At 53.8% G+C, this 51,930-nt stretch carries 46 protein-coding genes and 1 pseudogene; 34 read left to right on the top strand and 13 right to left on the bottom strand.

All coding sequences use genetic code 11. From position 1 onward, the window contains the following. Positions 1-1,076: 1,076 nt before the first annotated feature. Positions 1,077-1,904, top strand: coding sequence for a transcriptional regulator (locus tag Dpoa2040_RS08990; RefSeq protein WP_168641038.1), 828 nt, complete (start codon positions 1,077-1,079; stop codon positions 1,902-1,904). 113 nt (positions 1,905-2,017) lie between these two features. Here the strand turns inward: Dpoa2040_RS08990 and Dpoa2040_RS08985 are convergent, their stop codons facing one another. From Dpoa2040_RS08985 to rfaD, 4 genes are all read right to left on the bottom strand, one after another. Continuing rightward, positions 2,018-3,388 (bottom strand): O-antigen ligase, encoded by a 1,371-nt coding sequence (locus Dpoa2040_RS08985; protein ID WP_168641037.1) that lies wholly within the window; start codon positions 3,386-3,388, stop codon positions 2,018-2,020. 113 nt (positions 3,389-3,501) lie between these two features. After that, positions 3,502-4,464: a lipopolysaccharide heptosyltransferase RfaC gene (rfaC, locus tag Dpoa2040_RS08980; RefSeq protein WP_168641036.1), complete on the bottom strand. Its 963-nt coding sequence runs from the start codon at positions 4,462-4,464 to the stop codon at positions 3,502-3,504. After that, on the bottom strand, positions 4,461-5,513 hold the full coding sequence (gene rfaF / locus Dpoa2040_RS08975) for an ADP-heptose--LPS heptosyltransferase RfaF (protein WP_168641035.1): 1,053 nt from the start codon (positions 5,511-5,513) through the stop codon (positions 4,461-4,463). The genes rfaC and rfaF overlap by 4 nt, the downstream gene beginning before the upstream one ends. A 30-nt stretch (positions 5,514-5,543) precedes the next feature. Further along, a complete protein-coding gene (gene rfaD, locus Dpoa2040_RS08970) occupies positions 5,544-6,476 on the bottom strand; it encodes an ADP-glyceromanno-heptose 6-epimerase (RefSeq protein WP_168641034.1) in 933 nt (310 codons plus the stop codon). Between the two features lie 267 nt (positions 6,477-6,743). On the opposite strand from rfaD, the gene Dpoa2040_RS08965 reads away from it, so the two are divergent. Then, positions 6,744-7,940, top strand: coding sequence for a glycine C-acetyltransferase (locus Dpoa2040_RS08965; RefSeq protein WP_168641033.1), 1,197 nt, complete (start codon positions 6,744-6,746; stop codon positions 7,938-7,940). Between the two features lie 10 nt (positions 7,941-7,950). Then, complete coding sequence (gene tdh, locus Dpoa2040_RS08960) at positions 7,951-8,991, top strand: L-threonine 3-dehydrogenase (RefSeq protein WP_168641041.1); 1,041 nt, start codon at positions 7,951-7,953, stop codon at positions 8,989-8,991. A 19-nt stretch (positions 8,992-9,010) separates the two neighbouring features. Here tdh and Dpoa2040_RS08955 read toward each other — a convergent pair whose 3' ends face one another. Both Dpoa2040_RS08955 and envC read right to left on the bottom strand, forming a co-directional pair. Next, positions 9,011-9,916 (bottom strand): divergent polysaccharide deacetylase family protein, encoded by a 906-nt coding sequence (locus tag Dpoa2040_RS08955; protein WP_168641040.1) that lies wholly within the window; start codon positions 9,914-9,916, stop codon positions 9,011-9,013. 41 nt (positions 9,917-9,957) lie between these two features. Further along, positions 9,958-11,232, bottom strand: a complete 1,275-nt coding sequence (envC, locus tag Dpoa2040_RS08950) for a murein hydrolase activator EnvC (RefSeq protein WP_168641032.1) — start codon at positions 11,230-11,232, stop codon at positions 9,958-9,960. Between the two features lie 237 nt (positions 11,233-11,469). Here envC and Dpoa2040_RS08945 point away from each other — a divergent pair, with 237 nt between their 5' ends. From Dpoa2040_RS08945 to Dpoa2040_RS08925, 5 genes are all read left to right on the top strand, one after another. After that, a complete protein-coding gene (locus Dpoa2040_RS08945) occupies positions 11,470-11,901 on the top strand; it encodes a rhodanese-like domain-containing protein (RefSeq protein WP_042873432.1) in 432 nt (143 codons plus the stop codon). A gap of 99 nt (positions 11,902-12,000) precedes the next feature. After that, positions 12,001-12,471, top strand: coding sequence for a protein-export chaperone SecB (gene secB, locus Dpoa2040_RS08940; protein ID WP_168641031.1), 471 nt, complete (start codon positions 12,001-12,003; stop codon positions 12,469-12,471). Further along, positions 12,471-13,490: an NAD(P)H-dependent glycerol-3-phosphate dehydrogenase gene (gene gpsA / locus Dpoa2040_RS08935; RefSeq protein WP_168641030.1), complete on the top strand. Its 1,020-nt coding sequence runs from the start codon at positions 12,471-12,473 to the stop codon at positions 13,488-13,490. The genes secB and gpsA overlap by 1 nt, the downstream gene beginning before the upstream one ends. A gap of 117 nt (positions 13,491-13,607) precedes the next feature. Continuing rightward, on the top strand, positions 13,608-14,429 hold the full coding sequence (cysE, locus tag Dpoa2040_RS08930) for a serine O-acetyltransferase (protein ID WP_042873427.1): 822 nt from the start codon (positions 13,608-13,610) through the stop codon (positions 14,427-14,429). Positions 14,430-14,634: 205 nt separating this feature from the next. Continuing rightward, positions 14,635-15,534: a carboxylate/amino acid/amine transporter gene (locus Dpoa2040_RS08925; protein ID WP_042873425.1), complete on the top strand. Its 900-nt coding sequence runs from the start codon at positions 14,635-14,637 to the stop codon at positions 15,532-15,534. On the opposite strand, the gene metR is transcribed toward Dpoa2040_RS08925, so the two are convergent. Continuing rightward, a complete protein-coding gene (gene metR / locus Dpoa2040_RS08920; protein WP_168641029.1) occupies positions 15,440-16,375 on the bottom strand; it encodes an HTH-type transcriptional regulator MetR in 936 nt (311 codons plus the stop codon). The genes Dpoa2040_RS08925 and metR overlap by 95 nt on opposite strands. A 104-nt stretch (positions 16,376-16,479) precedes the next feature. Between metR and metE the strand changes: the two genes are divergently transcribed. Then, entirely contained in the window at positions 16,480-18,747 is a 2,268-nt protein-coding gene (metE, locus tag Dpoa2040_RS08915) for a 5-methyltetrahydropteroyltriglutamate--homocysteine S-methyltransferase (protein WP_168641028.1), read from the top strand. A 161-nt stretch (positions 18,748-18,908) separates the two neighbouring features. Here metE and Dpoa2040_RS08910 read toward each other — a convergent pair whose 3' ends face one another. Continuing rightward, entirely contained in the window at positions 18,909-19,736 is an 828-nt protein-coding gene (locus Dpoa2040_RS08910) for a dienelactone hydrolase family protein (RefSeq protein WP_168641027.1), read from the bottom strand. 288 nt (positions 19,737-20,024) lie between these two features. On the opposite strand from Dpoa2040_RS08910, the gene udp reads away from it, so the two are divergent. The 4 genes from udp to Dpoa2040_RS08890 all read left to right on the top strand — a co-directional run bounded on the left by udp (position 20,025) and on the right by Dpoa2040_RS08890 (position 23,288). After that, positions 20,025-20,786, top strand: coding sequence for a uridine phosphorylase (udp, locus tag Dpoa2040_RS08905; RefSeq protein WP_168641026.1), 762 nt, complete (start codon positions 20,025-20,027; stop codon positions 20,784-20,786). A gap of 249 nt (positions 20,787-21,035) precedes the next feature. Continuing rightward, positions 21,036-21,818 (top strand): tyrosine-protein phosphatase, encoded by a 783-nt coding sequence (locus Dpoa2040_RS08900; protein WP_168641025.1) that lies wholly within the window; start codon positions 21,036-21,038, stop codon positions 21,816-21,818. A gap of 335 nt (positions 21,819-22,153) precedes the next feature. Next, a complete protein-coding gene (locus Dpoa2040_RS08895) occupies positions 22,154-22,678 on the top strand; it encodes a Panacea domain-containing protein (RefSeq protein WP_168641024.1) in 525 nt (174 codons plus the stop codon). Between the two features lie 7 nt (positions 22,679-22,685). Further along, positions 22,686-23,288, top strand: a complete 603-nt coding sequence (locus Dpoa2040_RS08890) for a hypothetical protein (RefSeq protein WP_146411638.1) — start codon at positions 22,686-22,688, stop codon at positions 23,286-23,288. 248 nt (positions 23,289-23,536) lie between these two features. Here Dpoa2040_RS08890 and ppc read toward each other — a convergent pair whose 3' ends face one another. Both ppc and argE read right to left on the bottom strand, forming a co-directional pair. Next, the gene (ppc, locus tag Dpoa2040_RS08885) at positions 23,537-26,176 is read right to left on the bottom strand and encodes a phosphoenolpyruvate carboxylase (protein WP_168641023.1); all 2,640 of its coding nucleotides are present in this window, start codon (positions 26,174-26,176) and stop codon (positions 23,537-23,539) included. Between the two features lie 365 nt (positions 26,177-26,541). After that, positions 26,542-27,693 (bottom strand): acetylornithine deacetylase, encoded by a 1,152-nt coding sequence (gene argE / locus Dpoa2040_RS08880; RefSeq protein WP_042873407.1) that lies wholly within the window; start codon positions 27,691-27,693, stop codon positions 26,542-26,544. A gap of 214 nt (positions 27,694-27,907) precedes the next feature. Here argE and argC point away from each other — a divergent pair, with 214 nt between their 5' ends. The 12 genes from argC (at position 27,908) to hemB (ending at position 39,718) form a co-directional block, all read left to right on the top strand. Continuing rightward, positions 27,908-28,912 carry an N-acetyl-gamma-glutamyl-phosphate reductase gene (gene argC, locus Dpoa2040_RS08875; RefSeq protein WP_168641022.1) on the top strand — a complete coding sequence of 335 codons (1,005 nt, stop codon included), beginning with the start codon at positions 27,908-27,910 and terminating at the stop codon, positions 28,910-28,912. Positions 28,913-28,936: 24 nt separating this feature from the next. Then, positions 28,937-29,710 carry an acetylglutamate kinase gene (gene argB, locus Dpoa2040_RS08870; RefSeq protein ID WP_042873403.1) on the top strand — a complete coding sequence of 258 codons (774 nt, stop codon included), beginning with the start codon at positions 28,937-28,939 and terminating at the stop codon, positions 29,708-29,710. 117 nt (positions 29,711-29,827) lie between these two features. After that, positions 29,828-31,201: an argininosuccinate lyase gene (gene argH, locus Dpoa2040_RS08865; RefSeq protein ID WP_168641021.1), complete on the top strand. Its 1,374-nt coding sequence runs from the start codon at positions 29,828-29,830 to the stop codon at positions 31,199-31,201. A gap of 220 nt (positions 31,202-31,421) precedes the next feature. Beyond that, positions 31,422-32,963 (top strand): DNA recombination protein RmuC, encoded by a 1,542-nt coding sequence (gene rmuC / locus Dpoa2040_RS08860; RefSeq protein WP_168641020.1) that lies wholly within the window; start codon positions 31,422-31,424, stop codon positions 32,961-32,963. 138 nt (positions 32,964-33,101) lie between these two features. Then, entirely contained in the window at positions 33,102-33,857 is a 756-nt protein-coding gene (gene ubiE / locus Dpoa2040_RS08855; RefSeq protein ID WP_168641019.1) for a bifunctional demethylmenaquinone methyltransferase/2-methoxy-6-polyprenyl-1,4-benzoquinol methylase UbiE, read from the top strand. A gap of 13 nt (positions 33,858-33,870) precedes the next feature. Further along, a complete protein-coding gene (locus Dpoa2040_RS08850) occupies positions 33,871-34,479 on the top strand; it encodes an SCP2 domain-containing protein (protein WP_042873395.1) in 609 nt (202 codons plus the stop codon). After that, on the top strand, positions 34,476-36,113 hold the full coding sequence (gene ubiB, locus Dpoa2040_RS08845; protein WP_168641018.1) for a ubiquinone biosynthesis regulatory protein kinase UbiB: 1,638 nt from the start codon (positions 34,476-34,478) through the stop codon (positions 36,111-36,113). The genes Dpoa2040_RS08850 and ubiB overlap by 4 nt, the downstream gene beginning before the upstream one ends. Positions 36,114-36,193: 80 nt before the next feature. Next, positions 36,194-36,451 (top strand): Sec-independent protein translocase subunit TatA, encoded by a 258-nt coding sequence (gene tatA, locus Dpoa2040_RS08840; RefSeq protein WP_042873390.1) that lies wholly within the window; start codon positions 36,194-36,196, stop codon positions 36,449-36,451. Positions 36,452-36,454: 3 nt separating this feature from the next. Next, on the top strand, positions 36,455-37,015 hold the full coding sequence (tatB, locus tag Dpoa2040_RS08835) for a Sec-independent protein translocase protein TatB (RefSeq protein WP_168641017.1): 561 nt from the start codon (positions 36,455-36,457) through the stop codon (positions 37,013-37,015). Positions 37,016-37,018: 3 nt separating this feature from the next. Further along, entirely contained in the window at positions 37,019-37,786 is a 768-nt protein-coding gene (gene tatC / locus Dpoa2040_RS08830; RefSeq protein ID WP_168641016.1) for a Sec-independent protein translocase subunit TatC, read from the top strand. 112 nt (positions 37,787-37,898) lie between these two features. Further along, positions 37,899-38,693 carry a 3'-5' ssDNA/RNA exonuclease TatD gene (gene tatD, locus Dpoa2040_RS08825; RefSeq protein WP_168641015.1) on the top strand — a complete coding sequence of 265 codons (795 nt, stop codon included), beginning with the start codon at positions 37,899-37,901 and terminating at the stop codon, positions 38,691-38,693. Positions 38,694-38,695: 2 nt separating this feature from the next. Further along, positions 38,696-39,718, top strand: coding sequence for a porphobilinogen synthase (hemB, locus tag Dpoa2040_RS08820; protein WP_168641014.1), 1,023 nt, complete (start codon positions 38,696-38,698; stop codon positions 39,716-39,718). A 33-nt stretch (positions 39,719-39,751) separates the two neighbouring features. On the opposite strand, the gene rfaH is transcribed toward hemB, so the two are convergent. Continuing rightward, positions 39,752-40,240 (bottom strand): transcription/translation regulatory transformer protein RfaH, encoded by a 489-nt coding sequence (gene rfaH / locus Dpoa2040_RS08815; protein ID WP_168641013.1) that lies wholly within the window; start codon positions 40,238-40,240, stop codon positions 39,752-39,754. A 192-nt stretch (positions 40,241-40,432) separates the two neighbouring features. Here rfaH and ubiD point away from each other — a divergent pair, with 192 nt between their 5' ends. From ubiD to Dpoa2040_RS08790, 5 genes and pseudogenes are all read left to right on the top strand, one after another. Continuing rightward, positions 40,433-41,929, top strand: coding sequence for a 4-hydroxy-3-polyprenylbenzoate decarboxylase (gene ubiD / locus Dpoa2040_RS08810; protein WP_128569795.1), 1,497 nt, complete (start codon positions 40,433-40,435; stop codon positions 41,927-41,929). 49 nt (positions 41,930-41,978) lie between these two features. Then, on the top strand, positions 41,979-42,680 hold the full coding sequence (gene fre / locus Dpoa2040_RS08805; protein ID WP_042873375.1) for an NAD(P)H-flavin reductase: 702 nt from the start codon (positions 41,979-41,981) through the stop codon (positions 42,678-42,680). A 285-nt stretch (positions 42,681-42,965) separates the two neighbouring features. After that, positions 42,966-43,283 (top strand): metalloregulator ArsR/SmtB family transcription factor, encoded by a 318-nt coding sequence (locus tag Dpoa2040_RS08800; RefSeq protein ID WP_168641012.1) that lies wholly within the window; start codon positions 42,966-42,968, stop codon positions 43,281-43,283. 78 nt (positions 43,284-43,361) lie between these two features. Continuing rightward, complete coding sequence (locus Dpoa2040_RS08795) at positions 43,362-43,805, top strand: YeeE/YedE family protein (RefSeq protein ID WP_042873373.1); 444 nt, start codon at positions 43,362-43,364, stop codon at positions 43,803-43,805. Between the two features lie 28 nt (positions 43,806-43,833). Next, positions 43,834-44,241 (top strand): annotated as a pseudogene (locus tag Dpoa2040_RS08790) (DUF6691 family protein); the annotation flags it as partial. A 66-nt stretch (positions 44,242-44,307) separates the two neighbouring features. On the opposite strand, the gene fadA reads toward Dpoa2040_RS08790, so the two are convergent. Further along, the gene (fadA, locus tag Dpoa2040_RS08785; protein WP_168641011.1) at positions 44,308-45,471 is read right to left on the bottom strand and encodes an acetyl-CoA C-acyltransferase FadA; all 1,164 of its coding nucleotides are present in this window, start codon (positions 45,469-45,471) and stop codon (positions 44,308-44,310) included. A 12-nt stretch (positions 45,472-45,483) separates the two neighbouring features. Next, the gene (gene fadB / locus Dpoa2040_RS08780) at positions 45,484-47,673 is read right to left on the bottom strand and encodes a fatty acid oxidation complex subunit alpha FadB (protein WP_168641010.1); all 2,190 of its coding nucleotides are present in this window, start codon (positions 47,671-47,673) and stop codon (positions 45,484-45,486) included. Positions 47,674-47,857: 184 nt separating this feature from the next. Between fadB and pepQ the strand changes: the two genes are divergently transcribed. The 4 genes from pepQ to hemG are packed head-to-tail and all read left to right on the top strand — an operon-like array spanning position 47,858 to position 51,855. Then, the gene (gene pepQ / locus Dpoa2040_RS08775) at positions 47,858-49,189 is read left to right on the top strand and encodes a Xaa-Pro dipeptidase (RefSeq protein WP_168641039.1); all 1,332 of its coding nucleotides are present in this window, start codon (positions 47,858-47,860) and stop codon (positions 49,187-49,189) included. Then, entirely contained in the window at positions 49,189-49,803 is a 615-nt protein-coding gene (locus Dpoa2040_RS08770) for an IMPACT family protein (protein ID WP_168641009.1), read from the top strand. The genes pepQ and Dpoa2040_RS08770 overlap by 1 nt, the downstream gene beginning before the upstream one ends. 40 nt (positions 49,804-49,843) lie before the next feature. Continuing rightward, positions 49,844-51,295 (top strand): Trk system potassium transporter TrkH, encoded by a 1,452-nt coding sequence (gene trkH, locus Dpoa2040_RS08765; protein WP_042873364.1) that lies wholly within the window; start codon positions 49,844-49,846, stop codon positions 51,293-51,295. A gap of 20 nt (positions 51,296-51,315) precedes the next feature. Next, the gene (gene hemG, locus Dpoa2040_RS08760) at positions 51,316-51,855 is read left to right on the top strand and encodes a menaquinone-dependent protoporphyrinogen IX dehydrogenase (protein ID WP_168641008.1); all 540 of its coding nucleotides are present in this window, start codon (positions 51,316-51,318) and stop codon (positions 51,853-51,855) included. Positions 51,856-51,930 lie beyond the last annotated feature (75 nt).

The raw sequence follows: 51,930 nt of genomic DNA, 5'->3' as shown, positions 1-51,930 counted from the left end.
TTCATAAATTATATTGGTTTTAATTTAAATAAGAAGTAGTATATTTGTTGTGGGATGTTAATGCAATAAGTTTATGCATTGTGGAGGGTAGGTCTGACACTATATTTTTGAAGTATATTTATCCTATTGTACGATAAAATATTTAATTCGCTGTGGTGTGATACTCAAAATAATTTGACCTGCAGAAAGGTTGGTAATTGAGTGAATCCCTATGAGTTTAGTAAAGTAAATGATTTGGGTGAGCGAATGCCGCCAACGCACCTGCAACTTGAAGTATGATGGATATATATTGATTTCGTGGTGTGTTTATCAATTACATTACATCTTTTTCTTAGTTGAACATGCTAAATTTTACACAGCAGGAAAATCCTATTTTCTAATCTGGCTGGTTTCGGTGCTGTGTATCAGCCACGATTTTAAATCAATAATTAGATAAACGACATTACACATATGTACACATAATTTTTCCATGATTGACTATACATGAAGATGCAACAAAGTGCATAATAAAAGTACAAACGGAAGTCCTGATGGGATTCTTGTACACTATTTTGGTACATTTCCAGATTCAAAATTCAAGGGTTAGATATTCGAAAAGTTTAAAGAAAAATTTAAAGCTTACAGACATGCAGATACCTGTGTGGATCAAGGTGAGTGAACATTCCAGGGGCAGGCTGATAGGAAATTCTGATAGGACTAAGATAAAATGACTAAGATAAAATTTAGTTCGGAATTTATATAATATAAAATTTGATGAAGTGAATATACCCTAAATAATTCGAGTTGCAGGACAACGCGCTCGCGCGTTGAACAACGCAACGCGTTGGCCCGTTAGGGCAAGGCTCATATGAGCCTTGTAACGCGGCAACTGAGTGAATCCCCAGGAGCTTACTCAAGTAAGTGACTGGGGTGAGCGAGGGCGGCCAACGCACCTGCAACTTGAAGTATGACGGGTATATATCAGAAAATCCTGAGCCTTACATTTAATATAGTCAGTTATAGACGATATTCAAATGATAATTATTAAATATTTAGGGTGGGAGCGATGCGCTTTCCACGACTATAGGGAAATTGCTTTGAAATACGGTTTTAATGCGGAAACATCACCGTATTTTTTAGAATTTGCCATGGAGCATGGCGCCGCTTTAGAGTTTTTCTTGCTTAAAAAAAAGGGAGTGATTACCGGGGCTTGTTGTGTCGATAACGGATGGCTATGTAATGATGTCAAAAACCCGAAGAGTCAAACATCAGAAATCCCTATACCTGGATATGCTATAAAGCTCCCTTTTCTTAACGGGACTGGTTGTGTCATTCCTTTCAAATCTAAGCACCTTTCCTTAGATAATATCAATGTTTTTAATGCATCCTTTAGCATTCTTTCTAAAAGAGATGTTGCCATCTCTAAGTCGTTATCAGAATTTTCAAAGAAAACGATATCGACAAGGAATCGAGAGATGAAGAAATTTCTGGAGGATGGCGGTTCTTTCCGAAGTTTGTCTGAATTCCAGGCTGGAGAGCTATATTCTATTTATTGTGATTTGTATTCCAAAAGAAGACCTGAAAAATCAGCCTTCTCACAGGTAGGGAAAGATTTCTTTCACTCCTTCCAAAAGGATTTTATTGGTGATGTAGCTCTTATTAATAATGAGCCTGTAGCATTCCAGTTAAATTTATCTTCGTTATCTAACTATGGCCTGTTCGTAGACTTCATTAACATCGGTTATGACACATCAGTAAAAAATCATTCCCTGGGAACTCTTATGATGTGGAGAAATTTGCAATTGATTGAGTCTCAGGCTTTGGCGTGCCATGCGCCATTAACCTATTCATTCGGGATGATGTCCGGAGAATATAAGAAACGTTGGTGTAACGCTTACCGAGTGGGAAGAGTAATAACGATATAAGTTATTTTTACTATAAGCGGGTGTAATCTGACTATAACGGTAACGTTATTAATGAGTTAAAGTGGAGTTCCAGGAGCGAGCTCCACTTTAATATTATTTTTCAGGTCTAATCATCATTTTTTATCTTGACTATCTCGATATGATATCAGGCTCAGTAGGAGACCACACAAGAACATATATTCTTCCATATAATGGTCAAGAAGAATGCGATCCACCGCCGAGCGGAATAAAAAGCCACCTGAAATTAGGAATAATACTATTCCAGCTGCTTTGTTTTCTTTAAAAAAAGCATGATAAGATTTTTTCAATAATAATAGATTGTATCCTATCCATAAAAGTATACCTATAATTCCATACTGTAGTCCATATTCTAAGATACCACTGTGGCTGTGGCTGATATCAATTGAGGGATTACGATATTTTTCCTGTAATCGATAAAGGAAGGCGGTTTTACTTGTTCCCAAACCCAATGGATGTTCAATAATAAAATTACTTGCCTGATGAAAATAGGCTATGCGACATGTATTGGAGTGATTTGCGGGAGTGCCATCCTTGCGGAGCGGAGTAATTTTATCTTGATTTTCGAATATAAAACAAAAGCTATTACTAGGGACATTCCACCCAATAATTATATCCTCTTCTATTCCTTTCCATCGTGGGTCTTCTTTATAGGAAAATATGCCGACGCTAAGAATAAATGCTGTTATTAACCCAATAAGAATTGATGCTTTAATAAGATTTGTTTTTTTTGCTTTTTTTATAAGAAAAATAAATCCTATAGATAATAGCCCCATAATCATACCGACGGTACCCCAACGGGTGTTAGAGAATGCAGTAGCAATAATGTCGATGATGACTAAGAAAGCCACGGTTCTGGTTTTTAGTGTCAGTAAATTTTCTTCATTAAAGATGCGAAGAAAAAGATCGGTAAAAATGACCATGCTGATTAAGTTAATTTGAAAACTTAATTCAAGGCGAGAAGGAAATATATAGGTTTCCCCCCAGGGTATACTCCCTTTTTTAAAGAAAATATAAAAGAAAGAAAGCGTGTGAACAAAAATTGGCGCCCAAAAACTAACAATAATAGCCGTAATTATTCCACGTGTGCTGATATTTTTTACGTAAGTTGAGACTAATGGGTAAAATATCAATCCATAAGCAAAGAGCATTAATGGCCGTAACCATTGACTATGCCATGCCCTGAACATTTCTTTATGAGCAGGTGAGAAAAAAATACCACATGTCAGTGTAATCATGGTCATGATGGCTAACACCCATGCAATATCTTTTATTTTGCTATAATCTACTTTTTTCAGGAACGTTCTATCTTTGAATATAAATACGATAGAAATAAAAAAGACACCATAAATTAAGAAATTTCTATGAAAGGGAAGGACTTGGCTTGGGCTGGCCCAAAACGCACAAAGTAGCAATGTCATGGATAGTAAAAATAACATTGCGATTTTTTTGTTAAGTTTTAACATACTTTTTCCGAATGCCTTGCTTTGATGTATTGGCTTGCACAGCTTGGTCTGCCGCCAGGCTCCTGATATCCACCTGTTGCTTTCATTTGTCACACCGACATAAAGCAGAGGCGTTATATCTTATCTGTGAGCTGTTCGAATACACTTTCGGCGGAAGTACTACTCATATTATTGTTACAAGATATCAACGCAACCTGGTTTTGGCCGTAACCGCCAATCAATCCCGGATCGGTCGGGCCGTACAGCGTGATGTTGGGTCGGTCCAGCGCGGCGGCAAGGTGGCTGAGTCCGGTATCTACCGATACCACGGCTTGTGCACCAGCCAGCACGCCAGCGACCTGTTCCAGGGTAAGCCGGGGCAGCACTTCCACGTGAGAAAACCCGGCTGCCAGCCGCTGCGCCCGCTGGTGCTCGTGCTCTGCGCCCCAGGGGAGTTTGATGCGTAGCCCACGAGCTTCAGCCAGTGCGATCAACTCGCGCCAGTGTGCCTCCGGCCAGTGTTTTTCATCCCGCGTAGTGGCATGTAGAAACACCAGATACGGCTGACTGTCAGCCGGGTGCGCCGACAAAAAACGCGCTGCAATTGCATAATCGCCCTGTTCTACAGGCTTGCGGTAGTTCAGGCTGAAGGAAAACAGTTCCCGAATGCGTTCTACCGCGTGTTGCTGGCGGCTTATCGGATGTCGATACTGATAAAACCAGCTTGCCAACGGTTCGCGGGCGCTTTTCCAGTCCAGCCCGTGCTTGTTGCCTAAGGCCAGGCGGGTCACCAGCACCGCGCTTTTCAGTAGTCCCTGTGCATCGATAACCGCATCGTAGCGCTTTTCCCGCAGCTGTTTTTTGAACGCAGCCCGCTCTGCGCGAGTTTCACGGCTGAACCAGCTTTTGCGCCAGCGACGAATAGCCACTGGGATAACGCGGTCAACCGCCGGATGCCAGCTGGGGATCTGAGCGAATCCTTCTTCTACTACCCAGTCAAACTGGATGCCGTGAATCACCTGCATGGCATCGGTCAGGGCTGGCAGGGTATGCAGCACATCACCCATAGACGAGGTTTTGACAATCAATACTCTCATGCTGGCTCCCCTTTGATGGGAAGATAGCGTGACAGCGCATCCAGCACCTGTTGCGGCTGAATATCGATCAGGCTCTGGTGATAGCCTTGCTCCGCATCGCCCTTGCGTACCCGCTGATAACCGGTGATCAGGCGGATAACCTCAGCCCGATGGGCGAGCGGCGGGGTAAAGTCCGGGCTGCTTGGGCCATACAGCGCCACCAACGGGCGGTTGAGCGCTGCTGCTACATGCATCAGGCCGGAATCGTTACTGACTATCGCCTGACAGGCGGCGATCAGCACGACCGCCTGATCCAGCGTCGTTTGCCCTGCCAGATTAAGGCAATGCTCACGCGTATCGGTGCTCAGGGTTTGTCGAATGTCTTCCCCCGCCTGATGGTCGTTTTTCGAGCCAAACAGCACCACCTGATAACCTTGCTCGATAAGCACCTGCGCCAGTGCACCGTAGTGGTAATGCGGCCAGCGTTTGGCTGGGCCGAACTCCGCGCCGGGGCAAAAGCCGATCAACGGTCGGGTATCGGTAAGATTAAAGGCGGCGGCGATATCGGCAATTTCTGCGTCGTTCACCGTAAGCCGGGGCCACAATAAAGGCTGGGGCAAATCAGGTGCGCTGCGGATACGTGACCGGTCATAGGCCAGTGCCACATAACGCTGCACCATCAATGGGAACGCCGTCTTGTCCAGAATCCGTAGGTCGTTGAGCACACCGTAGCGCATTTCACCGCGCCAGCCGGTGCGGCGCGGGATGTTGGCAAAGAAGGGGACCAGGGCCGATTTGAAGGAGTTGGGCAGCACATAGGCGTGGTCATATTGCTGTTCACGCAGGGATACCCCCAGTTGCCGACGCTCGCCGAGCGCCAACATGCCGTGCCCCAGCGGCATAGGCAATGCCTGGCGCACTTCAGGCATACGCGCCAGCAGCGGGCGACACCAGGCCGGCGCCATCACATCAATGATAGCGTCCGGGTGTTCGGCCTTCAGAGTGCGATAAAAACTGTGCGACATCATCATATCGCCCACCCAGGAAGGACCGATAACCAGAATTTTCATACCGTTCGTGTTTCCTTACGGCAAAGCGAATCAGGCGTTGCGGTTCAGCCAGGTCAGGTAGTCAGCTACCCCTTCAGCTACCGTTTTGAATGGTTTGTCGTAACCGGCAGCGCGCAGATTAGTGAGGTCTGCCTGAGTGTAAGCCTGATAGCGGCCTTTTAGTTTTTCAGGGAAGGGAATGTATTCCACACTGCCTTTGTTGTGCCAGGCCAGCACCGCGTCCGCCACAGCCTGGAAGGATTCGGCGCGGCCAGTACCGCAGTTGAAGATGCCGGAAACGTTATGCTGCCAGAACCACAGGTTTACCGCCGCCACGTCACCGACATAAACGAAGTCGCGTTTGAAATTTTCGCTGCCGGCGAAGAGTTTCGGATTCTCGCCCTGATTGATCTGATTATTCAGGTGGAATGCGACGCTTGCCATACTGCCTTTGTGGCTTTCGCGCGGCCCGTAGACGTTAAAGTAGCGGAAGCCGCAAATTTGCGAATCGGCCTGCGGCAGAATATCGCGCACATATTGGTCGAACAGGAATTTAGAGTAACCGTAGACGTTGAGCGGCTGCTCGTACTGGCGGTTTTCCACGAAGTTGTCGGTGCGCCCACCGTAAGTCGCGGCGGAAGACGCGTACAGAAATGGGATGCCGCGCTCCAGACAGTAGTGCAGTACTTCTTTGGAGTACTGATAGTTGTTATCCATCATGTACTTGCCGTCCCACTCGGTGGTGGAGGAGCAGGCGCCTTCATGGAAGATGGCGTCGATATCGCCCAGGTCGTCGCCGGCAACGATACTGGCGATGAAATCTTCCTTATCCATGTAGTCGGCAATGTTCAGATCGACCAGATTGACGAACTTGGTGCCATCTTTAAGGTTGTCGACCACCAGAATATCCCGGTATCCATCATCATTCAGCGCCTTTACGATGTTGCTGCCGATGAAGCCGGCGCCGCCAGTTACGATAATCATGGGAGTTACCTTGTGCTAAACGTGCTGGTGGAGCACCACGCTCCACACCTGTTGAGCGCTATCATAGCATTTCGGCGCACCACAGGCATCCTGCGCTATTTTTCCCGCTGTTTTCTTGCCAGTCGCTTCGCATTTTCGGTGTGACAGCCGTGGCGTTTTGTGGCCCACCCACCAATCTGATTCGCATTTCTCCACTACCTTTACGTTCAGAGATCTGCCGCCACCGGGCGGGAGGAGAATGACGGACAAAATAAGGAGAGCCGTGCCATGCCTGATGCGTTTTATCAACAGCTGACCGCTCAGCTTGTCTCGCTACACGACGAGGGGCTGTTTAAGGAAGAACGACCGATCACCACGGCGCAGCAGGCGCAAGTCACGGTGGCGAATGGCGGCAGGCTGATTAATTTTTGTGCAAACAATTATCTGGGTCTGGCTAATCATCCGGCTTTGATTAGTGCGGCCAAAGCCGGACTGGACAGCCACGGCTTTGGCATGGCCTCGGTGCGTTTTATCTGTGGCACGCAGGATATCCACCAGACGCTGGAGCACCGGCTGGCGGAGTTCCTTGGTATGGAAGACGCCATTCTTTACTCCTCTTGCTTTGATGCTAACGGCGGGCTGTTTGAAACCCTGATGGGCGAGGAGGACGCGATTGTGTCCGACGCACTCAACCATGCCTCGATTATCGACGGCATTCGTCTGTCAAAAGCGCGTCGTTATCGTTATGGCAACAATGACATGCATCAGTTGGAAGCCCAGTTGCAACTGGCCAGGGCGGAAGGGGCGCGTAATCTGATGATTGCCACCGATGGTGTGTTTTCGATGGATGGCGTAATTGCCAATCTGCGCGGCATCTGCGATTTAGCCGAGCGTTACGACGCGCTGGTCATGGTAGACGACTCTCACGCCGTGGGGGTTGTCGGCGAGAACGGGCGCGGCACCCATGAATACTGTCAGGTAATGGGGAGAGTGGACATTATTACCGGTACGCTCGGCAAAGCGCTGGGCGGTGCTTCCGGCGGGTATACCGCTGCCCGCCGGGAGGTGGTGGAGTGGCTGCGCCAGCGATCCCGACCGTATCTGTTTTCCAATGCGTTAGCGCCGTCTATTGTCAGCGCATCGATCAAGGTATTGGACCTGCTGCGCGATGGGCAGGCGTTGCGTCAGCGTTTGTGGCACAACGCCAGTCTGTTCCGCCAGCGAATGACCGATGCCGGGTTTACGCTCGCCGGTGCGGATCACGCCATTATTCCGGTGATGCTGGGGGATGCCCGACTGGCGCAGGCATTCGCCGCGGCTTTACAGCAAGAGGGGATTTACGTTACCAGTTTTTGCTATCCGGTGGTGCCGCACGGTCAGGCGCGCATTCGTACCCAGATGTCGGCGGCGCATACGCCAGAGCAGATTGAACAGGCTGTTGCGGCGTTTATTCGGGTCAGTCACCGTCTGAATGTGGTGGAGTGAGGATAGGATGATGAAAGCACTGGCGAAATTACGCCCGGAGCCGGGCATCTGGCTGACGGATGTTCCGGTGCCGGAACCGGGCCACAACGACGTGATGATAAAAATCCATAAAACCGCGATTTGCGGCACCGACGTGCATATCTACAACTGGGATGCGTGGTCGCAGAAAACCATTCCGGTGCCGATGGTGGTCGGGCATGAGTATGTCGGTGAAATCGTTGCGATTGGACAGGAAGTGGAAGGGTTCAGGATTGGTGATCGGGTTTCAGGTGAAGGACATATTACCTGCGGTTATTGTCGCAACTGCCGTGCCGGGCGTCGTCATCTGTGCCGCAATACGTCCGGCGTCGGCGTTAACCGGCCAGGAGCGTTCGCCGAATATCTGGTGATTCCGGCGTATAACGCGTTCCGTCTCCCGGCGGCGATTCCCGATGAGATCGCCGCCATCTTCGATCCGTTCGGCAACGCGGTGCATACTGCGCTGGCGTTTGATCTGGTGGGCGAAGACGTGCTGGTGAGCGGCGCCGGCCCTATTGGCGTGATGGCGGCAGCCGTGTGTCGTCATGTCGGTGCCCGTCATGTGGTGATTACCGATGTGAATGACTACCGACTGGCGCTGGCGCAGCAGATGGGGGTGACCCGTGCGGTGAATGTGTCGCGGGAATCATTAGCTGATGTGATGCGGGAACTGGGGATGACCGAAGGATTTGACGTTGCGCTGGAGATGTCCGGTTCGCCTGTTGCTTTTCGCACGTTGCTATCGGTGATGAATCACGGTGGTCGCATCGCCATGCTGGGGATTCAGCCGGAAGCGGTCGCGGTAGACTGGAGCGACATCATTTTCAAAGGGCTGGTGATTAAAGGTATTTATGGTAGGGAGATGTTCGAAACCTGGTACAAAATGGCAGCGTTGATCCAATCGGGGTTGGATCTGTCGCCCATCATCACCCACCGCTACGCGATTGATGACTTTCAGCAAGGTTTTGATGTGATGCGATCCGGCCAGTCCGGCAAGGTTGTGCTGAGCTGGGAGTCATGCGCCGCCGGGTAAAGGGAGGCGGCGCGTGTCATTATCCCAGCCAGGTCTGCCAGTGTTGTTTCAGGTAGCTGACGGCGGGGCTGGTTGCCAGATTGCGTCCGAGCTGTCGCCACAACTCAGGTTGAGAGATAGTGGGCAGCGGTTGTTTGATGGGGCAAACCTGAACAGGGCGCAGGCGTTTTTGCACCGGTGTGGCCGGTTGTGACGCGAGGTACGTCGGCACCGGCGTGTAGCGCGGTTCTGCTTCGTTCAGCAACTGGCTGGGGCGTACCAGTACGATATCCGCCGGTAGCGTCGGCAGCATCTGCTGCAATACCTGAATCGTGGCGGGATGAGGGTGGCCGATAGCGATGGCGTATCCGCTGCGTTGCGCTATCTCCACGGCACGGCTGAACTGGCGTCGGATATCGGCGACGTTCTGGGTGTCATCCAAAAATACTTTGCGTTTGAGCACTTTGATGCCGGTGCCTGCCGCTGCCCGGCTGGCCTGACTGCTGCCGATAGTCATGCTATCGAGAAAGTAGAGAGGGTAGGCAGTCATCGCCTGCATCACCTTCTGCATTCCCGGCAGGCTGGCGGTCATGGCGCTACCCATGTGGTTGTTCAACCCAACGGCGTAAGGCACCTTGTTGACCGCGTCACGCAGGATACGCGCTATCTCCTCGCTGCTCATGTCGGGGCGCAGCGTGTCTCGTTCCAGCGGTTGTTTGCTCATCGGTGCCATCGGCAGGTGAATCAACACTTCATGACCTTGTGCATGAGCTTTGGTCGCCATGTCGTGGGCATACGGCGCATTAGGCAGGACCGCTACGGAAATGGCGGCAGGCATCGCCAGCACCTGATTTTCGTTATGCGGGCGATAGCCGAAATCATCAATCACCAATGCCAGTTTGCCGGCCCAGACGGGAAGGGCCAGCAGCGTGCCGGTGAGGGTCATACCGGTGATAGCCAGCAAGCGAGAGAATAATGGTTGCACACCTACCTTCCTAGCCAGGGTAAGGGGTTGACCGCCTGTCCCTGACGCCGAATTTCAAAATAGAGAGCGGACTGACTCTGCCCGCCGCTGTTGCCGACTAAGGCTATCGGCTGACCGGTTTTCACGTGCGCGCCTACCGACACCAGCGCGCTCTGGTTATAACCGTACAGGCTCATGTCACCTTTACCGTGTTCCAGCACCACCACCTGGCCGTAACCCTGTAGCCAGTCTGCCATTAAGACGGTGCCATCGGCGATAGCGTGCACTTGCGTCCCTTCGGATGCGCCGATCACCAGCCCCTTCCAGCGCAGCTCGCCCTGCAATGGCTCGCCGAAACGGTGCAGTGTGCGTCCGCGTACTGGCCACACATATTGGCCGGCTGGCTGCCCTAAGCCACCAGTACGCGCCATCAATGAGCGCTCCTGCTCGTTAGGTTTATAACTGGCGCCGCTACGTTTGGCCTGTTCTTCTTTTTCGCGCAGTCGGGCGGCCTCGCGGGCTTCACGCTCCGCTCGCGCTTTGGCTTCGCGTTCTGCCCGTGCAATCTGGTCGCGCAGATGGGTTTCGTTCTGGCGTAGTTCCGTCAACTGCTGCTGGTCTTTTTCCAGCGTATTTTCCAGTGCGCCTAAGGTCTTTTGCCGTTCGCTCTGAGCTTGTTCCAGTATGTTCTGTTGTTGCTGTTGGTCGCCGAGCAGGCGTTTTTGTTGCGCGTGTTTCTGCTCCAGTTGCAGCTTCTGGCTGGCTAGCTGCGCACGAGTTTGCTGTAGCTCGGTGATGGATTGTTCGCGTGCTTTATTCAGGTAATTGAAGTAAGCAAGGATACGTTCACGACGCTGGCTCTCTTCACCGCTGAGGATCAGTTGCAGTGCGCCATGCTGTCCCTGACGAAACGCCGCATCAAGCTGTTTCGCCAGCAGAGTTTCCTGTCTTTTCTGCTGCGTGTGCAGCTTAGTAATAGAGGCGTTCAGACCGCTGATATCCTGGTTCAGGTGCTCAAGGGTGGCGCGGGTTTCACGTAACTGGTGGGTAGATTGAGCAATAGACTGTTCCTGCTTTTTCAGTTGCTCCAGCAGGGCACTACGGCGTTGCTGCTGCTCCCGAACGCTTTTTTCCTTCTCTGCGATATCCTGTTGCAGCGATTTCAACTGCTGCTGACTATCGTCGCTCCAGCCTGGGCATGGCAACAGCAGCACGCCAACACAAAGCACACTGGCGCACCGGCTTAACAGTTTGTTACGACCCGTTGGGAACGGTACAGAGAACGCTTTTTTGCTCATGGCGAAAGATTATTCCACGATGAACCGCGCCTTACCAGTTGTCTGGTCAGGGATTTCTATTTCCATCCATGACAGTGGTCTGCTTGTTGACAGGGCTGAATCACGTAGATAAATGCAAACCGTCGCGCAGAATCGTGATGCGATGTTGGCTTACAGGCTGTAATTGCAGTATCGCACAGGTATACTCAGACACCCTGTATTTGAATTGCTTAACTGATTTCGGAGTCGTTACACCCCATGCAAGAGATTATGCCATTCATCAGCCGACACACGATTCTGAGCCTGGCCTGGATTGCCCTGCTGGTCGCTGTCATTGTGCTTACGGTGAAGAGTAAACTGTCCAAGGTAAAAGAAGTGGCTCGTGGTGAAGCGATCCAATTGATCAATAAAGAAGATGCGGTGGTGGTAGACACCCGTAATCGTGATGATTACCGCCGTGGCCATATTGCTGGCGCCGTCAACCTGTTGCCGAACGACATCAAGAGCGGCAGCCTGGGCGAACTGGAAAAGCACAAAGCGCAACCGGTGATTGTGGTGTGCGCTAACGGCATGTCATCTCGTGAATCGGCGGAAAACCTGTTCAAAGCAGGGTTTGAACGCGTCGTGGTTCTGAAAGACGGGCTGGCTGGCTGGAGCGGTGAAAATCTCCCGCTGGTGCGTGGTAAGTAATACGCTCTCCTGGAAGAGGGGGGCCTGTTTGTGTTATGGCGTGTCCTTCCTGACGAGGGGCAGCGCGCAAGGAAATCTAACGAAAGGGTATTATTCAACATGTCTGAACAAAACAACGTCGAAATGATTTTCCAGATCCAGCGTATCTACACCAAGGATATTTCTTTTGAAGCGCCGAACGCGCCTCAGGTATTCCAACAGGAGTGGAACCCGGAAGTTAAACTGGACCTGGATACCGCATCCACCCAGTTGGCTGACGATGTGTACGAAGTGGTGCTGCGTGTGACGGTGACGTCTACTATCGGCGAAGAAACGGCGTTCCTGTGCGAAGTACAGCAGGCGGGCATCTTCACCGTTGCCGGCATCGAAGGCACTCAGTTGGCTCACTGCCTTGGCGCTTACTGCCCGAACGTGCTGTTCCCGTACGCGCGTGAATGCATCACCAGCCTGGTATCCCGCGGTACCTTCCCGCAGTTGAACCTGGCGCCGGTTAACTTTGACGCGCTGTTTATGAACTACCTGGAACAGCAGGCAGGTCAGGACGGCAGCGCTCAGACGCAGAATGCCTGATGAGCAGGTCTGATGCTGCAATCACGGTGATCGGTGCCGGGTCTTACGGCACCGCACTGGCTATCACGGTGGCCCGCAACGGCCACCGTGTAGTGCTGTGGGGACATGACCCTGCGCATATTCAGGCGTTGCAGGCGGCTCGTTGCAATCAGGCGTTTCTGCCTGATGTACCATTTCCAGATTCGTTGCAACTGGAAACAGACTTGTCGCAGGCGCTGGCTGCCAGCTGTAATATTCTGGTGGTGGTGCCGAGCCATGTGTTTGGCGATGTGCTACGCCAGCTCAAGCCTCATCTACGAGCAGATGCGCGGCTGGTGTGGGCGACCAAGGGGCTGGAAGCGGAAACGGGACGCCTGTTGCAGGATGTCGCCCGCGAAGCGCTGGGTGACGCCATCCCGCTGGCGGTGCTCTCCGGGCCGACGTTTGCCAAAGAGCTGGCCGCCGGGTTGCCGACTGCGATTGCGCTGGCATCGACTGAACCGTCGTTTTCCGACGATTTGCAACATCTGCTGCACTGCGGCAAAAGTTTTCGCGTCTACAGCAACCCTGACTTTGTCGGCGTACAGTTGGGCGGTGCGGTGAAGAACGTGATTGCCATCGGTGCCGGCATGTCCGATGGGATGGGGTTCGGCGCCAATGCGCGTACCGCATTGATCACTCGCGGTCTGGCTGAAATGACGCGTTTGGGTGTGGCGCTGGGCGCTGACCCGACTACGTTCATGGGGATGGCGGGCTTGGGCGATCTGGTGCTGACCTGCACCGACAACCAGTCACGTAACCGCCGTTTCGGCATGATGCTGGGGCAAGGGATGGATGTCGTCAGTGCCCAGAACCAGATTGGCCAGGTGGTGGAGGGTTACCGTAATACCAAGGAAGTGGTGGCGCTGGCGCAGCGTTACGGCGTGGAGATGCCTATCACCGAGCAGCTCTGGCAAGTGCTGTATTGCGGTAAAGACGCACGCGAAGCCGCGTTGAGCCTGTTGGGCCGGGCACGTAAAGACGAAAGCGCCAGCCTGTAACAGCAACATTATTAGCCGGGCTTCCCACGGGAGGCCCGTTGTTGTTTTATTCTTATAGCGAGTTGTGAAGTAGTCGGTATTTAAGCAGTGGTTGACGGTTTTCAAAGAGGTGTCGCGATGTCGAATGATGAACTGGAACTGGTTTGGAAACACATTAAGGAAGAAGCGCGCAGTCTCGCGGAATGCGAGCCGATGTTGGCCAGCTTCTTTCACGCGACACTGCTGAAACATGAAAATTTGGGCAGTGCGCTAAGCTATATGCTGGCAAACAAGCTGGCCAATGCCATCATGCCGGCAATCGCTATCCGCGAAGTGGTAGAAGAGGCTTATCGTGCTGACCCGCAGATGATTGCGTCCGCTGCCCGCGATATTCTGGCGGTACGGCTGCGAGATCCGGCGGTGGATAAATATTCAACGCCGCTACTTTATCTGAAAGGGTTTCATGCTCTGCAGGCTTATCGTATCGGTCATTGGTTGTGGCAGCAGGAGCGCCGCGCGCTGGCTATCTACCTGCAGAATCAGATTTCAGTGTCGTTTGGCGTAGATATCCACCCGGCGGCGCGCATTGGTTGCGGTATCATGCTGGACCATGCTACCGGCATCGTGATTGGTGAAACCGCTGTAGTAGAAAACGACGTGTCTATTCTGCAATCGGTCACCCTGGGGGGAACCGGTAAAACCAACGGCGATCGCCACCCCAAAATTCGTGAAGGCGTGATGATTGGCGCGGGTGCTAAGATTCTGGGCAATATTGAGGTGGGGTGCGGCGCCAAGATTGGCGCAGGGTCGGTGGTGTTGCAACCGGTGCCGCCACATACTACTGCCGCAGGCGTGCCGGCGCGCATTGTTGGTCGTCCGGAAACCGATAAACCCTCGCTGGATATGGACCAGTATTTCAACGGTTCGCTGCGCGGTTTTGAAGACGGCGACGGCATTTAACCTGGCATAACCGCTGGACTGACGATAATGGCGTTTAAAGACGCCTGCAACCCGTGGGAACCTATCGGCGGTTATGGCTACGCTGGCAATTTCGAATAACCAACTGATGGTATTTTATTCTGATGTAAACCATGTTGAGGGAAATTCAGCCGCGTAACTCGACTACAATGCTTCATCTGTTTCGTGCTATGGAGCGAGTCACATTGTGCCGTTATTAATCATCACCACTATTCTGTGGGCATTTTCCTTTAGCCTGATTGGCGAATATTTGGCAGGCCAGGTCGATAGCTGGTTCTCCGCCATGTTCCGGCTGGTGCTGGCGGCGCTGGTGTTTTTGCCTTTTCTGCGCTGGCGCGGCTATTCTCCCAACGTATTGGGGCTGTATTTGCTGGTCGGTGCGCTCCAGTTAGGCATCATGTACTTGTTTATGTTCCGTGCCTATCTTTACCTGACCGTACCGGAGTTTGTGCTGTTTACCGTGATGACGCCGTTGTACGTGACCCTGATTTATGATCTGCTCGCCCGGCAGCGCCTGCGCTGGGGTTATGCCATGAGTGCGCTACTGGCGGTATTGGGCGCGGTAGTGATTCATTATCATGGCGTCAGTACCCATTTCTGGTGGGGTTTTGTGCTGGTTCAGGCGGCCAATATCTGTTTTGCGGTCGGTCAGGTGGGATATAAACGGCTGATGGAAGTTCACCCGATGCCACAGCACAGTGCGTTCTCCTGGTTCTATCTGGGGGCGGCGGTCGTGACGCTGACCGCCTGGATGCTGTTTGGTAACCCAGCCAAATTACCGGCCACGACATTGCAGTGGGGTATTCTGGTCTGGCTTGGGGTAGGGGCATCCGGCCTTGGCTATTTCATGTGGAACTATGGCGCTACCCAGGTGGACGCCGGTACGTTGAGTATCATGAACAACTTTCACGTCCCGGCTGGGTTGCTGGTCAATTTCGCTATCTGGCACAAAACGCCAGACTGGTCGAGCTTCATCATCGGTACGGCGATTATTATGTCCTCGCTGTGGGTACACCAGCGTTGGGTCGTGAAGCATCCCGTACAAACGGCAGATGGTCGCAGGCGTGCTGACGCGCAGAGCGAATAAATGCGTCGATAACCGGCTGACGCTGCTCTCCATCACGCACGGCGGCGTACAGCCTGCTCCACAAGCCTTCTCCCAGGGGTTTGGTGACCACTAATCCCTGGTGTTCAAAACTTTCCACCACCCAGTGCGGCAGCGCGGCGATTCCCATACGCGCCGCCACCATCTGGATCAGTAGCAGGGTGTTGTCTACGCTTTTTAATGACGGGCTGACTCCTGCCGGCTGTAAAAAGTGACGCCACACATCCAGCCGCTGACGTTGTACCGGGTAGATCATCAGCGTTTCCTGCGCCAGATCCTCCGGCACAATCACGGCGTTGGCGGCCAGCGGATGATCCGGCGACAACACCAGCCTTACTTCAAAGTCGAACATCGGCGAATAGTGCAGGCCGCTGCGCGGCAGAATGTCAGAGGTCATCACCAGATCCAGCTCGCCCTGTTGCAACGCGGGCTGCGGGTCAAAGGTGACGCCGGATTTGAAATCCATCACCACTTGCGGCCAGTTCTGATGAAAATTCTTCAGTGCCGGCGTCAGCCACTGAATGCAACTGTGACACTCGATCGCCAGCCGTAGCGTCGTTTGATGTGGCTCGTTGCACGCCTGCAGTGCCTGCTGAATCTGCGGCAGGATCTGTTCGGCCAGTTGCAGCAGGATTTCTCCCTGCGGCGTAAAGCGCAGTGGCTGGCTCTTACGGACGAACAAGCGGAATCCCAGCCGTTGTTCCAGATCGCTGAACTGATGCGACAAAGCGGATTGCGTCTGATGGAGCTGTGCAGCGGCAGCGGCTAACGATCCCGTGTTGCGCAGCGCCTGCAGCGTCCGTAAGTGTTTAAGTTCGATCATGAGAGTCCTTCACAGTGACAGTGAATAAATTGCGCTTGTACTTACTACACTACCTGCGGATTATGGATGTGTAAACATCTGGACGGCTAAATGAGGATTTGGGCATGGCAATTTTAAATCACACTCTCGGTTTTCCGCGCGTCGGTCTGCGTCGTGAACTGAAAAAAGCACAGGAAAGCTATTGGGCAGGGAACAGCACGCAGGACGATCTGCTGGCCGTGGGCCGTGAGCTGCGTGCCCGTCACTGGCAGCAGCAGAAAGACGCCGGCGTGGAACTGCTGCCGGTGGGCGATTTTGCCTGGTACGACCATGTGCTGACCACCAGCTTGCTGTTGGGAAATGTACCTGCCCGTCACCAGAATGCGGATGGTTCCGTGAATCTGGATACCCTGTTCCGTATTGGCCGTGGCCGTGCACCGACCGGTGAACCCGCTGCCGCCGCTGAAATGACCAAATGGTTTAACACCAACTATCACTACATGGTGCCGGAATTTACCCAAGGCCAGCAGTTCGCGCTGACCTGGACTCAACTGCTGGATGAAGTGGACGAAGCGCTGGCGCTGGGTCACCAAGTGAAGCCCGTGCTGCTCGGCCCGGTGACCTACCTGTGGCTGGGTAAAGTTAAAGGCGAAGCCTTTAACCGTCTGGATCTGCTAAGCGCCGTGCTGCCGGTGTATCAGCAGGTGCTGGCCGAACTGGCTAAACGCGGCATCGAGTGGGTGCAGATTGATGAACCGTTGCTGGCTTTGGAACTGGACGACGAATGGAAAGCGGCGTTTAAACCGGCTTACGATGCGCTGCAAGGGCAGGTGAAACTGCTGCTGACCACCTATTTTGACAGCATCGGCCAGAATCTGGACGTGATTAAGGCGCTGCCGGTGCAAGGTCTGCATGTCGATTTGGTGCACGGCAAAGATGACGCCGCGTCGCTGAACGCACAGTTGCCGGCTGACTGGGTGTTGTCGCTGGGCGTAATCAATGGTCGTAATGTATGGCGTGCCGATCTGGCGAGCTGGTTTGCGCGTCTGCAACCGCTGCTGGGTAAACGTACGCTGTGGCTGGGTAGCTCCTGTTCTTTGCTGCACAGCCCAATTGATCTCAGCGTTGAAACCCGTCTGGATGAAGAAGTAAAAAGCTGGTTTGCCTTTGCCATTCAGAAGTGTCAGGAACTGGCGCTGCTGACCCGTGCGCTCAATAGCGGCAATGGCGATGAACTGGTGGCATATAGCGCACCGATCCGCGCCCGCCAGACGTCTGCTCGTGTTAACAACCCGGAGGTGGCGAAGCGCCTGGCGACGATCACCGCACAGGACAGCCTGCGTCAGAATCCGTACCCGGTTCGTGCACAAGCGCAGCGTGCGCGCTTCCAACTGCCGGCCTGGCCGACCACCACCATCGGCTCGTTCCCGCAGACCACCGAAATTCGCAGTCTGCGTCTGGATTTCAAGCAGGGACGTCTGGATGGTCAGAACTACCGTACCGGCATTGCCGAGCACATCAAACAGGCGATTGTAGAGCAGGAACGTCTGGAACTGGATGTATTGGTGCACGGCGAAGCCGAGCGTAACGATATGGTGGAATATTTCGGCGAGCATCTGGATGGCTTTGTGTTCACCCAGAACGGTTGGGTACAGAGCTACGGTTCCCGTTGCGTGAAACCGCCAGTCGTGATTGGCGATATCAGCCGTCCGGAACCGATCACGGTTGAGTGGGCGAAGTATGCCCAGTCGCTGACCAGCAAGCCGGTGAAAGGTATGTTGACGGGGCCGGTCACCATTCTGTGCTGGTCTTTCCCACGTGAAGATGTCAGCCGTGAAACCATTGCTAAGCAGATTGCGCTGGCGCTGCGCGACGAAGTGGCGGATCTGGAGCAGGCCGGTATCGGCATCATCCAGATTGACGAACCGGCGCTGCGTGAAGGCTTGCCGTTGCACCGCTCTGACTGGGCGGCTTATCTGGCGTGGGCTGTTGATGCGTTCCGCCTGAATGCGGCGGTAGCGAAAGATGATACTCAGATTCACACCCACATGTGTTACTGCGAATTCAACGACATCATGGATTCCATTGCTGCACTGGATGCGGACGTGATCACCATCGAAACCTCGCGTTCCGACATGGAACTGCTGGAATCGTTCGAAGAGTTCGAGTACCCGAATGAAATCGGCCCAGGCGTGTACGACATTCACTCGCCGAACGTGCCGAGCGTCGAGTGGATTGAAGCGCTGCTGCGTAAAGCGGCTCAGCGTATTCCGGCAGAACGCCTGTGGGTGAATCCAGACTGCGGCCTGAAAACCCGCGGCTGGCCAGAAACCCGTCAGTCACTGGCGAACATGGTGCAGGCAGCCAGGCGCCTGCGCGAAACAGCGGAATGAGTCAGCCGAAAACGGTGATGGGGAATGGCGCAAAGGATGACAGGATGAGTGTGAACCATAGGATGTAATGCTCAGGGCCGGAACATTCCTCATCACCACCAGATGTAACAAGGGAGACGATAGCGTCTCCCTTATGCTTTTTTCGGTTTACGCATGGGATATTACACCACGCCGTAGCGTGCAAACCACGCCAGCATACGTTGCCAGCCGTCTTTGGCTGAAGCTTCGTGATAAGTCGCACGGTAATCAGCATGGAAAGCATGGTCCGCGTCTGGATAAACTACGATCTCCGCATCGGCGTTGGCCGCCCGTAATGCCTGACGCATGGTTTCCACCTGTTCCAGCGGGATGCTTTTGTCCTGCCCGCCGTAAAGTCCGAGTACCGGTGCGCTCAGATCTTTCGCCACATCCACCGGATGTTGCGGCGAGGTTAGCGTTTTTTCCGCAACCAGTTTGCCATACCAGGCGACGGCGGCTTTTAACTGCGGATTATGTGCGGCGTACAACCAACTGATGCGACCGCCCCAGCAGAAACCGGTAATCGCCAGACGTTTGGCATCGCCGCCCTGACGCACTGCCCAATGTGCGGTATGGTCAAGGTCGGACAGTACCTGATTGTCCGGTACCTTGCTGACCAGTTCGCGCATCAGCGTCGGAATATCGTTGTACTGCTGCGGGTCGCCCTGACGGAAATAAAGTTCTGGTGCGATGGCCAGATAACCTTGTTTAGCCAGTCGTCGGCACACATCGCGGATATGCTCATGCACGCCAAAGATTTCCTGTACCACCAAGACAATCGGTAGTGGGCCGGCTGCCTGTTCGGGCCTGGCGACATAAGCAGGTAGGTTATCACCTTGCGAGGGGATGGTGGTTTCACCAGCAATCAGCCCGGTGGCGTCGGTGATAATCGCGGAAGAAGCCAGCGGCATAACGGCTGGCGAAAATGCCCGTGTGGTCTCTCTGAGAGTCAGTAACGCATCGGTTTTCATTGCCTTTCCTTTATCAAGACGGGATCTGCCTGCGGGGCAATGTCGCTCCCGCGTTAAGCAAGTGTAGAAAATTTGTAGTGTATTGAGAATAGTCGCAGCCAGATAGGGCAATCAGTGCCACATTGCGTGACGCAACATGCGCTAATTACAGTCATTGGTGTGATTAAAATCACAATATTAATGTAAATAGATATTTGTTACTTTCCAATCAGCGATGTACTTCACTTAATGGCGACAATCTGTGCGCTAAGATCGTTGGGTAACTGAGAGCTTGTCTGGGAGGCGTTTATGTCCGATGTATTTCACCTCGGTTTAACAAAGCAGGATTTACAAGGGGCTACGCTGGCGATTGTGCCCGGTGATCCTGCTCGTGTAGAGAAAATCGCCCGGTTGATGGAGAACCCGGTTTTTCTGGCATCGCATAGGGAGTTTACTTCCTGGCGTGCGGAGCTGGCGGGTAAACCGGTGATTGTCTGCTCCACCGGTATTGGTGGCCCGTCCACATCGATTGCGGTGGAGGAACTGGCGCAACTGGGCGTGCGCACTTTCCTGCGGGTTGGTACAACTGGCGCTATCCAGCCGCATATTTCAGTGGGCGACGTGCTGGTCACCACAGCGGCGGTACGTCTCGACGGTGCCAGTTTGCACTTTGCGCCGCTGGAGTTCCCGGCAGTGGCGGATTTTGCCTGTACCTCCGCATTGGCACAGGCGGCGAATGACGCCGGAGTGACCTTGCATGTCGGCATTACTGCCTCGTCGGATACTTTCTATCCGGGTCAGGAGCGTTACGATACGTATTCTGGCCGGGTAGTGCGGCGTTTTCAGGGATCGATGGCTGAATGGCAGAGCATGGGCGTGCTGAACTACGAAATGGAGTCCGCCACGTTGCTGACCATGTGCGCCAGTCAGGGCCTGCGCGCCGGGATGGTAGCGGGTGTGATTGTGAACCGTACTCAGCAGGAAATACCTGATACTGCCACGATGCAAAAAGCGGAACATGCATCCGTCAATGTGGTGTTGTCGGCAGCTCGCAAACTGCTTAGTGCTTAAGTGTGATTCCATCGCCGGACATGCGTTCGGCGCGGCGGTACGACACGGCATCATCTTCGTACCGCCTTTTCAGCTTTCCCACAGGCTGTTCATCTGTTTGTCTTCCTTCATGCTAATTTAATTGTCAGGTTTGATAATACGTACCAGTCTGCATGGTTCGGTGATGGTTTAACCATGATCATTCAGTATGGCTAACTCATCGTTGATCACGCTTGTTGATCACTTTTGTTGATAACTACAGGGAAAGATATGACCTCATCCTCATTACTGCATCCCTCGTTGCTGCCGCTTGATGGTGGCGTTAATTTTCGTGATTTGGGCGGCATCCGCGTGGCGGGTGGACGACAGGTCCGGCGTGGCAAACTGTTTCGCTCCGGTGCGCTGGATATGTTGAGCGAGCGAGATATCGACCATCTCGCCAGTGTGCCGGTGGCGCATGTGGTGGATTATCGTGATCAGGACGAAGCGGCGCTGCGGCCTGACCGACTGTGGTCTGGCGCTCGCTATCATCCGGTACCGGCCAACCCGTTGCGGCATGAAGTGACCGCCAGCCTGGAAACACTGGGGTCGGAAAAACTTGAAGCGTTTGATTCCCGCGCTTTTATGCTGGAGTTGTATCGCCGTTTACCGTTTGGCAATCCGGCGTATCAACATCTGGTGGCGTTGCTGCGCCAGCCTGACGATGGTGCGCTGGTGCAACATTGCGCGGTGGGTAAGGATCGGACCGGCATCGGTTGCGCGCTGGTGTTGTTTGCACTGGGTGCAGATGAGCAGACGGTGATGGAAGACTATCTGGTCACGGAGTCTACGCTTACCCCGTTTCGCCGTCAGTTGCTGGAAGATTTGGCATCGAGTCTGAGCGAGAAAGCGCTGAAACGCTTTGATTTCGTGCTTTCCGCCCGCGAAGAGTTTCTGGTGACGGCGTTGCATACTATCCGTGACAGATATGGTTCGGTGGATAACTGGCTGGCGCAGGATTATGGTCTGGATGCCTCGTCGCGTGATGTGCTGCGAGAGAAGTATCTGGCGTAGGCTGCTTATACGCTTATACCGGTTGCTGCGTGTGAATGGCCTTCCATTACCGATATCTGGTTTACGCCATCTTGCCAAAAGAGGGATGAGGTGATGTGAGGTCATCAAGCCTGGTTTGAATCGGTTAATATAGAATTTTTGATATTGAGATAAATATTGTTTATTGATAAGTATCAGGCATCAAACTCGTATTGTTTCTTTATTGGTAATTTTTTGTTTTGTATATATTTTGAATTCTGGACTTATCATTTTTTTTTGGTACCATTAGTATTAAATTGGTACTGTATATATAAACAGTTTGGTGTTGTCTTAGCAAATCAAAAAGGAGGCGTAAAATGGCTTACTCTGCGATATCCGTTGCCAACTCCTTGATAAAAAAAGCAAAAGATCGAGGGATTACAGATCTCACACCAATGAAGTTACAGAAACTGGTTTATTTTGCTCATGCATGGATGCTGGCTATCGATGACCGTCCTCTAATTAACGAAACCGTGAAAGCCTGGAAATTTGGTCCTGTTATCGATTCGATTTATCACGAATTCAAAACATACGGTGCTAAAAATATTGATTCTTTTGGCACTGAATTTGATTTGATTGATGCAGATGATAGTACCGGTGTTCCTGATGTCGGATTTATTACACCGTATGTTGATTGCGCGGATACCAGAGCACATTCCGTGATGGATGCTATTTTAGATACCTATGGCGATAAGAGCGCCACCTTCCTGTCAAATTTGACTCACGCACCGGACTCTGCCTGGAGTATTACCCGTAGTGATCATCATGATGGCAGCCGAAGAGGCTTTGTCATCGATAATGAAATTATTAAAGCTGCCATGAAACAAAAGCTTGGGTTATAGGTTTTTTATGAAAGCCCCCAAGAGCGATGATGTTTTATTTAATCAAAAATTAAAACAGGCGACGCGGCGAAGTCAGGAAAATAATAATCTGTCTTTAGCGCGTGAAGACCTGTTTACGACAGAAGAAATTAGTGAATCTTACTCGGAAGCGACATTAGAAGAACAAGATATTGCCAGACTAAAGAGAGCAAATGCTGCAATGTCTCAGCGAATGTCTGCTCTTCGAGTTGAGCTGTTGCATGGAAAAGTCAAACTACAGCAACAACAGCTTGATATGCGACAGGCTTATGCATTGAAGGCGTATCGTTTTGTTTGGCTGTGGTCGATTGCCCTGATCGTTATTCTCCTCCTGCAAGGGTCATCCTATCCAACATTCAGGTTGTTATTTATTCAGTTTGATGCACATGACTTTAAGCTGGATAAAGAAATTGTTATTGCTCTTATTTCTGGTGTGACAATAAATATTGTTGCAGTCTTTGTCGTTGTAATAAGAAATTTATTCCCTTCTGATATCAAGGGAAAAAGTATTGAAGAAGAGAGTACGGATAAAGAAAAAGAACGTACGGACAAAAAAACGGACACAGACAAAGAAAGTAGCAATATACCCTAAATAATTCGAGTTGCAGGACAACACGCTCGCGCGTTGAACAACGCAACGCCTTGGCCCGTTAGGGCAAGGCTCATATGAGCCTTGTAACGCGGCAACTGAGTAAATCCCCAGGCGCTTACTTAAGTAAGTGACTGGGGTGAGCGAGGGCAGCCAACGCACCTGCAACTTGAAGTATGACGGGTATATAACATGAGATGAATATAAACCGGGAGTCACAGACTCCCGGTTTGTTGTAACGGTATTCGTAATTAACCGGTATTACGCATCCCGGCAGCGACGCCAGCGATGGTGACCATCAGCGCCTGTTCTACCTGTGGGTCCAACGTGTCTTGCTGACGTGAACGGTGCAGTAATTCTGCCTGCAATACGTTGAGCGGGTCGGTGTAGACGTTGCGCAACGCGATCGATTCGGCAATCCACGGCAGATCGGCCATCAGGTGGTCGTCGTTGGAGATGGTCAACACCGCTTTGATGTCTTTTTCCAACTGTTCACGCAACTGTTTACCGAGCGGCCACAATGTCTCGTCCACTAATCGTTGATCGTAATATTCCGCCAGCCACAGGTCAGCCTTGGCGAACACCATTTCCAACATAGCGATGCGGGTAGAGAAGAATGGCCAGTCTCGACACATGGCTTCCAACTGGTTCTGATGACCGTTGTCGATAACATGCTGCAACGCAGCGCCAGCCCCCAGCCAGGCAGGAAGCATCAGGCGGTTCTGCGTCCAGGCGAAAATCCACGGAATCGCGCGCAGGCTTTCCACGCCGCCGTTTGGCCGACGCTTGGCGGGACGCGACCCTAACGGCAGTTTCCCCAGTTCCAGCTCCGGTGTGGCAGCACGGAAGTAAGGCACGAAGTCCGGGTTTTCTCGCACATAACCACGGTACATATCGCAGGAAATACACGACAGTTCATCCATGATGTGATGCCACTCCGGCTTCGGTTCCGGCGGCGGCTGCAGGTTGGCTTCCAGAATAGCGGAAGTGTAGAGCGACAGGCTGCTGATGGTGACTTCCGGCAGGCCGAACTTGAAGCGGATCATCTCGCCTTGCTCGGTCACACGCAGGCCACCTTTCAGGCTGCCGGGCGGTTGAGAGAGCAGTGCCGCATGGGCCGGTGCACCGCCACGGCCAATGGAGCCGCCGCGACCGTGGAACAACGTCAGCGCGATACCGTATTTTTCGCAGGTCTTGATTAGCGCGTCTTGTGCGCGGTACTGCGCCCAGGAGGCGGCCATTACCCCGGCGTCTTTGGCGGAATCGGAATAGCCGATCATCACCATTTGTTTGCCCTGAATGAAGCCGCGATACCAGTCGATATTGAGCAACTGGGTCATTATGCTGTCGGCATTATTCAGGTCGTCCAGTGTTTCGAACAGCGGCGCTACCGGTAGTGCGTACGGGCAACCGGCTTCTTTTAGCAGCAAATGCACCGCCAACACGTCGGACGGCGTGCGTGCCATCGAGATAACGTAGGCGGCGATAGCGTTACGCGGTGTTTCGGCGATCACCCGGCAGGTTTCCAGCACTTCCTGCGTGTCGGCACTCGGTTCCCACTGACGCGGCAGCAGCGGACGCTTGGAATTTAGCTCACGGATCAGGAACGCCTGCTTGTCGGATTCCGACCAGCTTTCGTAATCTCCCAGCCCAAGATAGCGGGTGATTTCCGCCAGCGCCTCGGTATGACGAGTGCTCTCCTGGCGTATATCAATACGTACCAACGGCACGCCGAAACAGCGCACCCGGCGCAGAGTATTGAGCAACTGACCATCGGCGATGATGCCCATGCCACAGGCATGTAGCGATTGATAACAGGCGTACAGCGGTTCCCATAGCTGCTCGTTGGTGACCAGCAGATCGTTGGGGGCAAGCCGTTGTTCACCTTTCAACCGTGCATCCAGATAGTCCAGAGTGGTGACCAACTGCTCACGCAGTGTTTTCATCAGTTCTCGATAAGGTTCCTGCACGTCCTCGCCGCCCGCCAGTTGTTGCAGTTCTGGCGTACAGGTGGTCATCGACAGTTCAGACACCAGCACCTGCACGTCGCGCAGGAACAGATCAGCGGCTTTCCAGCGGCTCAGCAACAGCACACGGCGGGTGACTTCGGCGGTCACATTCGGGTTGCCGTCGCGGTCGCCGCCCATCCAGGAGGTGAAGCGTACCGGCACCGAATCCACCGGCAGGCGATAGCCGAGTTCCCTGTCCATCTGTTCATCAAGTTCGCGCAGAAACGCCGGCACCCCATCCCACAGGCTGTTTTCCACCACCGCGAAGCCCCATTTGGCTTCGTCTACCGGCGTCGGGCGGATTTTGCGGATTTCATCGGTATGCCAGTACTGGGCGATTAACTGGCGCAGGCGGCGCATGATCTGGTGGCGTTCGTAGTCGGCCAGGTCATCGTGGTCGAGCTGCTTGAGGCAGGTATTCACTTCAACCAGTTTGTGGATCAGCGTACGTCGGGTGATTTCAGTTGGGTGCGCGGTCAGCACCAGCTCAATAGACAGAGACTCCACTGCATCGCGGATGTCTTTGTCACTCAGATTGTCGCGGCTTTTCAGGTTGCGAAACACCGTTGCCAGCGCTTCCGGGTTGCTGGCCGCTTCGCCGTGGGGAGAAATGCTGTGGTATTGCTCGGCGGTGTTGGTCAGGTTAAGAAACTGGCTGAATGCACGGGCAACCGGCAGCAGTTCGTCGTTAGACAGGTTCTGCAGTGTGGTCAGCAACGCCTGACGATGTGTCTCACTGCCAGCGCGCGAGGCTTTGGACAGCTTGCGGATAGTTTCAACACGCTCAAGGATGTTGGCACCCAGTGCATCCTTGATAGTGTCGCCGAGTAGCTTACCCAGCATACTGACATTGCTCCGCATAGCGGAATATTGTTCATTCATAGTTACGCTGATCCACCTCGTGATTTTTGTAAATTTATTACACACAAAGAATGTATGGTTACTGTCTGTTATCTAGCCACGTTCGCTATTACTCGTCAATGAACGCTCCTTAATCGTTACAGTTGTACCTGCTTAACCGGCAAAAAGGCAATTTGTGAAATTTAATTACAAAAGCTTGTTTATAAGTGACACTTATCCTATGGCGGTGGTGAAAGCAAGAGCGGCCTTACGCATAAGGCAATGAGGTGGCGATAAAAGAGACAGGCGGCCAGTTGGCATCGTGCTGAAGAGATTGTGCAGAAGCGGGGATTTCTCTGGTGACAAGGCCGCCCGGCGATGAGAGCCGGGCAGCGCCACTAGACGAATTACTGCTGGCAGAAATGATGCACTAACTGGGTAATCAATGTACGAGTCGGTTTGATAAACGACATGTCGATAAATTCGTCCGGTTGATGCGCCTGATTGATAGAGCCGGGGCCGAGTACCAACGTCGGGCACAGTTCCTGAATGAACGGCGCTTCGGTGCAATAATTCACTACATCGGTCGGCTGACCCACCAGTTTTTCCACCACCTGTGCCAGTTGATGGTCCGCCGGGCATTCATAGCCGGGAATCGGCGGGTGTAGTTCACTGATGGTCAGGCGACCCGGCCAGCGCTCACTGACCGGTGCCAGTGCTTCACTCAACAGGCCATTGAGATCACTTAGCGTCATACCCGGCAGTGGGCGAATATCCATATGCAGATCACAGCAGGCGCAAATGCGGTTAGCGGCATCGCCGCCATGAATGTGGCCGAAATTCATGGTCGGATAAGGAATGTGGAACGCCGGGTTGTGGTAACGCGCTTTAAGCGTGTTACGCAGCCCCATCAGTTCAGAAATGGCTTCGTGCATCAGTTCAATGGCGTTGACGCCGCGTGACGGGTCGCTGGAGTGGCCGGACTGCCCCTGAATGCGAACGACGTTCGACATGTGGCCTTTGTGGGCACGCACCGGTTGCAGCGAGGTTGGTTCGCCGATAATCGCGCAATCCGGGCGAATCCCGGTCGATTCGGAGAAATACTTGGCACCCGCCATCGTCGTTTCTTCATCTGCGGTGGCCAGAATGTACAGTGGCTTGGTCAGCTTACTGGCATCCACATCGCGCAGCGCATCAAGAATAAAGGCGAAAAAGCCTTTCATGTCGGCAGTGCCTAGCCCGTAGAGCTTGTTGTCGTGTTCTGTAAGGGTAAATGGGTCGCGCGTCCAGCGTCCTTCGTCAAACGGCACCGTATCGGTGTGACCGGCCAACAGCAGACCGCCATTGCCTTCACCCAGACGAGCCAGCAGGTTGAATTTATTAAAGGTGCCGGGAACCGGTTGTACATCGACATGAAAACCCAGGTCGCTAAACCACCCCGCCAACAGGTTGATTAAGGTTTCGTTGCTTTGATCCAGAGCGCGCTCGGTGGCGCTGATGGACGGGGTGGCGATCAATGCCCGGTACAGCTCCATAAAAGGGGGTAAATTCATCTTCACTGTTGACAGCCTCTGGGTTAGGATAGTATCAATATTCATGCATTTATTGTGAATAAAAATACAATAATGCCAGGCGAAATGAAATCACAAGCTGTGCGGCGAGGCGAGATTGTCGCATAATCGTTTCTTCTGGCTGTTGTGGGTGAACGGCGTGGCCGCGCTGATGAGCCTGCTCCCTGTTCCACCTATCTGGCAATAAAGGTATACCGAACTCATGCTGAATACGTTGATCGTTGGTGCAAGTGGCTATACCGGCGCTGAGCTGGCCTTGTACCTGAACCGTCACCCGCAGATGAACATAACCGCTTTGGCGGTGTCCGCGCAAAGCGTTGATGCGGGAAAACGCATTTCCGACCTGCACCCTCAGCTTAAAGGCATTATTGACTTACCGGTGCAGCCGCTGACCGATGTGGCCGAGGCGGCGAAAGGTGTTGACGTGGTATTTCTGGCTACCGACCACAAGGTGAGCCACGATCTGGCACCGCAATTCCTGAACGCCGGTTGTACCGTGTTCGACCTTTCCGGCGCATTTCGCGTGCAGGACCCTGAATTTTATACCCGCTACTACGGCTTCGAGCACCAGCACGCCGACTGGCTGGCACAGGCGGTGTACGGTCTGGCGGAGTGGCAGGCGGATCGCATCAAACAGGCGCGGCTTATTGCCGTGCCGGGTTGCTACCCGACCGCGTCTCAACTGGCATTAAAACCGTTGGTGGAAAGCGGTTTGCTGAACCCGAACCAGTGGCCGGTGATCGATGCCACCAGCGGCGTCAGCGGCGCTGGCCGTAAAGCCAGCATGACCAACAGCTTCTGTGAAGTCAGCCTGCAACCGTATGGCATCTTCAATCATCGTCATCATCCGGAAATCGCCACCCATCTCGGCATTCCGGTGATTTTCACCCCGCATCTGGGCAACTTCCCGCGCGGTATTCTGGCGACGATTACCTGCCGCCTGCAGCCGGGCGTCACTGCGCAGGATGTGGCGGAAGCCTACCACAACGCTTATCACGACAAACCGCTGGTACGGTTGTATGAAAAAGGCGTTCCGGCGCTGAAATCGGTGGTTGGGCTGCCGTTCTGCGATATCGGCTTCGTGGTGCAAGACGAGCACCTGATCGTGGTCGCTACCGAAGATAACCTGCTCAAAGGCGCGGCGGCGCAGGCGGTACAGTGCATGAACATTCGCTTCGGTTTCCCTGAAACCCAATCCTTACTCTGATGACACCCTGAGGCGCAAAGACCGATGAACCCGTTAATTATCAAATTAGGTGGCGTATTACTGGATAGCGAAGAGGCGCTGGAGCGCCTGTTCACCGCGCTGGTGACTTATCGTCAACAGCATCAGCGTCCGCTGGTTGTCGTGCATGGCGGCGGTTGTGTTGTGGACGACCTGATGAAGAAGCTGTCGTTGCCGGTGGTCAAGAAAAACGGCCTGCGCGTAACGCCGGCGGACCAAATCGACGTTATTACCGGCGCGCTGGCCGGTTCCGCCAATAAAACCCTGCTGGCCTGGGCGATTCGTCACGGTATCAATGCAGTCGGTTTGAGTCTGGCGGATGGTGGCAGCACCGTGGTCACGCAACTCAACGACGAACTGGGGCACGTGGGGAAAGCGGAAGCGGGTTCCCCGGCGCTGCTCAATACCTTGTTGAATGCCGGTTATCTGCCGGTCATCAGTTCCATCGGCATTACTGCTGGCGGTGAGTTGATGAACGTCAACGCCGATCAGGCTGCCACCGCGCTGGCGCAGACACTGGGTGCCGATCTGATCCTGCTGTCCGATGTTAGCGGTATTCTGGACGGCAAAGGTCAACGCATTGCGGAAATGACCGCCGGTAAAGCGGAAGAGCTGATTGAGCAGGGTATTATTACCGATGGCATGATCGTCAAGGTCAATGCGGCGCTGGACGCAGCGCGTGCGCTGGGTCGTCCGGTCGATATCGCCAGCTGGCGTCACGCCGAGCAGTTGCCGGCGTTGTTCAACGGCGTATCCATCGGCACCCGTATTCTGGCGTAATCCGCCAGCCTTCATCACGCTTTCTCCGGGCACAAACCGCCGGATAAACGCAGCAGTTCAACGGCGGGCCGGACAGGAGTCGGGTCCGCTTTTATCAGAGATACCGGGAGTGTAGTTATGGCTTTGTGGGGCGGACGGTTCACGCAGGCGGCAGATAGGCGTTTTAAACAATTCAACGATTCACTGCGGTTTGATTACCGTCTGGCAGAGCAGGACATCATCGGGTCCATCGGCTGGTCTAAGGCGCTGGTGACAGTAAACGTACTGAGTGCTCAGGAACAGCAGCAACTGGAGCAGGCGCTCAATGCGCTGCTGAAAGAGGTGCAGGCGGACCCAGACGCTATCCTGCAAAGCGACGCGGAAGATATCCACAGCTGGGTGGAGCAGAAACTGATCGAGAAAGTCGGCGATCTGGGCAAGAAACTGCACACCGGGCGCAGCCGTAACGATCAGGTAGCGACGGACCTGAAACTGTGGTGCAAGGCGCAGGTAAGCGAGCTGGCACAGGCGATTCGTCATCTGCGTGCGGCGTTGGTGGCTACCGCCGAAGCGAATCAGGATGCGGTGATGCCGGGCTATACCCATTTGCAGCGCGCACAGCCGGTGACCTTCGCTCACTGGTGCCTGGCTTACCATGAAATGCTCGCACGTGACGAGAGCCGTCTTGAGGATACGCTCAAGCGTCTGGACGTCAGCCCGCTGGGTTGCGGCGCGCTGGCAGGTACCGCGTATCCGATTGATCGTGAACAACTGGCTGGCTGGCTGGGCTTTGCGTCTGCCACCCGCAACAGTCTGGATACGGTATCTGATCGCGATCACGTGCTGGAACTGCTGTCTGATGCATCCATCGGCATGGTGCATCTGTCGCGCTTTGCCGAAGATTTGATTTTCTTCAACAGCGGCGAAGCGGCGTTTGTTGAACTGTCTGACCGCGTGACCTCCGGTTCTTCGTTGATGCCGCAGAAAAAGAACCCGGACGCACTGGAGCTGATTCGGGGCAAGTGTGGTCGGGTGCAGGGCGCGTTGGCAGGCATGTTGGTGACGCTGAAAGGCTTGCCGCTGGCGTACAACAAAGATATGCAGGAAGACAAGGAAGGGCTGTTCGACGCATTGGATACCTGGCACGACTGCCTGCTGATGGCGGCGCTGGTGCTGGAAGGCATCCAGGTTAAACGTCCGCGCTGTCAGGAAGCGGCCCAGCAGGGCTATGCCAACGCGACCGAACTGGCTGATTACCTGGTTGCCAAAGGTGTGCCGTTCCGTGAAGCGCACCACATTGTCGGCGAAGCAGTGGTGGAAGCGATTCGTCAGGGCAAAGCGCTGGAAGCACTGTCACTGGCGGATCTCAAACAGTTCAGCGCAGTCATCGAAGACGATGTCTATCCGGTGCTGTCGTTGCAGTCTTGTCTGGAAAAACGCGCTGCGCAGGGCGGTGTGTCGCCGCAGCAAGTGGCGTGCGCGATTGCCGATGCGAAGCGACGTCTGGCGTAATCCCGTTTATCGATATCAGAACCGGCCTGCGCGCCGGTTTTGTTTTTTCTGTCTTCTCCTTTTCTGTCTTCTTCTGTCTTCGATCTTCTGCTTTCTGATGTCGGCTCGCATTTTCTCGTTTGTCTGCGGCTTTTCCGGCCAATTTTTCACATAACCTCTGGACAGATATACAGCCTCATTTTACCTTGGCGGGCAGTGGTACAGATAACCTGGAGGCAATGTGGAGATCGCCTTGTTTTATGGCGTCAGCGGTGCCCTGATGGGTCTGTTGCTGGGCTGGTTGGTTGCCAGCTTGCTGCAACAGCGGCGTCAGGCACGGCATGACACCGAATTCCAGTTACAGCATCAGGCGTTGCAGCAGACGCGCCAGCAGTTGACTGAAACCCAGCAGGCGCGGCAGCACGACCAGCAGCGGCTGGAACAGCAGTCGCAGGAGTTGCGTACGCTGCATGGTCAACTGGCGGCAAGTGAGGAAAAATTACGGCAACTGGCGGAATTGCGTGAAGAGTGCGCCCAGCTCAATCAGGAACTGCGTGCCTTGCGTGAAGCCAACGGCGCACAGGAAGCGGAACTGCGCGAAGTGACCATCCGCCTTGAAGAAACCCGGCTGGCGGCGGAAGAAAAACAGCGGTTGTTGATGAATAGCGAACAGCGGTTATCCACCCAGTTTGAAAACCTCGCTAATCGCATCTTTGAACAGACCGGGCACAAAGTGGATCAGCAAAATCAGCAGAGCATGGAGAAGCTGCTGACGCCGTTACGTGAGCAACTGGATGGTTTTCGCCGTCAGGTACAGGAGAGTTTTGGCGCGGAATCGCGCGAGCGGCATACGCTGGCGCATGAAATCCGCAACCTGCAACAGCTCAACGCCCGTATGGCGCAGGAAGCCATCAACCTCACCAATGCATTGAAAGGTGATAACAAAACCCAGGGCAACTGGGGGGAAGTGGTGTTGAGCCGGGTACTCGAAAGCTCCGGATTGCGTGAAGGACATGAATATGACACCCAGGTCAGCGTACAGACGGGTAGCAACAGCCGCCTGCAACCGGATGTGATCGTCCGGCTGCCGCACGGCAAAGATGTGGTTATCGACGCTAAAATGTCGCTGGTGGCCTATGAGCGTTATTTCAACAGTGATGATGAGGTGGAACAGGCGGCGGCGCTGAATGAACATCTACTGTCTATCCGTAATCATATTCGGTTGCTGGGCAGTAAGGATTACCAGCAACTGCCGGGATTGCGTTCTCTCGACTATGTTCTGATGTTTATTCCCGTCGAACCAGCGTTTCTGGTGGCGATTGATCGCCAGCCGGATCTGATTACTGAGGCGCTACGCCACAATATTATGCTAGTCAGCCCCACGACTTTACTGGTAGCGTTACGGACGATTAACAATCTCTGGCGTTATGAGCAGCAAAGCCGTAATGCGCAGCTAATCGCCGAGCGGGCATCCCGGCTGTATGACAAACTGCGTTTGTTCGTTGACGATATGGCTGCGCTGGGACAAGGGCTGGACAGGGCGCAGGCCAGTTACCGTCAGGCGCTGAAAAAGTTAGCGTCTGGACGTGGCAACCTGATAGGCCAGGCTGAAGGGTTCCGTGCGCTGGGGGTGGAAATTAAACGACCAGTCAATGTGCCCATGATGCAGGATGAACCTGTGTTACCTGATGAGTTGCTCGCATTGTCGCAGAAAGAGCATGATGATATGGCTGAGCGCGACAAGAATGACCGGGATGATGTGCCGAATGGCACGGCGATATGATGTTGATCAGGTTCGGTGCACGGGGTGAAAAGAAGGGCGGTCGCTTTTGAGCGGGGTCTGTTAAACTCTCTACCCATTAAAACTCTCCACCCATTAATGGGTAACACGATCCTGAAGTTGAAAAAGCAGGCGGATAACATGGTAGACGATTCGGACAATACGACACATTTTGGATTTCGCACGGTGGCTAAAGGTGATAAAGAAGCCATGGTGGCAGATGTTTTTCACTCTGTGGCGGCCAAATATGACCTGATGAACGATCTGATGTCATTTGGCATTCACCGTATCTGGAAACGATTTACTATCGAGTGCAGTGGTGTGCGCCGTGGTCAGCGTGTGCTGGATCTGGCTGGCGGCACGGGCGATCTCACTGCCAAATTCTCTCGTCTGGTGGGAGATGAAGGTGAAGTGGTGTTGGCGGATATCAATGCCTCAATGCTGCAAGTCGGGCGTGAGAAACTGCGCAATCAAGGGGTGGTGGGTAATATCAGCTATGTGCAGGCCAATGCCGAAGCCTTGCCATTTCCGGAGAATTTTTTCGACTGTATTACCATATCATTCGGGCTGCGTAACGTGACCGAAAAAGAAAGGGCGCTACGCTCCATGTATCGGGTGCTGAAACCCGGTGGACGGCTGCTGGTGCTGGAGTTTTCGAAACCAACCATGAAAGCGCTGAGCAAGATCTACGATGCCTACTCCTTTCATATTTTGCCGCGCATTGGCGAAATGGTTGTCAGCGACGCCGGCAGTTACCGCTATCTGGCTGAATCTATTCGTATGCATCCGGATCAGGAGACGCTGAAAGGGATGATGGTAGACGCGGGTTTTGACAGTGTGGATTACTTCAATTTGACCAGCGGTATCGTAGCGCTGCATCGCGGATTTAAATTCTGAGTTGGATACTCCCATGTTGATAATGCCTGTGTTGACGGCGGCACTGGAAACAGCGCTCAACCAGCTTTTGTTCCGTGATCGGAGTATGAAAGCCGCCCGTCAACGTTTGCACGGAAAAACGTTGCGAGTTGACGTGGCGGAGCTGGATACGCCGCTGGTATTGGTTTTCTCCGAATATCGCCTTGATGTCGTGAGTCAGTGGTCGTCGCAACCGGATTGTCTGTTGCAGACCCGCCTGTCGGCGCTGATGAAGTTGCGTGACCGGCAGCAATTGTCTGCGCTGATGCGCAGCGGCGAGCTGGTGCTGGAAGGCGATATTCAGGTGGCTCAGCAGTTTGTCACCTTGCTGGACTTGGCCGAATTTGACCCCGCCGAGTGGCTATCGCCCTGGTTTGGCGATGTAGTGGCGGAAGGGCTAAGCCAGGCGGCAGGTAAGGTTGCCGGAACAGTGATGCGATCAGTATGCCGCCAGCAACAGGCATTATCGGAAACCGTGACCGAGGAGTGGCGTCTGACGCCGGGCAAGCTGGAAGGGCTATGGTTTGCCGATGAAGTGGACGTATTGGCGCAGTCGGTGGATACCTTAGCAGCCCGGCTGGCAAAACTGGAGGACTCGCCATGACGCCGGGAGAACTGTTGCGGTTGTACCGGATTATCGGGGTGTTGCTGAGTTATGGGCTGGATGAACTGATTCCGCGTATACCCTTGACTACGCCGTTGCGACTTTGGCGTTGTTTGTTGTTCTGGTTGCCCAATCGTCATAAAGACAAACCACTGGGTACACGCTTGCGGCTGGCGTTGCAGGAACTGGGTCCAGTGTGGATCAAGTTCGGCCAGATGATGTCCACTCGCCGTGATTTGTTTCCCCCCGCTATCGCCGACCAACTGGCAATGCTGCAGGATCAGGTTGAGCCGTTTGATGGTGAACTGGCCCGCCAGCAGATTGAAACCTCAATGGGGGGAAAGCTGGAGACCTGGTTTGATGATTTCGACGCGAAACCGTTGGCGTCGGCATCGATTGCTCAGGTGCATACCGCCAGACTGAAATCCACCGGCAAAGAAATCGTTATCAAGGTTATTCGCCCGGACATCCTGCCGGTTATTAAGGCGGACATGCGACTGATGCATCGCCTGGCTGGCTGGCTGCCGATTTTGCTGCCGGATGGGCGTCGTCTGCGGCCACGCGAAGTGGTACGCGACTACGAAAAAACGCTGCTGGATGAACTGAACCTGCTGCGTGAAGCTGCCAACGCCATCCAATTGCGGCGGAATTTTGAAAACAGCCCGATGTTGTACGTGCCGGAAGTGTACTCCGATTACTGTAATGAGCAGGTGCTGGTCATGGAGCGCATTTACGGTATCCCGGTATCGGATGTAGAGGCGTTAAAACGCCATGGCGTTAATATGCCGCTGTTGGCCGAGCGCGGAGTACAGGTCTTTTTCACTCAGGTGTTCCGCGACAGCTTTTTCCATGCGGATATGCATCCCGGCAATATCTTCGTCAGTTATGAACACCCGCAAGACCCGCAATATATCGGTATTGACTGCGGGATTGTCGGTTCGCTGAATAAAGACGATAAGCGCTATCTGGCGGAGAATTTTATCGCCTTTTTCAACCGCGATTACCGTCGTGTCGCCGAACTGCACGTGGACTCCGGCTGGGTGCCGCACGACACTAACGTAGAAGAGTTTGAATTCGCCATCCGCACCGTCTGTGAGCCAATATTTGAAAAGCCGTTAGCAGAAATTTCTTTCGGTCATGTATTATTGAACCTCTTTAATACGGCGCGTCGTTTCAATATGGAAGTTCAGCCCCAGTTGGTGCTACTTCAAAAGACGTTACTGTACATTGAAGGAGTAGGGCGCCAGCTCTACCCACAGTTGGATTTGTGGAAAACGGCCAAGCCTTTTCTGGAAAACTGGTTGAAAGATCAGGTTGGCTTGCCCGCCATGTTGCGTGCATTTAAAGAGAAAGCGCCGTTTTGGGCGGAAAAACTACCTGAGATTCCTGAATTGTTTTACGACGGTTTACGTCAGCACAAGATGCTGAAGCAAAATATGGAACTCTTAACCAGTGAATTGCGAACCCAGCGTATCCGCCATGGTCGAGCTCGTTATCTGCTGGGGGTTGGGGCTACATTGCTGCTGAGCGGGACGATACTGCTGGTGAGTCAGGTAGAGGCCGAGATCGTACCTTCAGGTCTTATCGCTGCTGGTTTTGTGGCCTGGATTATGGGCTGGCGTTGTACCCGTTGAACACGCGCCTTATCAGGAGCCTGCCGGTTCCTGATGAATGTGTCACATGAATTCCTTTTGAACAACGAGGTAGGCAGAGTATGGGCGGTATTAGTCTTCCAAGTTTGCTACTGATAGCTGTCATCGTGGTGTTGTTGTTTGGTACGGGCAAACTGAAGTCGCTCGGTGCCGATCTTGGTGCGTCTATCAAAGGCTTCAAAAAAGCCATGAGTGACGATCAACCCGCTGCCCACGACGACAAGCAGCAACAGGATGCTGACTTTGCGACCAAAGCCATTTCGGAGCAGAAGCCGCAGGCCAGTCAGGCAGAGAAAAGCCAGCATAAAGAGCAGGTGTAACCGGTGTTTGATATTGGGTTTAGTGAACTGTTATTGGTGATGGTGATTGGCCTGGTGGTGCTGGGACCTGAACGTCTGCCGGTAGCGGTAAGAACGGTGGCGGGGTGGATTCGTGCGCTGCGTACGTTGGCATCAACAGTGCAAAATGAGCTGGCGCAGGAGATGAAGCTGCAGGAATTGCAGGAAAGCCTGAAGAAAGTGGAACAGGCCAGCCAGTTGCAAAATTTGTCCCCGGAACTTAAAGCGTCGATGGATGAATTGAAAGAAGCTGCCGAAGCGATGAAGCGCCCACACAGCATCAAGCCAGATGGTCGTGATGTGGTGGAGCATGTGCCGCTTGCCGATCCTGAAGCCGCGCATGATGGTGTGCTGGAGGTTGAACGCAACGTGGCGCCGTCATCTCCGATCACTCCTGCTGCGGAACTGACAACGCGCGCCGATGCGGTGCCAACAGCGCCTGTGTCTGCAGATACGGCATCGGACAGTGCCGGTCATGTCGAAAGTAAGGTGAAACCTGGGCAGACGGCGTCATCTCCTTCTTCCCAATCTTCTGGTGATCGTTAATTTATGGCTGTTGATCAAACCCAACCGCTGATCAGCCATCTGATCGAACTGCGTAAACGGTTGTTAAATAGCATTATTAGTGTGCTGGCTGTGTTTCTGGTGCTGGTCTATTTTGCTAATGACATCTATCAGTTTGTCTCCGCGCCGCTTATCAAACAACTGCCAGCCGGTGCCAGTATGATTGCGACCGATGTGGCCTCGCCGTTTTTCACCCCGATAAAACTGACGTTGATTGTATCGGTCTTTTTATCTGCACCGCTGGTGCTGTATCAGGTTTGGGCGTTTGTCGCCCCTGCGTTGTATAAACATGAGCGGCGGCTGATGATGCCGTTGTTGGTATCCAGCAGTTTGTTGTTTTACATGGGGATGGCATTCGCCTACTTCATTGTCTTTCCGCTGGCGTTTGCCTTTTTCGCACAAACCGCCCCAAAAGGCGTGTTGATTGCCACCGATATCAACAACTACCTGGATTTCGTGATGGCGCTGTTTATGGCGTTTGGCGTGTCTTTTGAAGTTCCGGTAGCGATAGTGCTGCTATGCTGGAGCGGAGTTGTTACACCGGAAAGCCTCAAGCAAAAACGGCCTTATGTGTTGGTAGGGGCCTTTGTGGTCGGTATGCTGCTGACGCCGCCGGATGTGTTCTCCCAGACTTTGCTGGCGATTCCGATGTATTTGTTGTTTGAAGTCGGCGTGTTTTTCGCCCGGTTTTACGTTGGTAAGCGGCGGCGGCCAGAGCTGGAAGACGTGGATGACTCTGAACCGTCTTCCTGAATGGTCTTTCGCCGTGTAACGGCGGTTTTCTTGCTGTGACACCTCTTTCGGGAGGTGTTGTTTTTTGGGTTATCCGCTGAGGTAGCCGTGACGGATTTTTGGATATCTGCGCATGTTCGATATTGGCGTTAACCTGACCAGCCCTCAGTTCCGCTCAGATAACGAGCAGGTTGTCGCGCGTGCCCGTCAGGCTGGGGTGACGGGCCTGTTGTTGACGGGTACCAACGTTGAAGAGAGCGAGCAGGCCTGTCTGCTGGCTGCACAATATCCCGATTACTGCTGGGCGACCGCCGGCGTACATCCGCATGACGCCAGTGGCTGGAATGATGATACCGCTGCGCTGATTCACCAACTGGCAGCACGTGAGCAGGTGTTGGCGATAGGTGAGTGCGGGTTGGATTTCAACCGCAACTTTTCCACCCCACAGGAACAGGAGCTGGCATTCAGCGCACAGCTGGCGATTGCTGCTGAATGCTCGATGCCGGTCTTTTTGCACTGCCGCGATGCGCATGGGCGTTTTATGACGCTGTTGACGCCGTGGCTCGATAAACTGCCAACTGCGGTGTTGCACTGTTTTACTGGTTCAGGTGAGGAACTGGATGAGTGCCTGCGTGCCGGACTGATGATTGGCATCACCGGGTGGGTGTGTGATGAACGTCGTGGATTGGCGCTGCGTGCGTTATTACCCCAGATTCCGGATGAGCGGTTGCTGCTGGAAACCGATGCGCCCTATCTGTTACCCAGGGATTTACACCCTAAACCGGCATCCCGGCGTAACGAACCCTGTTTTCTGCCGCATATTGTCCGCCGGGTTGCGCTCTGGCGTGGTCAGGATGCCGAATGGCTTGGCAGAATTGTGGATGAAAATGCCCGTCGGATTTTCCGTCCGGGCCAGAAAGGAGAATAGTGATGAGTAATGTTTTTCCCGGTGCGTTTCCTGGTCGCCGTCTGCGACGTCTGCGTCGCCATGATTTCAGTCGTCGTTTGGTTGCGGAGCATCAGGTTACGGTCAACGACCTCATCTACCCAGTGTTTGTCATGGAAGGCAAGCATGGACGTCAGGAAGTGCCTTCCATGCCGGGCGTGTATCGTCTGACCATTGATGAATTGGTGCGGGAAGCAGAAGTAATCGCCAAATTGGGCATCCCGGTGTTGTCGTTGTTCCCGGTGATTGAAGCAGACAAAAAGTCGTTGCTGGCCGAAGAGGCTTACAACCCGGATGGACTGGTGCAGCGTACCGTGCGTGCCTTGAAAGATGCGGTGCCGGAGCTGGGGCTGCTGACCGATGTGGCGCTGGACCCTTACACGACCCACGGTCAGGACGGTGTTATCGACGAAGACGGCTATGTGGTCAATGACATTACCAAAGAGATCCTGGTGCGTCAGGCGCTGTCCCATGCGCAAGCCGGTGCTGAGATCGTCGCTCCCAGCGATATGATGGATGGCCGTATCGGTGCCATTCGCAATCAGTTGGAAGAGCAAGGGCTGGTTAACACGCAGATCATGGCGTATTCAGCCAAGTATGCGTCCTGTTACTATGGTCCGTTCCGTGATGCACTTGGTTCGTCAGGCAACCTGAAAGGCGGCAACAAGAAAACCTATCAGATGGATCCGGCCAACACCAATGAAGCATTGCAGGAGATCGCGCAGGATCTGCAGGAGGGGGCTGATATGGTAATGGTGAAACCGGGTATGCCGTATCTGGACGTGGTCCGTCGGGTGAAGGATACCTTTGGCGTACCGACCTTCGCTTATCAAGTGTCTGGCGAGTATGCGATGCAGATGGCGGCAATCCAGAATGGCTGGCTGCAGGAACAGCCGCTGGTGATGGAGTCGCTGCTGTGCTTCAAGCGTGCCGGGGCGGATGGCGTGCTGACCTATTTCGCCAGGCGCGTGGCTGAATGGCTGCGGGATGAGGCGTTGCGCCGCTGATGATAGCTACCGTCAGGGCTAAGCCCTGACGGTTTATGCTTTGCGAAACTGGCGGTTATCGATGCTTTGTCGCACTTGCTTATTCAGCAAGTTGAGCAACAACATTGAGCGTGCTTCACCATCCGGTTCGGTATAGATAGCTTGCAGACCGCTGAACACGCCTTCGGTAATGGTGACTTTGTCGCCGGGTTGCGGTGTTTCTGGGGCGATATGAGTGGCGTATTGGTGGTTGTGTAAATCGTCAATCACCTGTTGGGGTACTAACGCCGGCAGGTTGCCAAAACGCACAAAATGGCTCACGCCGCGTGTTGAGCTGATGGTAGTGGTGTGTATGTGCTCCGGGTCGAACTCGATGAACAGATAATTGGGAAACAGCGGTTCGCTGACCTCAGTGCGCTTCCCACGTACGATTTTCTCCAGTGCGATCATCGGACTCAGGCAGATCACTTCCTGACGCTCCAGATGTTCTTTTGCTCGTAACAGTTGACCGCGTTTGCAATAAAGTAAGTACCAGGCTCGCATAATTTCACTTTTCTGTGACTCTCACAGCGGGAGAGGATAGCAAAAGCGTTACACCTTACGGGATAAAAAAATTCCTAATTTCATAATGTGTTGACCTTTTGAGCGAATGCATAACACGCCAGAAATAGCGTGGGTGGAAAGCGACAGCATGACCAAGAGCCTTTATAATACCCCCCACCACTGACCTTTCTGATGATCAGCATGAAATACCGTGATTTACGTGAATTTCTCGCGCAGCTTGAAGCGAGAGGCGAACTCAAACGCATCCATCAGCCGATAGATCCTTACCTGGAAATGACGGAAATTGCCGATCGCACCTTGCGAGCTGGTGGCCCGGCTTTGCTGTTTGAAAATCCCAAGGGTTACGGTATGCCGGTGCTTTGCAACCTGTTCGGTACGCCTAAACGCGTGGCGCTGGGTATGGGACAGGAAGAGGTTAGCGCGTTGCGCGATGTTGGCCGCTTGCTGGCGTTCCTGAAAGAGCCGGAGCCGCCGCGTGGTTTCCGTGATCTGGTGGATAAACTGCCCAAATTTCGCCAGGTGCTGAATATGCCAACTAAGCGCCTTTCGAACGCGCCCTGTCAGGAACAGGTGTGGGAAGGCGACGATGTGGATCTGGGGCGGATTCCGATTATGCATTGCTGGCCGGGCGATGCGGCGCCGTTGGTTACCTGGGGGTTGACGGTGACGCGCGGGCCGTTTAAAGAGCGCCAGAATCTGGGGATTTATCGCCAGCAACTGATTGGCCGTAACAAGCTGATTATGCGCTGGTTGTCGCATCGAGGCGGGGCGTTGGATTTTCAGGAGTGGCGACAGCAGCACCCCGGTGAGCGTTTCCCGGTGGCGGTGGCGTTGGGTGCCGACCCGGCTACGATTCTGGGGGCGGTGACGCCGGTGCCGGATACTTTATCCGAATACGCTTTTGCAGGATTGCTGCGTGGTCATAAGACCGAAGTAGTCAAATGTCTCTCTTGCGATCTGGAGGTGCCGGCCAGTGCCGAAATCGTGCTGGAAGGGTATATCGACGCGGATGAAATGGCACCGGAAGGCCCTTATGGCGATCACACCGGTTATTACAACGAAGTTGACCATTTTCCGGTTTTTACCGTCACGCATGTTACCCAGCGACGTGACGCCATTTATCATTCCACTTACACCGGGCGTCCGCCTGATGAGCCGGCGGTGCTGGGTGTGGCGCTGAACGAAGTCTTCGTGCCGTTGCTGCAAAAGCAATTCCCGGAAATTGTCGATTTCTATCTGCCGCCAGAGGGCTGTTCTTATCGTCTGGCGGTGGTTACTATGAAAAAACAGTATGCCGGACATGCCAAACGAGTGATGATGGGCGTCTGGTCCTTTTTACGCCAGTTCATGTATACCAAATTCGTTATCGTCTGCGATGATGATATTAATGCCCGTGACTGGAAAGATGTGATTTGGGCGATCACTACGCGTATGGATCCGGCGCGTGATACGGTGCTGGTGGAGAATACGCCAATCGACTATCTGGATTTTGCCTCGCCGGTTTCCGGGCTTGGCTCCAAAATGGGGCTGGATGCGACCAATAAATGGCCGGGTGAAACGCAGCGTGAATGGGGTCATCCTATTACCAAAGATCCGTCGGTTGTTGCCCGCGTGGATGCCATGTGGGACGAATTAGCCATATTGAATGACAGCGGTAAGCCGCGCTGACGGTGCTTATCCTGTTCCCTGTTTTGCTTTGACCCGACAGAGGGATCGCATGACAACGTTGAGCTGTACAGTAACGTCGGTGGAAGCCATCACCGATACGGTTTACCGGGTGCGCTTATTGCCATCGGCACCTTTTTCCTTTCGCGCCGGGCAATATCTGATGGTGGTAATGAATGAGCGTGACAAACGCCCGTTCTCCATGGCCTCAACGCCTATTGAGCAAGGGTTTATCGAACTGCATATCGGGGCTTCTGAAATGAACCTGTATGCGATGGCGGTGATGGATCGTATTTTGAAGGAAAAGTCGCTGGTAGTGGATATTCCCCACGGTGAGGCCTGGTTGCGTGAAGACAGTGATCGACCGCTGATCCTGATAGCGGGCGGGACGGGATTCTCCTATGCGCGGTCTATTTTGTTGACAGTGCTGGCAAGCCAGCCGGAGCGCCAGGTTTCTCTGTACTGGGGGGGACGCGAGCTGCGCCATCTGTACGATCTGGGCGAGCTGCAAGCACTGGCGCAGGCACATCCTAACCTGAACGTGATCCCGGTAGTCGAACAGCCGGACGATCAATGGCATGGTCGTTCCGGTACGGTATTGAGTGCGGTACTGCAGGATTTCGGTTCGCTGGCATCGCACGATATTTACATCGCGGGTCGTTTCGAGATGGCAAAAATTGCCCGTGAGCGTTTTTGCAACGAACGTGGTGCGCAGATAGCACACATGTACAGCGACGCTTTTTCTTTTATCTGATCCTTTGCGTTTTGCCTCGCTATGGCCGGGTTTATGCCCGGCCATAATTTTGTTTTTTTAACATAAATTTCCCCCCCCCCTGTTTAGTATGCATCTAACGCTGTCATGCGCTGACTGTGGCTGTGCGACTGATGATAATGCAGGTCGTGAACCACACCTCAAAGCCTAAGTGCGTGCTGCCTTCGGTTTTTGACGTCAGGGCATTCATGACTGGTTTGATTACGATATGCAATAATATATTATATAAAAATATATATTATATGGATCGCAAGAAAAGGTAGCGTTATGGTGGCGGCAGAGTCGGAAATCACACAACGGATGATGCGTGAAGCCGCACAGGGTGCGGCAGATGTGTTGCGGGCACTGGCGAATGACGACCGGTTGATGCTGATGTGTTTTTTGAGTCAGGGCGAAGCATCAGTGGGACAGATGGAACAGGCGCTGGGCATTCGCCAACCGACACTGTCTCAGCAGCTTGGTGTAATGCGGCGCTTAAAGCTGGTAGCCACGCGACGTGAAGGCAAACAGATTTTCTACCGTATTGAGGACGCGCGCATCCTGTCGCTGCTCAATACGCTGTATGCATTGTATTGCCCTAAATAGTATTGCCATAAATAGTTATTGCCCCAAATTGTATTGTCCAAAATAGGCTTATTGCCTGGAACCAGCACAGGAGAGGTTATGCGTGTTGATATGGAAGCGTTTACGCCGTTAATGAGCCTGACGGGCGGCCTGGTGATCGGGCTTGCTGTAGTCATGCTGGCGGTATTTTCCGGGCGTATTGCCGGCATCAGCGGCATTCTCGGTGGTCTGTTGAGCCGAACGTCAACAGATAAAGCGTGGCGGCTGGCGTTTGTTCTGGGAATGCTTGCCGCGTTCTGGGTCTACCAACTAGCAGCACCGTTGCCAGACAGTACCATATCAACGCCGATGCCCTTGTTGGTCGTGTCTGGTTTGTTGGTGGGAATCGGTACCCGATATGGATCAGGTTGTACCAGCGGGCATGGCGTGTGTGGTTTATCGCGTTTCTCGCTGCGATCACTGGTGGCGACGCTGACTTTCATGGGGGCTGCATTTTTCACCGTGTGGGCGTTGGGTGAGCTACGCCTGAGCGTATTGCTGTGATGCACATGACGCACATTAAGGAGCGGAGATGAATAACCTGTTCTCTTTTCTATCCGGGCTGGTTTTTGGTCTCGGATTGCTGACAAGCGGCATGGCGAATCCGCAGAAAGTGCTCGGCTTTCTGGATATTACCCGTCAGTGGGACCCTTCGTTGGCGCTGGTGATGGGCGGTGCTTTGGTTGTTGGGATCTTCGGTTTTCGTATTGTCGCACGGATGTCAACGCCGCTTTGCGTGGCGTCGTTTTCCCTGCCGCTAAAAAAAGTGATCGATAAACCGCTGGTGGGCGGTAGCCTGTTGTTTGGCATCGGTTGGGGCATAGCCGGGATTTGCCCTGGCCCGGCGCTGGTATTGTTGTCATATGGCACCGCGAAAGGCTGGGTGTTCTTTGTTTCCATGCTTGCAGGTATGGTGCTGCATGAGTGGTGCTCCTCACGCCATCATGCACGCACTCCGGATGATGTTGCTGGGACCCGCCGGCGCAGTGGTTCCGGCGGGTGGTCGTTATACCCGTTCCAGCACTGTCGCAATGCCCTGACCCAAACCGATACACATGGTAGCCACGCCGAATTCCACATCCCGTTGCGCCATCAGATTAATGAGCGTGGTGATGATGCGTGCACCGGAACATCCCAGCGGGTGACCGAGCGCGATAGCTCCACCGTTTAGATTGACCTTGTCGTCCAGGCTGTCCATCAGTCCCAGCGCCTTGATACAGGGCAGCGTCTGGGCGGCAAACGCTTCATTCAGCTCAAACAGACCGATATCGCTCAGCGATAGCCCTGCACGCTGTAACGCTTTTTGGGTGGCGGGCACCGGGCCGTATCCCATTACTGACGGATCGCAGCCAACGGTCGCCATCGCGCGAACGCGTACCAGAGGCGTCAGCCCCAGCGCCCGTGCGCGGGATTCGCTCATTACCAGCAGCGCCGCTGCGCCGTCTGATAGCGCTGATGAGCTACCGGCAGTGACCGTGCCGTTGACCGGATCAAACGCCGGGCGTAGCGCTGCCAGCGCGTCGAGACGGGTGTCCGCCCTGACGACTTCGTCGTAGTCAAAGGGGTGTAGCGCGCCGTCGGCGTTATGACCAGTGGTGGGGATGATTTCACGGCGAAAAGCGCCAGACTGGGTTGCGGCCCAGGCGCGCTGGTGTGACCGGACGGCGAAAGCATCCTGCATCTCGCGGCTGATGTGGTGTTGGCGCGCCAGCAGTTCTGCCGTCAGCCCCATCATCGCCGCTGCTTTGGCGATGCTCTTGCCGAGTCCGGGGTGAAAATCGACGCCGTGGGTCATCGGCACATGTCCCATGTGCTCGACACCGCCGACCAGACACGCTCCGGCATCACCGACCATGATGGCGCGTGCCGCATCGTGCAGCGCCTGCATGGATGAGCCGCACAGGCGGTTAACGGTCACTGCGGGCACCGAATGGGGGATTTCCGCCAGCAATGCCGCGTTACGCGCCACATTGAAGCCTTGCTCCAGCGTTTGTTGCACGCAGCCCCAGTAGATATCGTCAATCTTGTCTGCTTCAAGCGCCGGGTTACGGCTCAACAGGCTGCGCATCAGGTGAGCAGACAGGGTTTCTGCCCGTACCTGACGAAACGCGCCGCCTTTGGAACGGCCCATCGGGGTGCGCACCGCATCAACAATCACTGCGTTTTCCATCGTCGTGCGTCCTTATGCAGGTTGGTGAAGAGAAAGAGTGGCGTGAGCGTCAACCGCCGGGTAATAACGCTGCTGGCTCTGCGCCATTTGCAGCAGACTTTCCGGTGTGGCGTAAAGCGGCCCCAGTGATGCCAGTGACTGGGCGATGTCCACATAGTGCCGACTGCCCAGTGTGTCTATATAGCGACAGGCTCCGCCATGGAATGGTGGAAAACCCAGACCATAAAGCAACGCCATGTCGGCTTCTGCCGGGGTGGCGACGATGCCCTCTTCCAGACAACGCGCGACTTCGTTGAGCATCGGTACCATCAGTCGATGGATAATCTCTTGCGCACTGAAGGTTCGCTTCGGCTCGCAAACTGCACCCAACAAGATATCGGTCTGCTCGTCCGGCTCCCGGCGTGGTTTGCCTTTGGCGTCTGGGGTGTAGCGGTAGAAGCCTGCGCCGCTTTTCTGACCGAAACGTTGATGCTCTACCAGCACATCGACCGCGTCACGATAGGTTTTTGCCATGCGTTGCGGAAAGCCTGCCGACATCACCGCCTGAGCATGGTGGGCGGTATCCAGCCCGACCACGTCCAGCAGATAAGCCGGTCCCATCGGCCAGCCGAACTGTTTCTCCATCACCGCATCCACGTCACGGAAATCCGCACCGTCACGCAGCAACAGGCTAAAGGCCGCGAGATAGGGAAACAGCACACGGTTGACGAAAAAACCTGGGCAGTCATTCACCACAATCGGGGTTTTGCCTATCTTGCTGGCGTAGGCCACTACACGGGCCAGCGTTTTCTCATCGGTCTGGGGTCCTCGGATCACTTCCACTAGTGGCATACGGTGCACGGGGTTGAAAAAATGCATCCCGCAGAAATGTTGTGGCCGCTGCAATGAGGCCGCTAATTGCCCGATGGGAATCGTCGAGGTATTGGAGACTATCAATGTCTGCTCACTGACGCAGGCTTCGATATCTGTCAGCACTCTGGCTTTTACCTGTGGATTTTCCACCACGGCTTCGATAATCAGGTCAGCCTGTTCAAGCCCGTGGTTGTTTAGTGTCGGGTGGATACGGGCTAGCACGCCGGCCATGGTCATGGCGTCCAGTTTGCCGCGTTCCAGTTGTGCGTTCAGTAGTTTGGCAGCTTCCTCCATCCCCAGTGTCAGGGCTTTTTCACTGATGTCTTTCATCCACACCGATACCCCTTTGCGTGCCGACTGGCAGGCAATGCCGCCGCCCATAATCCCAGCACCCAGCACCGCCGCACGAGCCGGCGGTGAGGCGTCGCCCGCCCATTTTTTTGCGGCGCTTTTTACGGCCTGCTCGTTCAGGAATACACCGACCAGTGCATATGCTGCCGTTGTTTGCGTCAGTGTGACAAAATTGTCGGTTTCTAGCTTCAATGCCGCGTCACGCTGTAATCCGGCGGCGGCTTCAATGGTTTTGAGCGCCATGATTGGGGCGGGGTAGTGACGGCCTGCCGCCTGTTGCACCAGCGCATTGGCGGTGGTAAAACTCATGGTCGCTTCGATACGGTTAAGCCGTAGCGGCGATTGTTTCTGACGGCGACGGGTACGCCAGTCTAGTTTTTCCTCTGCTGCCAGGCGCAACATATGCACGGCAGAAGACAACAGCTTGTCGCTGTTGGTAATCGCATCGACCAGTCCGACTTTCAGGGCCTCGTCGGCAGACAGGTCTTTACCGGCGGTAATGATTTCCAGCGCGTTGTCGGCCCCCAGCAGTCGCGGTAACCTAACTGTGCCGCCAAACCCCGGCATGATCCCCAGTTTGACTTCCGGCAGGCCGATGCGAACGTCGGGTGTTGCAAGACGGAAATCGGTTGCCAGCACGCACTCGCACCCTCCGCCCAGCGCATAGCCGTTGATGGCGGATAGCGTCGGCACCGGCAAATCCTCCAGTTGGCTAAAAATGGCGTTGGCACCGGTCAGCCACTGATGCAATGTTTCCTGCGGGGCGGCAAACAGCGACAGGAATTCGGTGATGTCCGCTCCGGCAATAAACGCGGGTTTGTCCGAGCGCAGCAGTAACGCCCGGAGTGAAGGTTGTTTTATCAGGTGATTCAGGGCTTCGCCAAGGCTAGCCACTGTGCGGGTATCCAGCTTGTTGACGCTGCCGGGGGCGGCAAAAACCAGCTCGGCAATGCCGTCTTCCAGCCAGTTGAGGTACAGCGTGTCGCCTTGATAGATCATGGTGTTCTCCACTGTTATCCGTGATCTGGTACGACCAGATGGTGAGGGAAATTGTGGGTTTGGTGTTAATGAAATGCAAACAATGCGTGAAATATTTGCCGGGAAGATCACAGGGTGTGCAACGCTGCCGTCATCAGGGCGCTGTGTTACACTGGAAAACAAGCTGTTATCAATGGGGATTATGATGGAAACGCTGGCTTCTTTTTATCATCAACATGTGGCGACTCTGCAGCAACGCACGCAGGCGGTTCTGGCGCGGCATAATCTGGATGCCTTATTGATCCACTCCGGTGAGTTGATGATGGCGTTTTTGGACGATCATGCCTATCCATTCAAGGTTAACCCGCAGTTCAAAGCCTGGTTGCCGGTGACGCAGGTGCCGAACTGCTGGCTGTGGGTGGATGGGGTCAATACGCCGAAGTTGTGGTTCTACTCCCCCGTTGATTACTGGCACAACGTGGCACCGGTGCCGGACAGTTTTTGGACCTCAGCGCTGGATATCCAGGTGCTGCGCAAAGCCGATGACATTGCTCAGCAATTGCCGGTTCAGCGTCAGCGGGTCGGCTATATCGGTTCTGCGCCGCAGCGGGCGCTGAATTTGGGGATTACGCCGGAGCACATCAACCCGCAAGGCGTGCTGGATTATCTGCATTACCACCGCGCCTACAAAACGGATTACGAACTGGCTTGTATGCGCGAAGCGCAGAAAACGGCGGTGGCTGGCCACCGTGCCGCCTACGACGCGTTCCAGTCCGGCATGAGCGAGTTTGATATTAATCTGGCGTACCTGACTGCTACCGGTCACCGCGATACCGATGTGCCTTATGGCAATATCGTCGCCCTCAACGAACATGCGGCGGTGCTGCATTACACCCAGTTGGAGCACCAGGTGCCAGGAGAAATGCGCAGCTTCCTGCTGGATGCCGGCGCGGAATATAACGGCTACGCAGCGGACATTACCCGCACTTATGCCGCGCAGCATGACAATGACTATGCGGCGTTGGTGAGCGACCTGAACCGCGAGCAACTGGCGCTGATAGATACGCTGAAGGTTGGCGTGCGTTATACCGACTACCATGTGCAGATGCATCACCGGGTGGCGTCGCTGCTTAAACATCATCAACTGGTGACCGGGCTTAGTGAGGAAGCGATGGTGGAACAGGGCGTGACCTCGCCGTTTCTGCCGCATGGTTTGGGCCATCCGCTCGGCTTGCAAGTGCATGACGTCGGCGGCTTCATGCAAGATGACACCGGAACGACGTTGCCTGCGCCATCAGCCCATCCCTACCTGCGCTGTACCCGGATTCTGGAGCCGCGTATGGTGCTGACTATCGAACCCGGTATCTACTTTATCGATTCTCTGCTTGAGCCTTGGCGTCAGGGCGAACTGCGCCAGCATTTCAACTGGCAGAAACTGGATGCGTTGCGCCCGTTCGGCGGTATTCGTATTGAAGACAATATTGTGGTGCATGACAAACGCATTGAAAACCTGACCCGTGCGCTTGACCTGGCCTGATGAAGTCATATCCGGTTCCTGCGTCGTCTGTCAGCGTTCATGAAGACATTAAAAAGAGCCGTTTCCTCACCCTGCTTGCTCCGGCCTGTGGGGTGGAAGCAGCCCGAAGCATGATTCAGCAGGCCCGCGAGCTGCATCCTTCGGCAGCACACCATTGCTGGGCGTATGTCGCGGGTGCGCCGGATGATTCGCAACAGCTCGGATTTTCTGATGATGGCGAGCCTTCGGGAACCGCAGGCAAGCCAATGCTGGCTCAATTGATGGGCAGCGGCATCGGCGAAGTCGTGGCGGTGGTGGTGCGTTATTATGGCGGCATTAGGCTTGGCACCGGTGGGCTGGTCAAAGCTTATGGCGGTGGCGTGCAGCAGGCGCTGAAACAACTGCCGGTGCAGCAGAAAGTAATGTATCAGATGTATCGATTGCAGTGTGATTATGCCCTGTTGCCGCAGGTGGAGAATGTGGTGCTGGCGTTACAGGGGCAAGTCGTTTCAGCGGAGTACGCCAGCGAGGTTTCGCTCCAGTTAGCGTTTCCGGTAACGGCAGTGGACGACGCGACGCGAAAGCTGCGCGATATTAGCCGCGGCGCGTTGCATTTGCAGACAATTTCACAATAATCCAGCGCGTAATCTTGAACCATTTAAGGAAGGCTCCCTGATGCACTTGCGTGCTATAACCCGCATTGTTGGACTGCTGGTCATTCTGTTTTCCGGCACCATGTTCATTCCCGGTATCGTCGCCTTGATCTACCGCGACGGTGCTGGTCGGGCATTTATCCAGACGTTCATTGTCGCGTTGGTTATGGGGCTATTGTTATGGCTGCCCAACCGCAAACATCGGCATGAACTGAAAGCCCGTGAAGGGTTTCTGATAGTGGTACTGTTCTGGACGGTGCTGGGTAGCGTTGGGGCGCTGCCTTTTCTGTTTGCCGAACGTCCTAACCTGTCGGTGACGGATGCTTTTTTTGAATCTTTTTCCGGCCTGACGACAACCGGTGCGACCACGCTGGTTGGGTTGGATTCGCTGCCGAAAGCCATTCTGTTTTATCGGCAGATGCTGCAATGGATGGGCGGCATGGGGATCATCGTACTGGCGGTGGCCATTCTGCCAATTCTGGGTGTCGGGGGGATGCAGCTTTATCGTGCCGAAATGCCGGGTCCGCTAAAGGATAATAAGATGCGTCCCCGCATTGCAGAAACCGCCAAAACCTTGTGGTTGATTTACGTATTGCTGACTGTGCTCTGTGCGTTGTCGCTATGGCTGGCCGGTATGTCGGTGTTTGATGCGATTAGCCACAGTTTTTCCACTATCGCCATTGGGGGGTTCTCAACGCATGACGCCAGCATCGGTTATTTCAACAGTCCTGCTATCAATACCATTATTGCGATATTTCTACTGATTTCCGGCTGTAATTTTGGTTTGCATTTTTCGGTGTTGAGTGGGCGTAGCCTACGGGTGTATTGGCGTGATCCCGAATTCCGTATGTTTATCTTTGTTCAGATGTCGCTGGTGGCGATTTGTACCCTCGTTTTGTGGGGGCATGGGGTATACAAAAATGGTATGGAAACCCTGAATCAGGCGTTCTTCCAGGTGGTTTCTATGGCGACTACCGCGGGATTCACTACTGACAGCATTGCTTCCTGGCCACTGTTTTTACCGGTATTGCTGTTGTGTTCCGCGTTTATTGGTGGGTGTGCAGGTTCAACCGGCGGTGGCCTGAAAGTAATTCGCATTTTATTACTATTCTTGCAGGGATCTCGTGAACTGAAGCGGCTGGTTCATCCGAATGCGGTATATACCATTAAACTTGGTCAGCGTGCGTTGCCGGAGCGGATATTGGAAGCCGTGTGGGGATTTTTCTCGGCTTATGCGCTGGTGTTTATCGTCAGTATGCTGGCAGTGATTGCAACGGGGGTAGACAATTTCTCCGCTTTTGCAGCCGTGGTTGCCACGCTGAACAATCTCGGTCCAGGGCTTGGGACGGTAGCTGACAATTTCACCTCTATGAATGATGCCGCCAAATGGATTCTGATTGTCACCATGTTGTTTGGTCGCTTGGAAGTGTTCACCATGCTGGTGTTATTTACTCCCACTTTTTGGCGGGAATAACGGATATAAGGGAACGTGCTATGAAAGCATTAATATTATTTTCCAGTCGGGATGGTCAAACACGGGCGATAGCGTCTTATATTGCCAATAATCTTAAAGGGACGATGGAGTGTGATGTCGTCAACATCTTGAGTGCCCATGAAGTTGAGCTTGATAAGTACGATAAAGTGATGATCGGCGCATCAGTGCGCTACGGGCATTTTCATCCGGCTTTGGAAAAATTCATCCGCCAGCATCTTGCTTTGCTGCAACAAAAACCCAGCGCTTTCTTCTCTGTCAACCTGACTGCTCGTAAACCAGAAAAGCGTTCACTGCAAACCAATGCATATACCCGTAAATTTCTGTTGCGTTCTCCCTGGCAGCCAGATTTAGGGGCGGTCTTTGCCGGTGCGTTGCGCTACCCTCGTTATAGCTGGTTTGACCGTGTCATGATTCAGTTAATTATGCACATGACGGGCGGTGAAACCGATAGTACGAAAGAGATTGAGTATACCGACTGGGAGCAAGTGGCGCGTTTTGCTCAATCTTTTGGTCAACTCACTCAGAAAAAGACAATGTAATGCAGCTTATGGGTTTGTGATGGTGAAAAAAAAGGCACTCAGAAGTTTTTTTGAAATTAGTGCTTGTCAGCGACG

Source organism: Dickeya sp. CFBP 2040, from assembly GCF_012273755.1.
Lineage (GTDB): Bacteria > Pseudomonadota > Gammaproteobacteria > Enterobacterales > Enterobacteriaceae > Dickeya > Dickeya poaceiphila.
The sequence above is the reverse complement of the archived record's forward strand: the minus strand, read 5'-3'. Positions and strand labels throughout refer to the sequence as shown.

Bases quoted from the DNA above. Each gene is read 5' to 3' on its own strand.
- rfaD (WP_168641034.1), bottom strand. From the start codon at position 6,476: ATGATTATCGTAACTGGCGGCGCCGGCTTCATCGGCAGCAACATCGTA.
- metE (WP_168641028.1), top strand. From the start codon at position 16,480: ATGGCAATTTTAAATCACACTCTCGGTTTTCCGCGCGTCGGTCTGCGT.
- fadB (WP_168641010.1), bottom strand. From the start codon at position 47,673: ATGATCTATCAAGGCGACACGCTGTACCTCAACTGGCTGGAAGACGGC.
- Dpoa2040_RS08800 (WP_168641012.1), top strand. From the start codon at position 42,966: ATGGTGGCGGCAGAGTCGGAAATCACACAACGGATGATGCGTGAAGCC.
- rfaF (WP_168641035.1), bottom strand. From the start codon at position 5,513: ATGAAAATTCTGGTTATCGGTCCTTCCTGGGTGGGCGATATGATGATG.
- hemB (WP_168641014.1), top strand. From the start codon at position 38,696: ATGAGTAATGTTTTTCCCGGTGCGTTTCCTGGTCGCCGTCTGCGACGT.
- ubiB (WP_168641018.1), top strand. From the start codon at position 34,476: ATGACGCCGGGAGAACTGTTGCGGTTGTACCGGATTATCGGGGTGTTG.
- Dpoa2040_RS08985 (WP_168641037.1), bottom strand. From the start codon at position 3,388: ATGTTAAAACTTAACAAAAAAATCGCAATGTTATTTTTACTATCCATG.
- Dpoa2040_RS08795 (WP_042873373.1), top strand. From the start codon at position 43,362: ATGCGTGTTGATATGGAAGCGTTTACGCCGTTAATGAGCCTGACGGGC.
- ppc (WP_168641023.1), bottom strand. From the start codon at position 26,176: ATGAATGAACAATATTCCGCTATGCGGAGCAATGTCAGTATGCTGGGT.
- pepQ (WP_168641039.1), top strand. From the start codon at position 47,858: ATGGAAACGCTGGCTTCTTTTTATCATCAACATGTGGCGACTCTGCAG.
- Dpoa2040_RS08895 (WP_168641024.1), top strand. From the start codon at position 22,154: ATGGCTTACTCTGCGATATCCGTTGCCAACTCCTTGATAAAAAAAGCA.
- tatA (WP_042873390.1), top strand. From the start codon at position 36,194: ATGGGCGGTATTAGTCTTCCAAGTTTGCTACTGATAGCTGTCATCGTG.
- ubiD (WP_128569795.1), top strand. From the start codon at position 40,433: ATGATCAGCATGAAATACCGTGATTTACGTGAATTTCTCGCGCAGCTT.
- envC (WP_168641032.1), bottom strand. From the start codon at position 11,232: ATGAGCAAAAAAGCGTTCTCTGTACCGTTCCCAACGGGTCGTAACAAA.
- Dpoa2040_RS08890 (WP_146411638.1), top strand. From the start codon at position 22,686: ATGAAAGCCCCCAAGAGCGATGATGTTTTATTTAATCAAAAATTAAAA.
- Dpoa2040_RS08900 (WP_168641025.1), top strand. From the start codon at position 21,036: ATGACCTCATCCTCATTACTGCATCCCTCGTTGCTGCCGCTTGATGGT.
- hemG (WP_168641008.1), top strand. From the start codon at position 51,316: ATGAAAGCATTAATATTATTTTCCAGTCGGGATGGTCAAACACGGGCG.
- trkH (WP_042873364.1), top strand. From the start codon at position 49,844: ATGCACTTGCGTGCTATAACCCGCATTGTTGGACTGCTGGTCATTCTG.
- Dpoa2040_RS08910 (WP_168641027.1), bottom strand. From the start codon at position 19,736: ATGAAAACCGATGCGTTACTGACTCTCAGAGAGACCACACGGGCATTT.
- Dpoa2040_RS08770 (WP_168641009.1), top strand. From the start codon at position 49,189: ATGAAGTCATATCCGGTTCCTGCGTCGTCTGTCAGCGTTCATGAAGAC.
- Dpoa2040_RS08850 (WP_042873395.1), top strand. From the start codon at position 33,871: ATGTTGATAATGCCTGTGTTGACGGCGGCACTGGAAACAGCGCTCAAC.
- Dpoa2040_RS08965 (WP_168641033.1), top strand. From the start codon at position 6,744: ATGCCTGATGCGTTTTATCAACAGCTGACCGCTCAGCTTGTCTCGCTA.
- udp (WP_168641026.1), top strand. From the start codon at position 20,025: ATGTCCGATGTATTTCACCTCGGTTTAACAAAGCAGGATTTACAAGGG.
- secB (WP_168641031.1), top strand. From the start codon at position 12,001: ATGTCTGAACAAAACAACGTCGAAATGATTTTCCAGATCCAGCGTATC.
- metR (WP_168641029.1), bottom strand. From the start codon at position 16,375: ATGATCGAACTTAAACACTTACGGACGCTGCAGGCGCTGCGCAACACG.
- argC (WP_168641022.1), top strand. From the start codon at position 27,908: ATGCTGAATACGTTGATCGTTGGTGCAAGTGGCTATACCGGCGCTGAG.
- fre (WP_042873375.1), top strand. From the start codon at position 41,979: ATGACAACGTTGAGCTGTACAGTAACGTCGGTGGAAGCCATCACCGAT.
- ubiE (WP_168641019.1), top strand. From the start codon at position 33,102: ATGGTAGACGATTCGGACAATACGACACATTTTGGATTTCGCACGGTG.
- argH (WP_168641021.1), top strand. From the start codon at position 29,828: ATGGCTTTGTGGGGCGGACGGTTCACGCAGGCGGCAGATAGGCGTTTT.
- fadA (WP_168641011.1), bottom strand. From the start codon at position 45,471: ATGGAAAACGCAGTGATTGTTGATGCGGTGCGCACCCCGATGGGCCGT.
- Dpoa2040_RS08945 (WP_042873432.1), top strand. From the start codon at position 11,470: ATGCAAGAGATTATGCCATTCATCAGCCGACACACGATTCTGAGCCTG.
- rfaH (WP_168641013.1), bottom strand. From the start codon at position 40,240: ATGCGAGCCTGGTACTTACTTTATTGCAAACGCGGTCAACTGTTACGA.
- argB (WP_042873403.1), top strand. From the start codon at position 28,937: ATGAACCCGTTAATTATCAAATTAGGTGGCGTATTACTGGATAGCGAA.
- rfaC (WP_168641036.1), bottom strand. From the start codon at position 4,464: ATGAGAGTATTGATTGTCAAAACCTCGTCTATGGGTGATGTGCTGCAT.
- Dpoa2040_RS08955 (WP_168641040.1), bottom strand. From the start codon at position 9,916: ATGACCCTCACCGGCACGCTGCTGGCCCTTCCCGTCTGGGCCGGCAAA.
- gpsA (WP_168641030.1), top strand. From the start codon at position 12,471: ATGAGCAGGTCTGATGCTGCAATCACGGTGATCGGTGCCGGGTCTTAC.
- cysE (WP_042873427.1), top strand. From the start codon at position 13,608: ATGTCGAATGATGAACTGGAACTGGTTTGGAAACACATTAAGGAAGAA.
- tatD (WP_168641015.1), top strand. From the start codon at position 37,899: ATGTTCGATATTGGCGTTAACCTGACCAGCCCTCAGTTCCGCTCAGAT.
- tatC (WP_168641016.1), top strand. From the start codon at position 37,019: ATGGCTGTTGATCAAACCCAACCGCTGATCAGCCATCTGATCGAACTG.
- tdh (WP_168641041.1), top strand. From the start codon at position 7,951: ATGAAAGCACTGGCGAAATTACGCCCGGAGCCGGGCATCTGGCTGACG.